We start from the raw sequence: 57671 nt of genomic DNA, 5'->3' as shown, positions 1-57671 counted from the left end.
AAAGTCGCCTCGCCGCTGCATATCGACTGGCAGGATCAGGACTGGATGGTGGCCCGTGGCGACCACCAGCGGGTGACGGCGCCCTTGTCGATCTACGAATTGCACGCCGGTTCGTGGCAATGCGAGCTGGACGACCTGGGTGAAGTGGCCCGCCAGTACAGCTGGCCGGAACTGACCGAACGACTGATTCCCTATGTCAAAGACCTGGGCTTCACCCACATCGAACTGATGCCGATCATGGAGCACCCGTTCGGCGGTTCGTGGGGTTATCAGTTGCTGTCGCAATTCGCGCCGAGTGCGCGTTATGGCACGCCGGACCAGTTCGCCGCGTTCGTCAATGCCTGCCACCAGGCCGGCATCGGGGTGATTCTCGACTGGGTGCCGGCGCATTTCCCCACCGATACCCACGGCCTGGCCCAGTTCGACGGCACGGCGCTGTACGAGTACGGCAACCCGCAGGAAGGTTTCCACCAGGATTGGGACACGCTGATCTACAACCTGGGGCGCACCGAAGTGCACGGCTACATGCTGGCGTCGGCGCTGCACTGGCTCAAGCACTTCCACGTCGATGGCCTGCGGGTCGATGCCGTGGCCTCAATGCTGTACCGCGACTACTCGCGCAAGGCCGGCGAGTGGGTGCCGAACCGTCACGGCGGGCGCGAGAACCTGGAGGCCATCGATTTCCTGCGCCACCTCAACGATGTGGTCGCTCTGGAAGCACCCGGTGCGCTGGTGATCGCCGAGGAATCCACCGCATGGCCAGGCGTCAGCCAGGGCACCCAACAGGGTGGCCTGGGCTTTGCCTACAAATGGAACATGGGCTGGATGCACGATTCCCTGCATTACATCCAGCAGGATCCGGTGTACCGCGCCCATCACCACAACGAGCTGAGTTTTGGCCTGGTGTACGCCTGGTCCGAGCGCTTCATCCTGCCGATCTCCCACGACGAAGTGGTACACGGCAAACACTCGCTGATCGACAAAATGCCCGGCGACCGTTGGCAGAAATTCGCCAACCTGCGGGCCTACCTGAGTTTCATGTGGGCGCATCCGGGCAAGAAACTGCTGTTCATGGGCTGCGAGTTCGGCCAATGGCGCGAGTGGAACCACGATCAGCAACTGGACTGGTACTTGTTGCAGTACTCCGAGCACAAGGGCGTACAGAAACTGGTCGGCGACCTCAATCGCCTGTACCGCGAAGAGCCGGCCCTGCATGAGCAGGACGACGTGCCGCAGGGTTTCCAGTGGCTGATCGGCGATGACGCGATCAACAGCGTTTATGCGTGGCTGCGCTGGAGCAAGGACGGCCGACCTGTGCTGGTGGTGGCCAACTTCACACCGGTACCCCGCGAGGCTTATCGCGTTGGCGTGCCGTTTTCCGGGCAGTGGAACGAGGTGCTCAACAGCGATTCGTCTATCTATGCCGGTTCCAATTACGGCAATAGTGGCGGGGCAATGGCCGAGGAAACGCCGAGCCATGGGCAGGCGTTGTCGCTGGTGTTGAATTTGCCGCCGTTGGCGGTGTTGATGTTACGGCCGCAGGGCTGATCCAGAGACGGCGCCATTGCTATTGGCGAGCAAGCCCGCTCCCACATTGGATGAATGTGGGAGCGGGCTTGCTCGCGAAGGGGCCAGCCTCGCCAAAAGATCTTTTGAAGTATTCCCTCACCAGCGCATCCGCACACCCAGGCTGCCAATCAACCCATTCAAATCATTGTCGTCCACGTCGCTGCTGTAGTCGGCACTGACGTACAGGCTCACGGTCGGGGTGACCCTGGCGACCAGACCCAGGCCCAGTTCGACGGTCGAGGACTTGCGGCTGCTGCTGATCTTGTCGACCTGATCGAGGGTCACGGTATTGCCGGTGTACACCGTGTGCCACAAGTTGGTCCGCACGTAAGGTTCGACCGGCATCCCGCTGATGTCGTAACTGCCTTTCAAGCGCGCACCGACCCGGCCGCTCCACGAAGTCAGGTCAGTGGAAGACGCGTTTCCCGAGCCGGCATACGGGGTGTCCAGGGTGATGCGCTGGTTGATCAATTGCGCCTGGGGTTCAATCACCCAGTTTTCGCCCAGACCGATAGGAAAACCACCTTCCACCGACAGCGTCATCGCGCTGCCTTCGGTGGCTCTTCGGGTCCCTTGCTCATTACGGGTGAAGCCGCTGACCCGGCCACCGCTGGCGGTCAGGTCGACGTACCAGCCTTGTGGTCCGGTCAGGCTCCAATAGGCGCCGAGGCTTTGCCCCTGAAGGTTGAGCGTGTCGCGGCTGGGGTTGGACATGGCCGGGGTGACCTGTGCGCCCTTGTTGTTGAGCTGGAACTGGTTCGAGCCACTGACCAGACCGACCCTTTGCGTATGGCCGCTGGCACTTTGCAGGGTGAGGATCGCCGGGCCTTTGAGTGCGTTGGTACCGGGAACGGCCAGACCCTGGGAAAGGTAATCGGCTTGTGCCTGGCGAGAGGGCTGGCCGTAGAGTTGGTCCCAGGCCGTGGGCGCGGCGTCTTCGGTGGTCAGGCTGGAACTGCGCAGATCGGGATGAGCGCTGAATTGACCGGGCCAGGTTGCTGCAAGGGTTGTCAGACCGATAGCCGGGATGTCCTGGCGATACCACGGCGTTGTTTCCTGCTCGGCAGTGGCGGCGAGCAATTCAATGGAGGAACACAGCAGGAGTGAACTCGATACAGTGCAAAAAGTGACTTTGATTTCTTGCGAGGTGAGGGGGATGTTCATGGAGACCTACCTTGCAGTTGCATGTGGTATCTCGCTCTGGCGTCTCTCCTACCCCGAATGAGGGGCGACCGAATGGATTAGGCGGCGTCACGGGCTGCCCGTTTTTACGGGAGCCCGCGGCTGGTCCTGGTAGTGTTTTCGGGGGTAGTAACGTGAAGTCAAGAAGACCGAAACAGTCGAGTCAAGAAGATGGCCGATAAGTGGTAATGGTTTAAAAGGGGCTGTTTAATGGCGTGTCTCCAGGTGCTTTTTTATTCGAATAATCGTCAAAAAACCTCGGGATAGAGCGGTTTCAACGCCTCACCACTTCACCCGAACCCCCACGTTACCGAATGTCCCCCGTTGCCGGTTGCTGTCGATATTGCTGGTGTAGTCAAGTCCGGCGTACACGCTGACCGAGGCTGCAACGCTCAGTACCATGCCGATGCCAAGGTCGGCGGACGAGGCTCGTTGCTGGGTTTCGATCTGGTCGACATGATCAAAGGTGACCGTATCGGTACCCGTGAAGGTGTGCCAGATGTTGGCCCGCAAATAGGGTTCCAGCGGTCGGCCACTGACTTCGTAGCGACCCTTGAGACGTGCGCCGACGCGGCCGGTCCAGGCACTGTCGGAATCGAACGAGACACGGGAGATGCCGTCGTCCTGGCTGTCGAGCTTGACCTGCTGGTAAATCAACTGGGCCTGGGGTTCGACTACCCAGTTGCCAGACACGGCGACCGGGTATCCAACTTCTGCCGACAACGTCGTTACGTGGCCGTCATTGTCGATCTTCAGGCCACTTTCGGAGCGGTTGTCGCCATTGAGCCAGGTGTACATGGCCACGATATCGAGATAGGCACGGGCAGGATCGGTCAGGGTCCAGTAAACGCCAAGGCTGTCGCCTTTCAACTCGACGTTGCCGGAGCGTTTGCCTTCGAAGCCCTGATTGAAACCGTCGACATCCCCTTGCAGGCGACTGTGGCCGATGAAGAAACCGCTGCGCTGGGTTTGCCCACCCGCCAGTTGTGAACTGAACAGGTCATTGCCGACCTGGAAGCCATTGAGAGAGCCATCCAGTCTTGGTGTGACGGTGCCGGCCCAGGTCTGCTCGAGGTTTTTGCCGTAGACCCGTCCCCAACCTGCGCTCAAGGCGCCGGTTTCGGTCAGCAGACGCTGATCGCCCTGACGGTCATGAAAGGTACCCAGTGCTGACAGGCTCAATTGTGCTGCAGCCGGTGGTACCACCGACCAGGTAGGCACCGCCTCTCGATACAGGGGGATAGGGTCTGCGCCGGGTACGGCGGCTGGTAACGCAAGAGCTTTGAGCGTCACGACGCCTTCAGATCCTTGAGCCCCGGTAGCCACGACCACAGGCGCGGCGACCGGCACTGCCACGATGGGTTCCAGCGTCGGCGGCAAGGCGGGATCCGGGTTGGCGACGGCAACCACGGGCGGCGCCACCACCGAGGAACGCAAGTACCAACTGTTTTCGCTGCCCGGTGTGATGCCGCCTTTGAACAGGCGGTAGTCGAAGGCACCCACTGACACCGGGGCTTTGAGGGCGAACGCAGTGTTGTCGCTGACCGCCGTGCCTTGGGCCTGTACCAGCTGGATACCGTTTTGCCGGGTCAGGGCGCCCGCGCCGCCAATGTTGGTGACGCTGATCAGGGTGCTGCCGGTCAGCGTTCCGTTGTTGACCACCAGCTTGTCACTGGGGGAGCTGTCATCGCCCACTGCGCTTTGCAAGAGCAACTGGCCGCCGTTGCCCACGTAATTGCCTTCAACCGTCAGGGTGTCGTTGGTACGCGAGTTACCGCTGGCAAGGTCGATGACCCCGCTGTTGTTCAAGGTCGCGAGCCGGCCCGGGGTCAAAGAGGTGATGCTGCCCTGGATTGACGTGAGCATACTGCTGCCGTCGATGTTGAACACGCGCGTCTCGCTGTTCTCGTCCCCCAGTTGAAAGCTGCCATCCAGATCGAAGCGCGAACCGTTGCCCAGGTTGACGGTTTCCCAGTTGATATACCGGGCAGCGCCCGATGAGGTGGTGTGATCGAAGGTCAGCAGGTCATTGCCATCGCCGCCATCGCCGCCATCGATGCTCGGGGTCTGGGCGAGGGTGCTTTCGGTCAGATTGCGCAAAGTGGCGCGGTCGTCGCCTGCCTCCAGCAGGACTGGCGAGCGGATGATTCCGCCGCCGTCCCACAGCAGCGTGTCATCGCCGTTGCCGGCGCGAATCTCGCCGGCGATTTCTCCGCCGGTGATTGTGATGCTGTCGTTGCCGTTGCTGACACTGATGTTGCCGCCGATACGCCCCCCGGAGACGATGATCTCATCGGTGCCTAAACCCGTCACCAGATTGCCGAGGATCTGCCCACCGGACATATCGAAGATATTGTTATCGAGTTTCATGTTGACGCGGCCGATGGTACCGCGGGTCATTTTGGCGACGTCGCCATCTTCGAAGGCGCCGACGATGGTGCCTCCGGTCATCAGAAAGGTGTCGCGGCCGTCCCCTTGGGCCAGGGACCCAATGATTCCGCCGGATATGATGAAGTCATCGATGCCACTGCCTTGGTTGACGGCTCCGGTGACTTGCCCGCCGGTGATCGTAAAACTATCTGCCCCGTCGCCCAGATCCACTGCGCCGGCCACGATGCCCGAGTCCATGTTCACAGCGTCGGCGCCGGCACCGAAGGTCACGTTGCCGTTGATCCTGCCGGTGCCATTGGCGGGGAAGGTCAGGGTGTTATTGCCCGACAAATCGGTCAACGGCCCACTGGTGCCGCTGTCGCAGACGAAGTTGGAGTTGCCGGCGGTTGAGGTGAGTGTGCAGGCTGCGTAGGCGGGTTGGGGCCAGTTCGCACATAACCAGATCGAGAACAGGCAGGCGCCATAACGGTACTTGGACAGATCTGTCGAAAACTCCATGTTGCCTCCGCGATGGGATCAACTTCCGTTCCTTTGGCCGGAATCAATGGCCAGGAACCAGACGTGCTGGGCAGCGCGAGTTGCAAGACAACATCGGGTGCAACTATGACCCGCAAGTACCTTCGGCAACCAAGGCGCTACGTGTGTGTCGCAAGCCCCTGCGGATTTCCCTCAGGGCGGCAACAACGTAGCAGGCACCGATACAACGTGGCTACTGTCAGAAATAACAGGTGGGGATGACCTTTCGTCACTTCGAACCGAAAGGCCGCGATTCAAAGATGGACTTCCACCGCCAACGGCAAATGGTCGGAAAGGTGCGTCCACGGCTTGTTCCCGAGTATTTTCGGCTCATGACTGCTGGCATTGCGCAGGTAGACGCGATCCAGGCGCAACAGGGGGAACCGCGCAGGGTAGGTTTTGGCCGGGCGGCCATGGTGGCGCTCGAAGGCTTCGTGCAGGTAGTCGCGGCGGGCAAGGGCGGCGTTGCCTTGCATCTGCCAGTCGTTGAAGTCGCCGGCAATGATCACCGGCGCATCATCCGGAAGGGATTCGAGGAGCTGGCAGAGCAACTGCAATTGCAGCTGACGATGGCTTTCCAGCAGGCTGAGGTGCACGCAGATGGCATGCACTTCGCTGTGCCCCGGCACGTCCAGCACGCAGTGCAGCAAGCCGCGGCGTTCCGGGCCGGTGATGGAGACATCCAGGTTTCGGTATTCGCGGATCGGGTATTTCGACAGCAGGGCATTGCCATGGTGACCGTCGGGATAGACGGCGTTGCGCCCATAGGCGAAGTCGCTCCACATGCTGTCGGCAAGGAACTCATATTGCGAGGTCTGTGGCCAATCGTTGTAGCGGGAGGAGTGGCGGTCGTGCTCGCCGACCACTTCCTGCAGAAACACCAGGTCCGCCGACGTACTGCGCACGGCTTCACGCAGCTCGGGAAGGATGAAGCGCCGGTTGAGCGCGGTGAATCCCTTATGGGTGTTGACCGTCAGCACGCGCAGTCGGTGGATGTCCGGGGGAGTACTCAACGGCACCGATTCAGCTGATTGGTGCTTGGAATGACTGGCCACGTTCGCTCCTATGATTCGGGGCTGCCTATGCATGCGACTGACGCATGGACGGGCAGTTCAGTTTGCCTTTAACGCCAACGTGCCAGATTTGACACTTTGCGGCGCTCTCAAGTTTTTCGCGAGCAAGCTCGCTGTTTAACATCGGCGGTCAATGCCCCCTGTAGGAGCGAGCTTGCTCGCGATAAACCTGAGAGCACCGCGGGGCGCCTGCCAACCAGCGTTATCGTTGACGACCATCGCGAGCAGGCTCGCTCCTACAGAAAGCGTAGTGGGCTTAGACGAAGACGATTTCATAAGGCAAACGAATGCGCTCCAGCAGCGTGCGCGGCATCAACGGCGCAAGGCCGATGGCGGGTTCACCGTCGAGTTGGCTGGCGTAGGCGTGGGTGGCGTGGCTCTTGCGGGCGACGGTCCAGGCATCGAGGCGCACCTTGCGCGCACGATGCCAGGGGATCAGCTCCCGGTCCCGTGCCGGCCAGTGCCAGGCCCGGAACGGCACGTCGTTGTAGGTGGCTCCCACACTGGTCGCCGCCCTGGCACTGGCGCGGCCGACGGTGTCGTGGTCGACGTTGCCGTCTTCGCACCAGGTGCTGAACACCACATCACCCGGGCGCAGGTAGCGCCCGATGAACTGGGCGATCCGTTCTTCGTGTTCCACCAGGGCGTTGTCGGTAAACCCGCCACGGATCCACTTCAGGCTGTGCATCGGCAACCCGAGTCGGCGGATGGCTTCCACGCTTTCCTGGGGACGAAATACGCTGAGGCGTTTTTCCGACCACTGCCGGGAACCGGGATGGCTGGCGCTGCCGTCGGTGATCGAGATCAATTGCAGCGGGTGGCCCAGGTTGCTGAGCAATTGCAGCAGGCCACCGCAGGTCACGACTTCATCGCCGGGGTGCGGGGCAATGAACACTGCGCGTGCACCGGCAGGCACCAGGGATTGGGTGCTGATGGCCGCAATGCTGTCCAGTTGCGGGGCACTGTTCCAGATCTGGGAAGGCAGGCTGGCTTCGCTGAGGGAAACGGATTTCATGGGTATTACGTCCTTGTGCTGCTTCGCCTTCAGTCGTGCGCGAGACAAGCCCGGCCGACCCGTGAGGGCTGGTGGATAGCGAGGTGCGACAACCCCAACCCTGGATCGCCGCGAATCGAGTATTGCTCATGCAACGCTATTCGTCGCGTCGCGAACCCGGCCAAAATGATTTTTCCGCTCTGTGGCAGTCGCGCGCTGAATGCCTGAGCCTCGTCGTCACTCCTCTTCCTCATGCTGCAACTCGAACAGCAGCAATGAACGACCGGTAACCGAGTATTCATGGCCGAACTCGAAGCGCTCCTGGCCACGGATCGCCGGCTGGTTGGTGTCGATCATGCACGTCCAGAAACCGCCGTCAGGCACTTCCGGCAGGCGGAAATTGACGATGTCGTGATGCGCGTTGACCACCAGCATCAGGGTCGCGTCGGCGCCTTTGCGGCGAATGCCGGTTTCCTGGGCGCGGCCATCGAGCAGCATGCCCAGGCAGCGGTTGTGTGCATCGTGCCAATGCTTGGTGGTCATTTCCGTGCCGTCCGGTGCCAGCCAGGTCACGTCCTTGACGCCGATGTCTTCGTTATAGTTGCCCACCAGAAAACGCCCGCGGCGCAGGATCGGGTAGGTCAGGCGCAACTTGATCAGGCGTTTGACGAACTTGAGCAGGGCCTTGCCGTCTTCGCTGAGGTCCCAGTTGACCCAGCCGATCTCGCTGTCCTGGCAATACGCATTGTTGTTGCCCTCCTGGGTGCGGGCGAATTCGTCGCCGGCCACCAGCATCGGCGTGCCTTGGGCCAGCAGCAGGGTGGCGAAGAAATTGCGCATCTGCCGATGGCGCAGCGCGTTGATCTCGGGATCATCGGTGGGGCCTTCGACGCCGTGGTTCCAGGACAGGTTGTTGTTGCTGCCGTCCTGATTGTTTTCGTCGTTGGCCTCGTTGTGCTTGTCGTTGTACGACACCAGGTCGTTGAGGGTGAAGCCGTCATGGGCGGTGACGAAGTTCAGCGATGAGTAGGGGCGGCGCCCCCGTTCATTGAACATTTCGCCCGAAGCGGTCAGGCGGCTGGCGAAGTCCGCCAGTTGACCGTCGTCGCCCTTCCAGAAGGCGCGCACGGTGTCGCGAAATTTGTCGTTCCACTCGACCCAGCCCGGCGGAAAATTGCCGACCTGATAACCGCCGGGGCCGCAGTCCCAGGGTTCGGATATCAGCTTGACCTGGCGCAGCACCGGGTCCTGGCGGCAGGCGACGAGGAAACTGTGGCGCTCGTCGAAACCGTCGTGATAGCGCCCGAGTATGGTCGCCAGGTCGAAACGGAAACCGTCCACGTGCATTTCCGAAGCCCAGTAGCGCAGGGAGTCGGTGACCATCTGCAGCACGCACGGGTGACTCAGGTCCAGGGTGTTGCCGGTGCCCGAATCATTGATATAGAAGCGCTTGTCATCGGGCATCAGGCGGTAGTAGGACGCGTTGTCGATGCCGCGCATGGACAGGGTCGGGCCTTGCTCGTTGCCTTCGGCGGTGTGGTTGTAGACCACGTCGAGGATCACTTCCAGATTCGCTTCGTGCAGGTGCGCGACCATTTCCTTGAACTCGGCAATCTTGCCACTGGCCAGGTAACGCGGATCGGGGGCGAAGAACGCGATGCTGTTGTAGCCCCAGTAATTGGTCATGCCCTTGTGCAGCAAATGCTGGTCGTTGACGAACGCGTGGATCGGCAGCAACTCCACGGTCGACACGCCGAGCTTGCGGATGTGTTCCAACACGTCATCGACCATCAACCCGGCAAAGGTTCCGCGCAGGTTTTCCGGAACCGAAGGGTGACGCATGCTGAAGCCGCGCACATGGGTTTCGTAAATGATCGTCTTGTCCCACGGTACGCTGACGCGGTGGTCGTGGCCCCAGGTGTGCGCCGGGTCGATGACCTTGCACTTGGGCACGAAGGGCGCGCTGTCACGTTCATCGAAGCTGAGGTCGGCGTCGGGGTGGCCGATGGTGTAGCCGAACAGCGCTTCGGACCATTTCAACTTGCCGACCAGCTGTTTGGCGTAGGGGTCGATCAGCAGCTTGTTGGGATTGAAGCGATGACCGTTGGCCGGGTCGTACGGACCGTAGACGCGATAACCGTAAATCAACCCGGGGTGAGCGTCGGGCAAGTAGCCGTGGTAGATCTCGTCGGTGTATTCGGGCAACTCGATGCGTTCGAGCTCCACCTCGCCGCTGTCGTCGAACAGGCACAGTTCAACCCGGGTGGCGTGGGCGGAAAACAGGGCGAAGTTGACTCCCAGTCCGTCCCAGGTGGCACCCAGCGGGAAGGGCAGGCCTTCACGGATTCGCGTGGCTTCAGCGCGAGGGGCTGGCGCGGGGGCTTTTTTTGGGCTGGTCATAAGTGCTCCTGCAAACGGGAGTTACCTGTAGGAGCGAGCTTGCTCGCGAAGGCGGTGTGTCAGGCAACATCAATGCTGGAAGTGATGGCCTCTTCGCGGGCAAGCCCGCTCCCACAGTGTTTGGTGGTGTGGCTGAGCTCCCTGTGGGAGCGGCGGTGCGACGATTCGACTTGCCCGCGAAGGGGCCTCAAGACAAATCAAACCGCGGGCGGTTTTCGTGGTGCCCGGGGCTTTTTCTCGACGGCCTTTTCCCCCGGCGGAATCACTTTCGAGGCCGCTGCAGGCTTGGCCTTGGTTTTGGGCGCAGCGACTTTGCTTTCGCCGGCCTTGCCATTGGCCGTTTTGCTGACCGGGGTTTTGCTCGCCGCTGCTTTGGCAGGTTTCTTTGGTGCCAGGGCTTCGGCTTCCGCCAGTTTGCACGCCATCTCCCAGTGGCGGGCTTCCTGACCTTCGGGTTTTCCTTCGGACTCCCAGATCTGATAGGCGAATTCGCGGATGCGTTTATCGTCGGTACTCATCGCTATGCTCCTGAACTGAACTCAAGTGTGGTTAGTTTGAATAATGAGATTGACCGGGAAATCCCCCAGCGCGGCGCTGATCAGCAGCTCTCTGTGTTTTGTGACTGTGATGCCGCTGAAAAGTCCCTTCAGATGTTCGTCGGCAACGGTGAACGGCAATTTGATCCGGGTATCGCCCCATAGCGGCGCGTGGACCTGGGGGACGGCACTGTTTTCCAGCAGTTCGGCACAGCGTATCGGCACAATCACGATGGCGCGTTCTCCCTCCCGTTCACGGACAAAACCCAGCACTCGATGGGCCTCGCTGCCCAGCACTTGCAGGGCCTGGTAAGAGCCACGCCGAAACAGCTCGGCATGTTCGGCGCGCAGGCCCAGAGTGCGCGCAATCAGGGCTTGCTTGATGCGCCCGTCCTGCCAGTTCGATAACAGGTCCGGCAGGTCTGCCGCTTGCTGCAGTGCCTGCTGGCGGCTGGCGTAATCCACGGGGCGACGGTTGTCCGGGTCGACCAGGCTGAAGTCCCAGAAATCGTTGCCCTGATACAAATCCGGCACGCCGGGCACGGTCATGCGCAGCAAGGTTTGCGCCAAACCGTTAAGGGCACCGGGGGCGGCAATCGAACGGGCCGCCCTGGCCAGGGCCGCACGCAGCAGCTCACCTTCGGGGCTGAGCAACAGGCGCTGGATAAAGTCCTCGGTCGCTTGCTCGTAAGCGTCATTGGGCGCGCTCCAGCTGCTTTGCAGCTTGGCTTCGCGCAGGGCCTTGCGCTGCCATTGCCAGAGGCGTTTGGCGTAGTCCTCGAGCGCCGGTGGATTATCGATAGCCAAACCCAGTGGCCAACTGCCGAGGATCGCCTGGTACAGAATCAACTCATCGCCCGCCGACGGCACTTGATCGTCTTGGCGCAAAGGCCGGGCGAGGGCGCGCCACAGGCCGATCTGCTCGCTGTACCAGCCGCTGCGCTCACTCAATACCGCCAGCCGCGCGCGTGAGTCTTCGCCACGCTTGTGGTCGTGGGTGGCGCTGGCCAGCAGATTGTCCGGGAAGGTTTCAAGGCGCTCGATGCAGGCCCGATGAAAGTCGGCCACCGGCGCACTGAACTGCACGGTGCTGAACCCCACGTCATTGCGCGAAAGCAGGACGGCCGAACGATAGAACGCGGTGTCTTCCACCGCTTTCGCCGCGGCTGGCGAGGTCAGTTGCTGGAAACGCACGCAGGCGTGCTTGAGGCGTTTGCGCTGGCGACCGGCCGGGCGTTGCCGCCAGGGCTCACCACCGAGCCAGCCGGCCAGGCAATCGAGCACCGGCCAGTCTGCCTCGCCCAGTGTCTGGCGGGCGCCGTCCATGGCCTGCTGGAAAAACACCTCGTCCTGGCTTGTCCGGCCGAGGGGGCTGATGTAGGTGCGGTACACCGGGAAATGCACGATCAGCGCCTGCAACGCCCGGCGAATGGCGCCGAGGGTCAGGTCGCGGCTCATGAGATTGTCCCGGGCCACTTGCAGCAAGGCCTGGGCGACGCTTTCGAAATCACCGGCCAGGGAACCGTTGAGGATTTGCTGGCGGGCCAGTTGTGCTTCCTGGGAGAAGTCGGCAGACCGCTCGCTGTGGCGCTGCCAGCGTTCGGCCAGTGCCTGGGCACCCCGAGGGTCGGTTTGCAGCAGTGACAACTGGTTCATGAATTCATAACCGGTGGTGCCATCCACCGACCAGTCGCGGTGCAGGGTCTCGCCTTCGCCGAGGATTTTTTCGACAAAGATGGGCAGATGGCGGCCCGCGCACAGACTGTCGACCCGGCGCCGCAACTTGCGGCAGTAGCCCCGCGGGTCGGCGAGGCCGTCGATGTGGTCGATGCGCAACCCGTCGATCAGCCCCTCGGCCACCAGTTGGAAGATCTTCGCGTGGGTGGCTTCGAACACCGCGGGACGCTCGACGCGCAGTCCGCCAAGTTCATTGATATCAAAGAAGCGCCGCCAGTTGATGTCATCGGCGGCCGTGCGCCAGCTCGCGAGGCGATAGCTCTGGCGCTCCAGCAGGCTGTGCAGGCGCTGGAAGCCTTCGCCGGTCAGTGAGTCGTAGTGCTTCAGGTGTTGCTCAATGGCTTGAGCAATAAGCGGATCACTGACCAGATCGCGCAGTTCCGCTTTCAACGGTATGGCCAGGCTGTGGGCGTCGGATTGGTAGCTCAGGGTGCTGAAGCGATCGGCCAGGTTTTTCAGTTGTTCGGCCTGCTCCGTATCGAGCGCTGCATCGGGCTTGAGCAGCTCGCCGTAATCCCAGGGGCAAATCGGGAAACGGTGTTCGTAGTGCTCGACATGGAAGCTGCCGTGCCAGGCATCGAAGCGCAAGGGCAGGGTGCCGTCCTGCAACGCCACGCCGTAATCGCTGCCCAGGAACGGCAGGAGCAGCTGGCCTTCCATCAACGGATCGGGAGAGTGCCACTGGATGTCGAAAAACTCGCCGTAGGGACTCAGGCGTCCCCACTCCAACAGGTCCAGCCACCAGGGATTGTCAGCGCCGCCGACCGCCATGTGGTTGGAGACAATGTCGAGGATCAACCCCATGTCCTGCTCGTGCAAGGCGTTGACCAGGTTGCGCAGCGCCCCTTCGCCACCCAGTTCCGGGTTGACCCTGGTCGGGTCCACCACGTCATAGCCATGCATCGATCCGGCTCGGGCACGCAGCAAAGGGGAGGCGTAGACATGGCTGATGCCCAGGCGTGCGAAATACGGCACCAGCGGCACCGCATCTTCCAGCGTGAAGCCTTTATGAAATTGCAGGCGCAGCGTGGCGCGCAACGGGTGGGTCGGCTGTTGGGTCATCGGTCACGCTCGGCCGCCTGCAGTCGCGCACAGGCGAGCAGTTCCAGGCGCCGCGCGGCATCCGGTCCATCGAGCAGGGCTTCGCTGTAGCCGGGCAAGCGCCGCGACCAGTTCGGGTGAGTGTCGATGGTGCCGGGCAGGTTGGCCTGTTGTTCCACGCCAAGGGCATCTTCCAGCGGCAGCAGCACCAAGGGTGCCCGGGTATGCCCGAGAAAACGTACGCTGGCGTCGAGCACCTGGTCGGTTTCGTGGGACTCTTCGCGGAAGTTCTGCGGGTCCTGGCTCAACGCCCGGCGCAAGCCCTCGCGCTCGCGCTCGCGATGCTGGCGCCATTCGATCTCTCCGCTGGCGTCGACCATGCCGAGCCGGGCGTTCCAGTCGATGTCGCGGCCATGCCACCAGCCGTTGAGGGTGGGCAGGTCATGGGTGCTGGTGGTGGCCAGGGCGTTGTCCGGCCAGTCGAGGATCGGCTTGAAGTGCGTGTTGTCCTGCTCGAACAGCAGTACCCGCATGCCGAGCATCGAACGGGCGATGAGTTTTTCCCGCAGGCCGTCCGGCACGGTGCCGAGGTCTTCGCCGAGGACGATGGCCTGGTGCCGATGGGATTCCAGGGTCAACAAGCGCAACAGGTCGTCCACCGGGTAATACAGGTAGGCGCCGTCGGCCGGCGGCGAGCCGTTGGGGATCACCCACAGACGCTGCAGTCCCATGACGTGATCGATACGCAAGCCACCGCAATGGGCGAAATTGGCCCGCAGCATTTCGATGAACGCCCGGAAACCATTGCGCACCAGGCCTTCAGGTGAAAACGCGGAAATCCCCCAGCCCTGGCCCGTGCGGTTGAGAATATCCGGTGGCGCACCGACGGTGAGGGACGCGAGCAGTTCGTCCTGACGGCTCCAGGCCTGGCTGCCGCCGCCATCGGCGCCAACGGCCAGGTCGGCGATCAGGCCGATGCTCATGCCGCTGGCGCGGGCGGCGGTTTGCGCGCGTTCCAGGCAGCGGGTGATCAGCCACTGGCAGAAGGCGAAGAAGCCGATGCGCCCGGCATTCTCTTCGGCAAAAGCTGCGAGTTCGGCGCTACGCGGATTACGCCAGGGTTCGGGCCACAGTCGCCAGTCGAGGCCTTCACCGCGAGCGGCGCGTGCCTCCTGTATGGCTTCGAAGCGACAGTGGTTTTCCAGCGCTTCGCCACCAGCGTGACGAAAACTGCTGAAGTCTTCGTGCAAGGGGTGTTCACCCTGGACGAAACCTTCGTACAGCGACTGCAACAGCCGATGCTTGGCTTCGGCGGCGGCCGGCCAGTCAATCAGCGCACGCTCCTCCAGCGCCTTGAGCTCAATGGCCAGCCCCGTGGCATCAATGGCGGTGCGCAGGGCGCGCTCGCCGAGAATGGTGCCGGGGGCGCAGTAAAGGCTGTTGAGAAACAAACGGCTGGACGGCGAATACGGGCTGTAGCGTTGGGTGTCATTGGAAAACATCGCATGCAAGGGGCTGATCGCCAGCGCCTCGGCGCCACGTTCACCGGCCACCCGGGCGAGGTCCTCCAGCGCCTGGGTGTCACCAAACCCGCCATCGCCGGGGCGGCGCAAGCCATACAATTGCACGCTCAGGCCCCAGGCACGGGGGATCGGGTTGTCCACGGCATCGGCGACGCTGTAACAACGGGATGGGGCCACCGCCAGGGTGAAGGTTTGTCCGTCGATGCTGACCTGTTGATAGCCGACCGGTACCAGCCCCGGCAGCTTTGCGTTGGCGTCCAGTTTCAGGTTGAGCCGCGAACCGTCTTCGAGGTGGATTTCGCAAGGGGTTTGAGGTGCAAAAAAACGCGCCAGATCCAGGCTTGTCCCGACATCGGCGGTGATCAATGGCGGCAAGTGATGGGTCTGTTGCACCGCTTGCAATTCCAGCAGGCTGGCGTCGATTTCCTGGGCGCTGCCCGCCGGGTGGCCCAGGCCGGTCAGCACATTGCGCAACACGGAAGGTGCGACTTTTTGCGGGCGGCCGTTGGCGTCGATCCAGTCGACCGCGAGGCCGGCACGGCTGGCCAGAATTTCCAGTTGCGCATCACTCATGGACGCTCTCCATACGAAGTGGCATAGGGGCTGCGGCGGCGAGACTGACGAGCGCGCAATACGGGGCAAGGGTGCCCTGGTCCAGCAGATCGGCGCTCTGTGGCGGGTATTCGAACAACCGCGCGGCACCGGTCTGTGAGGAGTGGACTACGGGCTTGTCGCTGAGGTTCAGGTCAATGCGCAGTTCGCTGCCATCGCCCAGGCGCCAGGCGGCACTGACCGCGCCTTCGCCCAGCTCGTCCGCCCCCAGTGCCTGGGTGCCCGGCAAGCGGGGGATGAGAAGCCGGTGGCGGATCTGCAACAGCCGGCAATACAGGTCGTGCATCTCAGTATGGCCGGTCGAAGGCAGGACAGGGCGGGATGCTGAAAATGTCTGCGGATCGTTCGGGTCAGGAATGTGTTCGCGCAGGAGTGGGTCGGCAAACACGCTGAACGCCGCGAACTCGTTGCGCCGGCCGTCCCGTACCAACTTGGCCAACTCGCCGTGATGGCTGGTGAAATACAGGAAGGGTTGCTCGACGGCGAACTCGTCGCCCATGAACAGCAGCGGAATCATCGGCGACAACAGCAGCAACACCGTGGCGGCCCGCAGTGCTTGCGGGTGGGCGAGTTGATGCAGGCGCTCGCCGAAGGCCCGGTTGCCGATCTGGTCATGGTTCTGCAGGAACAGGATGAAGGCGCCGGGTGGCAAGTGCCCGCTGGGTTCACCGCGTGCCACGCCATGGCGATTGAGATGCCCCTGGAACACGAAACCCTGGCTCAGGCAACGCGCCAGTTGTTCGGTGGGGTTGTGCGCGTAGTCGGCGTAATAGGCCTCGGTTTCGCCGGTCAACAACACATGCAGGGCATTGTGGCCGTCATCGTTCCACTGCGCGTCGTAACCCTGTTCGAGCAGGCCGGCCTGGTTGTGTTCGTTCTCCACCATCAGCCACACATGGCGCGCCGATCCCGTCTGCTGGCGCACCCGTTGTGCCAGTTCCTGGAGGAAATCCGGGTCTTCGATGGCGTGCACCGCGTCCAGGCGCAAACCGTCGAAACGGTATTCGAGCAGCCACATCAAGGCGTTTTCGATGAAAAAGTCCCGTACTTCGCGGCGGCGGAAATCGATGGCCGCGCCCCACGGCGTCTGTTTGTCTTCGCGAAAGAAGCCCTTGGCATAACGATGCAGGTAATTGCCGTGCGGACCGAAGTGGTTGTAGACCACGTCGAGAATCACCGCCAGACCATGACCGTGGGCGGTGTCGATCAAGTGTTTGAGCTGCTCGGGTGACCCGTATGACGCCTGGGGCGCGTAGGGCAGGACGCCGTCATAGCCCCAATTGCGCTCCCCGGGAAACTGCGCGATGGGCATCAGTTCGATCGCGGTGACGCCCAGCTCGACCAGGCGTGCCAGATGCTGCTCGACGGCACTGAAGCCGCCGAGGGCACCGACGTGCAACTCGTAGATCACCGCTTCGTTCCACGGCCGTCCCGGCCAGGCACTGTGTTGCCAGACATAGGCCAGCGGATCGACCACCACGCTGTGCCGGTCGATATCGCCGTCCTGAGCGCGGGAAGCCGGGTCGGGCACTTCCAGTTCGCCGTCGATGCTGTAGCGGTAACGCGTGCCCGCCGCGCATCGGGTATTGCTCACGAACCAGCCGTCGGCCTGGGGCAGCAACGGCAAGGACTGTCCATGTTCCAGTTCGACACTGACGTAAAACGCATCTGGCGCCCACAACGCGAATTGCGTGTGCTCTGCGTCCAGCATGATTGCGCCGTGGGGCCAGGTCTCAAGGGTCCGTAACGGCATCTTGAAAGCCTCTTACTGTTTGTTCGATTTCCCCAACGCTTTCGCCACAAGCTGTTCATAGAGTTCGGCGTAGGGTTCGACCGCCTTGCACCAGTTGAACGGCGCTGCCATGGCCCGGCAGCGCATGGCGTGCAGCAGGTCGGGGAAGGCGAACACCTTGAACGCGCGGCTCAGGGCTTCCTGGTAGCTCTGCACCGTTGATTCATCGAACAGGAAGCCGGTCACGCCGTTTTCGATGGTGTCGGCCAGGCCACCGGTATTGCGCGCCACCGGCAACGAGCCGAAGCGCTGGGCGTACATCTGGCTCAGGCCGCAGGGTTCGTAACGCGAAGGCATCAGCAGGAAGTCGCTGCCGGCGAACATGCGCCGGGCATCGGTTTCGTTAAAGCCGATGCGCACGCCGATCTGCCCGGGGAAACGCAGGGCCAGTTCGCGCATCGACTGTTCTTCTTCCGGCTCGCCACGGCCGATGATCGCGATCTGGCCACCGGATTTGACGATGTACTCTGAGACTGCTTCGGTCAGGTCCAGGCCTTTCTGATAGACCAGGCGCGACACCACGGCGAACAGCGGCCCTTCGGAGTCTTGCAGGCCGAACAGCTCGCGCACATGGGCGGCGTTCACCGCCTTGCCATCCCAGTCGCCGATTTCGAACGGGCAGAACAGGTGCGGGTCGGTCGCCGCATCCCAGCTTTCATCGATGCCGTTGGGAATCCCGCTGAGCAGGCCTTGCTGGGTCTTGGCGGCGAGGAAACCGTCGAGACCGCAGCCGAAATCCGGGGTGGTGATTTCCTGGGCGTAGGTCGCGCTGACGGTGGTGATGTGGCTCGAGTAGGCCATGCCGGCCTTGAGGAACGACATCTTGCCGTAGAACTCCATGCCTTCCTGTTGCAGCGCGTGATGGGGAATGCCCAGTTCGGGGCACGAGCCCAGGCTGGTCACGCCTTGATAGGCCAGGTTGTGAATGGTGAACAACGTTGGTGTGCGCTGCCCACGCCAGTGCATGTAGGCCGGGGCCAGGCCGGCCGGCCAGTCGTGGGCGTGCACCAGGTCCGGGCACCAGTGGATTTGCGCGAGGTTGGCGGCAATATCGGCGGCCGCCAGGCCCAGGCGGGCGAAACGGATATGGTTGTCCGGCCAGTCGCGGCCGTTGTTGGCGCCGTAGGGTGAACCTTCGCGCTCGTAGAGTTCGGGGCAGATCAGTACGTAGATGACCAGACCATCGGGCATGTCCATGCGCCCGATCTTGCACGGTGGCAACGCGGCATGACCGCCGAGCTCACCGATGATATGAATGGGGTTCTCGCTGTGCAGCACCTGCGGGTAACCCGGGATCAACACCCGCACATCGTGCAGATGGGCCATGGCCCGTGGCAGGGCCGCGGAAACGTCGCCCAGGCCACCGGTCTTCACCAGGTCGGCAATTTCCGAGGTCACGAACAACACTTTCTTACGGTTCGGATTCTGCTGGGCTGCCGGGGTCAGCATCCTGGTGCCGGGCACGCTGACGGGTTGGGTGTTCGCGGCAGTTACGGCGCTCGATTCGCCGACCTGATGAGCACGTTCTCCCTGTATTTCCAAAGCCGTACTGATCATATGAATCTCCCGTGCTGTTGATCTAATTCTTAGGTCTGGCAAACGGTGTTTCATGGCCAATTCCCGTGGCCGGCGCAAAAGCGCTGCGCATCAGTGAGCAAGCGCTGCCCGATGCTTCGAAGCAAAAGGGGTGAATGAGCCGTTGCAAAGATTGCACCAGTCGCAACGCACCTTCTTGTCAGAGGACCGATCGGGAATGGAAAAAGTTTCGACTGTTTTTCCACTTTGTGACCGACCGGTTTCGCTTTGAGAAAATGAGTCTAGGCCAGAACTTAGAGCGGTAAAGGGCCGATGGCAAAATTGTTCGACAATCGGTTTGTAACGGTACGGACGTGCCTGATCGAGGTGCAAACGCCCCGACGAAGTGCATGTTTTTTTGCGTTTTGGCCGCAAAAAGTCACCGGGCGGTCACATGAATGTGCGACGTGATCGAGCGGTCGCGCACCAATGCGGTGCATGCTATAAGTCCCGGATTTGGCTGAACCGCTGCCTTACTGCCGGTCGCGATGCCTTGTTATAGTTCGGGCCTCGTTTTCTGCCCGCATAAGGATCAAAGGAATGTCTCAATACAGCGCGTTCAACGTCGAACTGGTCGATAAAATCGCCCATGTGCAGATCAACCGACCGGAGAAGATCAACTCGATGAACGCTGCTTTCTGGAGCGAGATCGTCGAGATCTTCCAGTGGATCGATGACACCGATGAAGTGCGCGTGGTGGTCCTCAGCGGTGCAGGCAAGCATTTCTCCTCGGGTATCGACCTGATGATGCTGGCCGGTGTGGCCAATGAACTGGGCAAGGACGTCGGCCGCAATGCGCGCCTGCTGCGGCGCAAGATCCTTACTCTGCAAGCGTCGTTCAATGCCGTCGACAACTGCCGCAAACCGGTGCTTGCAGCGATTCAGGGCTACTGCCTGGGTGGCGCCATCGACCTGATTGCCGCGTGCGACATGCGTTATGCCGCAGAGGACGCCCAGTTCTCGATCAAGGAAATCGACATCGGCATGGCCGCCGACGTGGGCACGCTGCAACGCTTGCCGCGGATCATCGGTGACGGCATGCTGCGCGAACTGGCTTACACTGGTCGCACCTTTGGCGCCGACGAAGCGCGGAGCATGGGCCTGGTCAATCGCGTCTACAGCGACAACGACAGCCTGCTCGACGGCGTCATGGGCATTGCCCGCGAAATCGCCGGCAAGTCACCGATCGCCGTCACCGGCACCAAGGAGATGATCAGCTACATGCGTGACCATCGCATCGATGACGGCCTCGAATACATCGCCACCTGGAACGCCGCCATGCTGCAATCCACCGATCTGCGCGTGGCCATGGCCGCCCATATGAGCAAACAGAAACCCGAATTTCTGGATTGATTAACCATGATTCCTCGCTGGACCACTGCAGTACTGGATACCGACCAACCCGGCGGCTGGGCCGTCGCGCGCAGCCCCGAAGGCTTTCTGTTCGATGACAATGGCGCACTGTTTCCACGGGAATGGTTGAAGCGTCAGGACCTGCCGGTTCTCGCCGAACACGGCATTGGTCATCTCGATGGCGAGCCGGTCTATCTGCTGGAACTGCGCAGTCAAAGCGAAGTGCCGGGCTGCAACTGGAAGGGCTTGCGGGCGTTCATGCTCGAAGGCGATCACACGGTCTACAAGGTGCTCGGTTACGCCGCACAGATCGGCACCTGGGCCCGTGAACACCGCTTTTGTGGTAACTGCGGTCAGGCCATGAACCAGGTACCGCGCGAACGGGCGATGTATTGCCAGCCGTGTGATCTGCGCAGCTACCCACGGATTTCGCCGAGCATGATCGTCCTGGTCACCCGAGGCGATGAAGTGCTGTTGGCACGCTCACCGCGTTTTGTCAGTGGTGTCTACAGCACATTGGCGGGGTTCGCCGAGCCGGGCGAATCGGCCGAGGATTGCCTGATTCGCGAGGTTCGTGAAGAGGTGAGCATCGAGGTCAGGAACATCCAGTACATGGGCAGCCAGTGCTGGCCGTTCCCGCACTCGATGATGCTCGGCTTTCATGCCGAATACGCCAGTGGCGAGATCGTCTGCCAGGAAGACGAGATCGAGGACGCCCAGTGGTTCAACGTACACGCGCTGCCGCCGTTGCCGGCGTCGCGCTCGATTGCCCGTTACCTGATCGACGTCTATGTGGCGCGGCGCTTAGGTCACGCTGAACCAGTGCTGCCAGGCTAGGCGCACGGTCAGGCCCAGCACCACAGTGATGAACACCGGACGAATGAATTTCGCGCCGCCGCTGATGGCGGTGCGAGCGCCGAAGAAGGCGCCGACCATCAATGACGAGCCCATGCACAGGCCGATGACCCAGTCCACCTGACCGGAAAAGATGAAGATCGACAGCGCCGCCGCGTTGCTGACGAAGTTCATGCTGCGCGCCACGCCGCTGGCCTTCACCAGGTCGATGGGGTAGAGCAGCAGGCTGCTCACGGTCCAGAACGCGCCCGTGCCGGGACCGGCCACGCCGTCATAGAAACCGAGGCTGAAGCCCTGGGTCGACTGCCACGTTTTCTTGATCGGTGCGTTGCTGTCCAGCGGCGCTTTCGGCGTGCCGCCAAACAAGAGATAGACACCGCAGGCGAAGACGATCACCGGCAACATTTTGTTCAGCCATTCCGCCGGCAGGTAGTGTGCGACCACGGCACCGGTCAGCGCGCCGACCAGGGTACCGACGATGGCGTGCACCCATTGCGCGGGGTGGAACAGCTTGCGCCGGTAGAAGGTGAAACTGGCAATCGCCGAGCCGAAGGTCGAACTGAGCTTGTTGGTGCCCAGCACCAGATGCGGCGGCAGGCCGGCGGTCAACAGGGCCGGGGTGGTCAACAGTCCACCGCCACCGGCGATGGCGTCGATGAAACCGGCAACAAAAGCGACGAGGGCCAGGATGGCCAGGGTGGAGAGGTCAACGCTGAGTTCGAAAGGCATGGGATCGGCTTATTCGGCGGGTGCAGAAAGAGGCTGCGGGGAAGGGCAGCATCTTAACCACCTGCACAACACAAAACCATTTTGGAACGAGCTTGCTCGCGAAGAGGCCGTCAGATCCAGCATAAATGTTGGCTGACACACCGCTATCGCGAGCAAGCTCGCTCCCACAGGTGATTAGTGTGGATTTAAATTACAGGCCCAGATCCGACAGGCTCGGATGATCGTCAGGACGACGACCCAACGGCCAGTGGAACTTGCGCTCGCTTTCCTTGATCGGCATGTCGTTGATGCAGGCGAAACGACGGGCCATCAGGCCGTCCTCGTTGAACTCCCAGTTTTCGTTGCCGTAGGAACGGAACCAGTTGCCCGAGTCGTCGTGCCATTCATAGGCATAACGCACGGCGATGCGGTTGTCGGTAAAGGCCCAGAGTTCCTTGATCAGTCGATAATCCAGCTCCTTGGCCCATTTGCGGGTCAGGAAGCCTTTGGCTTCTTCGCGGTTATGGGCGAACTCGGCGCGGTTTCGCCACTGGGTGTCCAGGGTGTAGGCCAGGGACACGCGCTCCGGATCGCGGGAGTTCCAGCCATCCTCAGCCAGGCGAACTTTTTCAATGGCCGATTCACGGGTGAAAGGGGGCAATGGCGGACGAACTTCGGCATTAGACATTTCAAGTCTCCGTATCAAGTTAAAGTTAAAACAATTGTCGAGCTTGATCAGGTTGCTACAGGTCCAATAACTTGCGCGCCATGCATTGCGCATTATCGGCGGCACTGTGATCACCCGTTACAAGCGCCACGGTAATGGCACCATCGATCAGGATCAGCAGCTGTCTGGCCAGCCTCTGCGGATCCTCGGCACCATGTTCGGTACACAGCTCGCACACGTAGTCGAGCAGCTTCTGTTTATGTTCTTTGGCGACCAGGCGCACCGGGTCTTGCGGGTCGCCGGTTTCGCCACTGGTGTTGATGAAAGCGCAGCCGCGGAAACCTTCGGAGTCGAACCACGACTTCAGTACGGTAAACAGGTTGAGCAGCCGCCCGGCCGGGGTTTGTGCCTGGCCGACTTCGCTGCGGTACCAGTGCATCCAGCGCTGGTCGCGGCGTTGCAGGGCGGCCACGACCAGTTCGTCCTTGTTTGCAAAGTAGCGGTAGATGCTTTTTCTGGAGACACCGGCGGTTTTCACCAGGAGATCCATGCCAGTGGCGGCTATGCCACTTTTGTAGATCAACTTTTCGGTGACATCCAGAATGATGTCGCGTGTGTCGTTGCTATTGATTTCGTTCATGTGGCTAACAGTAGAACGATCGTTCTCCTTGGTCAATCGATATTTTTACAGTGTCTGATAAATGGTCTTCGCGAGCAGGCTCGCTCCCACAGGGGGAATGCATTTCAATGTGGGAGCGAGCCTGCTCGCGAAGGGGCATTACAGACAGTAACAAGACCCAAACCCAGCGATGGTGTAAGCTCTCAGGTTCTTCGGATTCGACCCATTGCGAGCCCTATGCCGTCGCTTTTCAAACGTTCCCTGCTGCCCAAGCTGCGCAGTTTTCCGCTGACGGCCGATGCCGTCGGCATCCTCTCCGGCGCTGCCGAATTCCGTCGTTGCCTGCTGGAGAAAATCGCCAGTGCGACCCGGCGCATTTACATCGTTGCGCTGTACCTGCAACAGGATGAAGCCGGCCAGGAAATTCTCGATGCCTTGCACGCGGCCAAACTGGCGCGTCCGGAACTGGACGTGGTGGTGGTCGTCGACTGGCTGCGCGCCCAGCGCGGCCTGATCGGTGCCGGCAAGCAACCGGGCAACTCGGCCTGGTACCAGGAGATGACCCGCACCCACGCAAGTGAAGTGCCGATCTACGGCGTCCCGGTGCAAACCCGCGAACTGTTCGGTGTGCTGCACCTCAAAGGCTTCGTGATCGATGACTGCGTGATCTACAGCGGCGCGAGCCTGAACAACGTCTACCTGCACAAGTTCGACAAGTACCGCTACGACCGCTATCACGTGCTGCACAATCGCGAACTGGCCGATTCGATGCAGCACCTGGTGCAGCACGGCCTGGTGGCCTCCAAAGCGGTGCACCGCCTCGACCTGCCGAACCTGCCGACGACCCGCAGCCTGCGCAATGACATCGGTGACCTGCGCAGCCGGCTCAAGCACGCGGCGTACGACACCACGCGAGGCACCACCGACAGGAGCGGTCTGTCCGTCAGCCCGTTGCTTGGCGTCGGCAAGAACAATCCGCTGAACCGGGTGATCTGCGAGCTGATCGCCAGCGCCCAGCAGCAACTGACCATTTGCACGCCGTACTTCAACCTGCCGCTGGCGATCATCCGCGAGATCAACCGCGCGCTGGCCCGTGGGGTGAAGATCGACATTGTGGTCGGCGACAAGACGGCCAATGACTTCTACATTCCGCCGAGCGAACCGTTCCGGGTCATATCGGCGCTGCCGTACCTGTACGAAATCAGCCTGCGCCGGTTTGCCAAGCGTCATCAGCGCAACATCGACAGCGGTCAGTTGAACCTGCACCTGTGGCTTGATGGTGACAACACCTATCACCTCAAGGGCATGTGGATCGACCGGCGCTATACCTTGCTGACCGGCAACAACCTCAACCCGCGGGCGTTCCGGCTCGATCTGGAAAACGCCTTGTTGATCGATGATCCGCATGGCGAATGGCTGGAGCCGCGCCGTCAGGAACTGGCGGAGATCTTCCAGCACACCCGGCGAATCGAGCACTTCCAGAACCTGGAAACCCTGGCCGAATACCCGATGGGCGTGGCCAAGTTCCTCAAGCGCGTGAGTCGTGTGCGGATCGAGCGCTTGCTGTACCGGATTCTCTAAAAGATCGCAGCCTGCGGCAGCTCCTACAGGGTTTTTGTCCGTCCACGATACTTGCGGTGTGTAGGAGCTGCCGCAGGCTGTGATCTTTTGATCTTGCTCGTTTTGGCTTTTGATCTTGCTAATATGCCCCCCCACTCGAACAAGAACAGGGCTTGCCGCAATCCATGTCGGAAAAAGACACCATCTCCATCCAACTGGTGCGCGAAGCACTGTTGCAAAGCTGCGCGCCAGGTATCGACAAGGACGAGGTGTTGATCAAGGTTGGCATCGACCCGCAGCTGCTGGGCAATTCCAGCGCCCGGGTTCCAGCCACTGCTTATGCGCGCCTGTGGCGGCTGCTGGCACGGCGCGGGGACGATGAGTTTTTTGGCATGGACCCACGCAAACTCAAATCCGGCAGCTTCGCATTCCTGTGTCGCAGCGCCATGCTCCAACCCAACGTGGCGGCGGGGCTGGCTGGCGGCCTGGCGTTTCTGTCGCTGATCCTCGAACACCTGCCGGCGCAGTTGGTGCGTCAGCAAAGCCTGGCGGAAATCGTCCTGCTCGAAGACGACAAAGAGCCACGCCGGGCCTTCACCTATTTCACCTACTGGATGATCGTCCACGGCGTTGCCTGCTGGCTGGCAGGTCGGCGGATTCCGATTCTGGCCATTGAACTGCGCTGTTCAAAACCGGATTTCTGCGATGACTATCAGGTGATGTTTTCCGAGAACCTGCGTTTCGACCGTCCGCGCACGCGCATGATTTTCTCCGCCGATTGCCTGGATCTGCCGATCAAGCGCAGCCCCGAAGAGCTCAAGCGATTCCTGGCCCTCGCGCCGGCGAACATCCTGGTGAAGTACCGTGATCCGCAGAGCCTGGCCAGTCGGATCAAACACGATCTGCGTCACCTGCCGGCCGAACACTGGCCGGAAACCGAGGCCCTGGCGCAACGCCTGTGCATGTCGGCATCGACCTTGCGCCGCCGGCTGGCCGAAGAAGGGCAAACCTATCAAGGACTCAAGGACAGCGTGCGCAAGGAACTGGCGATCGTCTGGCTGGCCGAGCCGGCGATCAGCTTCAGCGAAATCGCCACGCGGCTGGGGTTCGCTGACACCAGTTCGTTCTACAAGGCCTTTCGCAAGTGGTCGGGGTCAAATCCGGGGCATTACCGCAGCCTGATTCTCAATGACGTCGAGTAGATTCAGCGCCTGCCTGACCCTCTCTCGCTAGCGACTGCCAGTGGTCGGCCCCGGCAGATTGAGGGTGCCGCTGTCGACGAAGCGGGTCGTGTTGAACACCCCGCCCGAGAGCTTGCCGCGCAGGATATAAGGCATGTTGTTGAGGGTTTTCATCTGGCTGATGCCATAGGTCTGGCGGATGAACGAAAATGCCGAAACGCTGACCGGCACGCTCACGACGGTGTCGGAAAAACGCCCGATCGAGCCTCTCACATCGGTGACGCCAGAGGCGAATGGCTGACCGTTGATGTCCAGATCCAGGGCAACGCCGCTGTAGGTGAGGTTGTTGTCATTGGGGTTCTGCACGCGGATGGTCACGGCAAAACGTACTTCCATGCCCTCGCCCTGCAGGGGCTCGATACCCACTACGCTGATTTTCAGTGGGTCTCGATTGGGCAGCGAGGAGCAGGCGCCCAGGCAGAGCAGGAGGGAAATCAGGACCGCGTGAACGCTGCGCATGGACGTGCTCTCATCTGAAAAGGGCTGTACCGCCACCGGCTCAGCCCCTGAGCCCGTCCGGCGGTTCTACGGTGCGACCACCGCAGCCTTTGCGGGTTCATCCCTGGTGGTCACATCGGGGTTCTGCATCACCTGAAGCACGGAGGCCTCCGGATCGAATTCGTCTTCTTCCAGCTCGATGAACTCCTCAGGCAGGAAGATATTAAGAACGATAGCGCACAGCGCGCCGACGGTGATGGGCGATTCGAAAATGTTGTGCAGGGCCTTGGGCAGTTCACGCAAGACTTCCGGCACGGCGGCCACCCCCAGGCCCATGCCGATGGAAATCGCCACGATCAGCATGTTGCGCCGATGCAGGCCGGCCTCGGCGAGAATCTTGATCCCGGCCACGGCGACGGTGCCGAACATCACCAGCTCCGCGCCCCCCAGCACCGGTTTGGGCATCAATTGCAGTACCGCGCCGATCATCGGGAACAGGCCCAGCACCACCAGCAAACCGGCAATGAAAAACGCCACGTAGCGACTGGCCACGCCCGTGAGCTGGATCACCCCGTTGTTCTGGGCGAAGGTGACCATCGGCATGCTGTTGAACACCGCCGCCATGGCCGAGTTGAGGCCATCGGCGAGCAGGCCGGACTTGATCCGGCGTATGTACACCGGGCCTTTGACCGGTTGCCGGGAAATCATCGAGTTGGCCGTGAGGTCACCGGCGGCCTCCAATGGCGAAACGAGGAAGATCACCGCCACCGGAATGAACGCCACCCAGTCGAAGGAAAAACCGTACTTGAAAGGCACCGGTACGCTCATCAACGGGACGTCGGGCAGGCCGTTGAAATCCACCTGGCCCATGAGCCAGGCCACCCCATAACCGAGGGTCAGGCCGATGACAATCGCCCCCAGGCGCAGAAACGGCACGTCGACCCGGTTCAACACCACGATGGTTCCCAGCACCAGCGCCGCCAGGGCCAGGTGACTGGCAGCACCCAGGTCCTGGGCGCCGAAGCCTCCGGCGATGTCGGTCATGGCCACCTTGATCAGCGACAACCCCATCAGCGTGATGATCGTCCCGGTCACTACCGGGGTGATCAGCATGCGCAGTTTGCCGATGAACTGGCTCAACACCACTTCAATGAACGCGGCAAAAAAGCACACGCCGAAGATGGTCGAGAGAATCTCGTCGGTGCCACCGCCCCGGGCCTTGACCATGAAGCCGGCGCTGAGAATCACACTGATGAACGAGAAACTGGTGCCTTGCAGGCACAACAGGCCCGAACCCACCGGGCCAAAGCGCCGTGCCTGGACGAAGGTGCCCAGGCCCGAGACGAACAGCGCCATGCTGATCAGATAAGGAATTTCGCTTTGCAGGCCCAGGGCGCTGCCCATGATCAGCGTCGGGGTGATGATGCCGACGAAACTCGCCAGCACGTGTTGCAGGGCGGCGAAGACGGTGGCGGTCAGGTGCGGACGGTCATCGAGGCCGTAGATCAGGTCATTGTTACGTGGCGCGGGAGCTTTTTCGGAGGCGGTCATGGTGGTTTGCGTGCCAGAAGGCGGGCCGGGTCAGAAAATGGAGGCGCAGGATGCCAGAACCGCCCGGCCACGGCAAAAGATCCTCCAGAACAGGGGCTTACGAACGCGGGGCGAACACCTCGGCGACGCTGCGACGTTTGGCGTGCAATTGGCTGGCCTGGATCAGCTGTTCGAGGTCCTCGGGCGTGACGTCATAGAAGGCTTCCATGTCCGCCAGCGCCAGTTTCAGGTCTTCGGCGGTGATGGCCTGACTGTCGACGGGCGGGTGATCGGCCGGGATCATGACAGCCGGTTCGCTGGTGCCCTTGGGGTAACGAACGCGGGTCAGATTGTTGTAGGCAAGGGCGCAGAGCAGCATCGTCGCTGCGCTGAGCATGACCGGCTCAATGGCTTTCCAGTCCATGGCAATGGTCACCGGATCGGCCAGCACCAAGGTCAGGGCCAATGCCCCGGCCGGTGGATGCAGGCAGCGCAACCAACACATCAGCAACACCGCCATGCCCGCCGCCAGACAGGCGCTCCCCAGGGTTCGGCCCAACACATGGGCCACCAGCAGCGCAATCACCCCGGCGCACAAGTAGCCACCCAGAATCGACCAGGGCTGTGCGAGCGCTCCCGAAGACACGGCAAACAACAGCACCGCCGAGGCCCCCAGCGGACCGATCAGGTGCTGGGCCACCTCAATGCCAAACACCTGGCTACAGAGCCAGACGCTGAGCAGCGTGCCCAGGGCCATGCCGATGGCGGCGCGGCTCCATTCGGTGGGCCGGGTATTGATGGCGACGGGCAACCAGCGGGCAAGCATTGCGAGACAACTCCGGCAGAAAAAGTCGAGGTAAAAAAAGGGCTTAGCTGGGAAACCCAGAAAGCCCTTGAAGGTGTTCCAACTGTTGGGGGAGGAACAGGCACAGTGTGCCGTTCAATCCAGCTACTGACAAATTCATATTAATGAGCTTTCAGTGCATTAATTTTGCTTTAAGTTACCCCGTCGGCCACTCAGGTAGCAGAGCAGGCCACCCAGCGCAGCAAGTGCACTCAGGGCATAAAACATGGTCGGCGCCGGGGTGTGCATCAACATCAAGCCGCAAATCACCGGGCTCACCGCGCCGCCCAGCGCAGCCAGGTTTTGCGCGCCGTAGTAACTGCCGCGCAGTTCTTCGGGAGCCAGGGTGTCGACAAAGAGAAACTCGGCCGGGTAAATGATGATTTCACCCAGGGTGAAGATGAACATTGCCACGCACCAGCTCACCAGGCTGTCCGCCAGGCTGAAACCGATCAGGCCGAGGATGAACAGGCCGGTGCCAGCCACAATCCACTGGCGCAATTGTTCACGTTTTAGAAAGCGCCCGACCTGGTATTGCAACAGGATCACGCTGATGGCGTTGCAGGCGAGCAGGGCAGCCATGATTTCCATGGTGTGCTGGGGATTACTGGTCACCAGCAGGTACTGCGACAGGTAAAAGGTAAATCGCCCGTGCACCACGGTGCTGAGCAGGCAACCGGCGGTGAACATGATCAGGGTGCGGTCGTTTTTCAGGGTGATCAGGGTTTTCAGAAAACTCTGCGCCTGACCCGCAGGAGCCACTTTGGCCGGATCCGCGGGAATGCCGGTCATCAGGAACATACTGAAAAAAGCGATGGCCGCCGCGATCAGGAATGGCGCACTCGCAAAGGCACCGGCAATCAGCACGCCAAGCATCGGCCCGACCGCGTAGCCAATGTTGGTCAGCGTATAGCTCAAGGAAAACGCCTTGGCCCGCTGGCCCACGGGCAGGTTGTCGCTGAGGATCGCTTTCGAACCGATCAGGAACAGCGCCGAGGCGGTTTCGGTGACGATCAGGGTGATCGTGGTCAGGTAGAGGTTTTCGGCAAAGGTCAGCAACACCAGGCCGACCGCGCTGGACGCCATCGACAGCACCAGCAATCGGCGTTTTTCGAAGCGATCGATGATGTAGCCGCCGTAGAGGGAGAGCAGGGTGGCGACGAACACCGCAATGCCGAGCAGCAGACCAACGTCCTGTTGGTTGAGGCCAAGCTTGTCGCTGACGAACAGCGTGAGTAACGGGCTGGTGATGGCGCGGCTGACAACGATGGTCAGCGAGCAGATCAGCAGACGGCGGATGAGGGGGGAGTATCGGGTCACGGTGTGAATGTCCTTATTCGATCGGGCCGGCATCAGTCCAATGGTCGGCGCTACTCTAGCAGGCGGACATCCGGTCGTTGCTACAGGATTTACTGGCGGTGCAGCAACGGCGCCAGGCACCGGCAGCGCCGATGCCAGCAATCGGAAGTCAAACCGCCGGGAGCATGAGGTTCAAGCGACCACTGATTCGGCCAGCCATTGCTGGTAAGGGATCGGCAACTTGTGCGACTCACCCCGACCGATCGGGAAGTAGGTAAATCCGATGCGTGCCAGTCGGTCCGCGTCGTACAGGTTGCGGCCATCGAAGATCACCGGCGTGTTGAGGCGTTGGCGGATAAACTCGAAGTCCGGTGCCTTGAACTGTTGCCATTCGGTGCAGATGATCAGTGCATCGGTGCCGGACAAGACCGACTCAGGCGTCCCCATGAGCATCAGTTTCGACTCATCCGGATACAGCTTCTGGGTTTCCTGCATGGCTTCGGGATCGAACGCGCGGACATTCGCCCCGGCGGCCCACAACGATTCGAGCAACACCCGGCTTGGTGCATCGCGCATGTCGTCGGTATTGGGTTTGAAGGCCAGGCCCCAGACGGCAAAGGTCTTGCCGCGCAAGTCGCCCCGGTAGAACGCGTTGATGCGCTCGAACAGCTTGTGCTTCTGCCGCTCGTTGATGGCTTCCACCGCTTGCAGCAGGTCACTCGAGCAATGGGCCTCTTCGGCACTGTGGATCAGGGCGCGCATGTCCTTGGGGAAGCACGAGCCACCGTAGCCGCAACCGGGATAGATGAAGTGGTAGCCAATGCGCGAGTCGGCGCCGATGCCCAGGCGTACCGATTCGATGTCGGCACCCAGGTGTTCGGCCAGTTCGGCGATCTGGTTGATGAAGCTGATCTTGGTCGCCAGCATGCAGTTGGCGGCGTATTTGGTCAGTTCGGCGCTGCGCAGGCCCATGAACATGATGCGTTCGTGGTTGCGGTTGAAGGGGGAGTACAGGTCACGCATCACGTCACGCACTTCATCGCGTTCACAGCCGATGACGATACGGTCCGGGCGTCGGCAGTCGGCCACGGCCGAACCTTCTTTCAAGAACTCCGGGTTCGAGACGATATCGAACTGCAATAACCGCCCGACACTGAGCAGGCATTTGTCGATGTGGGCACGCAAGGCGTCGCCGGTGCCGACCGGGACGGTGGATTTCTCCACCAGGATCGCCGGCTGTTCGCGATACCGTGCTACCGCTTCGCCCACCGACATCACGTAGCGCAGGTCTGCCGAGCCGTCGTCCCGGGACGGTGTGCCGACCGCGATGAACAGCACCTGGCCGTGCTGGACCGCTAATCTTTCGTCGCTGGTGAACTGTAACCGCTTCGCGTCAATACCTTCGCGCACCAGGCTGGCCAGGCCGGGTTCGAAAATACTCACGTGGCCCTGTTGGAGCAGTTCGACTTTTTTCTCGTCAACGTCCATGCAGATCACGTCGTGGCCGACTTCCGCCAGTACCGCTGCCTGCACCAGGCCAACATAACCGCTACCAAACACACTGATTTTCATGGGGCACTCCTTTGTTCAGGCGCACGAGCAGGTCGGGAATTGATGGTGATGACGCCGAGGATGACCAATGCTGGCGGCCACTTGCTGGCGGGCACCGTGCATCCACTGTTGCACCTGGTCCGGGTCGACGCGCTGCTTCAGCGAATCAGGATAGGCAAGGCCATATTTCAATTTGCTTATCGTGTTGAAAAAAGCCACGTGCGGCCGTTTCATCCGCCAGGACAACGCCGAAGCGGCGCCCAGGTCGTTGTTCGGCAATCTGACGCTCTGGTTGAGTGACTGCGGCGTGAGTAGCGTCTTGGATCACGGCAATGCCGTGTTTGTCGGCGAGGGCGTAAAGCGGATCGAGATCGAATGCCGCACCAGCGTAATGCACCGGGATGATGGCTTTGGTGCGCGGTGTGATCGCCGCCTCGATATCAGAACCTGCATCAAATCAAATAGTTACCGGTCGGCGGTAAAAAACTGCTTCGGTTGACTTTTTTCGCCGTGGGCGGCAGGTTGGACGTCCATTCGGGTTGCTTCGACTTCATGGGAGGTTATGCCCGATTTTGTGAAAGGGACATGAAAAGCGGTGGGGGGAATCGTTTATCTGAAGGCTATTTAATCTGCTGTTCAGACTTCCCGCGTTTATGGTGTTTTTAGGAAAAGTTCTACAGAACTGATGTCTTTTATATGATCGTTATTTCTCTTCTTAGTTGTTTCATTGACCTGTTTTCATTCAAGGCCGTTTCGTTTGATTGACTTACCTGTAACTGATTCTCGCATGCCCCTCACCAATCCGCTGACCCTGTATCTGGCGCGACTGGCACCCTCCAGCCAGCTGACCATGCGCTATGTGCTGCAGGACGCCGCCGACCGCCTGGGCTTCGAAGACTGCGATATCGAGGAGATTCCCTGGCACAACCTGCAACCCGAAGACGTGATCGCACTGGTGGCCGCATTGCGTTCAGACGGCTATGCGCCGAACACGTCTTCACTGTATGTCAACGCGGTGCGCGGGGTGATGAACGAAGCGTGGCGCATGAGCCTGATCTCGCAGGAGCACCTGTTGAAGATGCGCTCGGTGAAGGGCATCGCCGGTACACGGCTGTCCCAGGGACGCAACCTCAGGCGTACGCTGATCCAGGAGCTGATGGCGGTCTGCGCCGCCGATCCGCGGCCACAAGGCTTGCGGGATGCCGCGATCATCGGGATTTTGTACGGTTCGGGTATGCGCAAGTCCGAATCGGTGAACCTGGAGCTGAATCAGGTCGACTTCACCGAGCGCAGCCTGCAGGTGACGGCCAAGGGCAACAAGCAGTTGATCAAGTACGCGCCGGCCTGGGCTTTCGCCAAACTGCAAGCCTGGCTTGAACTGCGCCGCTCCCTGCTCAAGGAAGGCGAGTCGGACGATCCGTTCCTGTTCAACCGCATTCGCCGTGGCAGCCACATCACCCGTGAGCGCATCACCAAACATGCGATCTACTACATCGCCCGGCAACGGGGCGCACAGGTCGGGGTGAAAATCATGCCCCACGACTTCCGGCGTTCATTCATTACCCGGGTGATCGAAGAGCATGACTTGTCGATTGCGCAGAAACTGGTGCACCACAGCAACATCCAGACCACGGCCAACTACGATGTGCGCGACGACAACGAGCGGCGTCGGGCAGTGGATCGTTTCGACCTGTGAACGATTACAGCTCGCTCAACACGTGGGCGTGGCCAATGGTCGAGACCTGAACCGCGCTGCCGGCGGGTGGTGCGTACATGCCGGAACTGCGCACCAGCAGTGATCGGCCCGGTTGCTCGCGGCTGGTCAATGACTGGAGTTCGACCGTCAGCGTACAAGTGTTGCCGCTGAAATCCCGATCGGTGACCACGGCCCGGCAACCACCGGCTTCCGGGTCGCTGGGGAGGATACTGGCCAATTGCAGCTGTTCGGGGCGCAGCATGATCTGCGCCGAGCTGTTGTTGCGGTGGTTGTTGACCGGGATCCGCCCCAGGTCGCAATGGGCCCAACCGGCCTCGATGCGTGCCGGCATCACCACCGCATCCCCCAGGAACAGGGCGGTCTGTTCGTCTTCGGGATAGCGGTAGAGGTCCAGCGGATGCCCTGACTGTACCAGTCGGCCATGGCGCATTACCGCCAACTGGTCGGCGAACGACAGGGCTTCACTCTGGTCATGGGTGACCAGAATGGTGGTGACGCCCGCGTCTTCCAGCAGCCGCGCGACCATCTTGCGCATCGCGGCGCGCAACCCGGTGTCGAGCGCCGAGAACGGCTCGTCCAGCAGCATCAGCCGTGGCTGTTGCGCCAATGCCCGGGCCAGGGCCACGCGCTGTTGCTGGCCGCCGGACAATTCGTGCGGCCAGCGCTCGGCCATCTTCGCGTCCAGCGCCACGCTGTCCATCAGTTCGGCGACGCGCTGTTGTTTTTCAGAGCCCTTGGTCGACAAGCCGAAGCCGATGTTCGCCGCCACGGTCATGTGCGGAAACAGCGCGCCGTCCTGCGGCACGTAGCCGATCAGGCGTTGATGGGCCGGCACTTCGTGGGTGCCGTCGACCAGGGTCTGGCCATTGAGCGAAAGACGTCCGGAATCGGGGAATTCGAAGCCGGCAATCATTCGCAGCAAGGTGGTTTTGCCGGAGCCGGACGGGCCGACGATGACCGTGCGACTGCCGCTTGGCACCGACAGGCTGACGTTGTCCAGGGCACAGTGGGCGCCATAGGACTTGTAGAGGGCATTCAGTTCAAGAGTGTTCATCGGCCAGCCGTTTTTTTCGATTGGTGATAAAGAAGTCCGGTCAGCGGCAGCGACAGCACAACCATCAATAAGGCGTAGGGCGCCGCGGCGGCGTAATCGATTTCGCTGGTCATGGCCCAGAATCCGGTGGCCAGGGTGCGCGTGCCGTTCGGGGCCAGCAGCAGGGTGGCGGTCAATTCGTTGGTGATCGCCAGGAACACCAGCGCCGCGCCGGCGGCGGCTCCGGGGGCGGCCAGGCGCAAGGTGACCAGCCACAGTGCCCGGGCTGGCGAACGGCCAAGGCTGCGGGCGATGTTCTCCAGTTCCACCGGGGCCTGGGCAATGCCGGCGCGCAGGCTGACGAGGGCGCGGGGCAGGAACATCAGCAGGTACGCCAGCAACACGGTGAAGGTGGTCTGGTAAATCGGCCGGGCAAAATGGATCGTGACCGTTACCAGGGCCAGCGCCACGATAATTCCGGGCAAGGAACTGGTGATGTAGTTGCAGCTTTCCAGCACGCGTTGCATTCGACCGGGGTAACGGATCGACAGCCAGGCAATCGGGATCGCCGCGAAAGTTGTGAGCGCGGCACCGGCGACGCCGAGCAACAGGGTTTGCTCCAGAGCAGGCAACAACTCGGCCATGTCCCAGACTTCCACGCCGCCGGCGATCAGCCATTTGCCCAAGGTGATCAAGGGCACGCCCAGGGCCAGGGCACAGGTCACGATTTGCAGCGTCAACGAGAGCAGGGTGGATGCCGGTTTCAGGCACACGATCCGTTGCTCCCGGGCGCTCCCCGAACCGACGCGGGCGTAACGTGCCGAACCCCGGGCGGCGGATTCAGCCGTCAACATGGCCAGGCAACACAGCGCCAGCACACTGGCCAGCATGTGCGCCGCTGCGCCGTTGAAGGTCGATTTGAACTGATCGAAGATCGCGGTGGTAAAGGTGTCGAAGCGGATCATGGCGTACAGGCCATATTCGGCCAGCAGGTGCAGGCCGACCAGCAACGCGCCGCCGCAGATCGCCAGGCGCAATTGCGGCAACACCACGCGCAAAAACACTTTCCAGGGTTTGAGCCCCATGGACTCGGCGACGTCTTCGATGGCCGGGTCGAGCCGGCGCAACGTGGCCGCCACCGGCAAATACAGGAATGGGAAGTAGGCGATGACCGAGACCAGGACACCGGCAAACAAGCCGTGAATCGGTGGCACCAGGCTGACCCAGGCGTAGCTGTGAACGAACGCAGGCACCGCCAGCGGTGCGGTGGCCAGCAACGACCACCAGCGCCGCCCTGGCAGATTCGTGCGTTCGGTCAGCCATGCCAGTGTCACCCCCAGTGCCACGCACAAGGGAATCGTCAGCAGCACCAGCAACACGGTGTTGACCAGCAGTTCACCGACCCGAGGGCGGAACACCAGGGTCACGACGGTTGACCAGCCTGTCTGCAGGGACACGCCAATAACGTAAGCAATCGGTAGCAGTGCCAGTAATGAAACCAGCACCGACAAACCGATCACCCATACACCGCCACGCCCGGCGAATAGTCCGCGGGATCGTCGACGCAATTGCGCGGGAGTCGCCTCGGCGACTCCCGCAGGCAGGGTTTCAGGCATCAATTAGAGCAGTCCGGCCTGTGTCATCAGCTCCACGGCTTTTTTGCTGTCGAGTTTTGAAGCATCGACAGTCGGCGCATCGAGCTGATTCAGAGGCACCAGTTTAGGGTTGGATTCAGCGCCTTTGCCGACGGCGTATTCAAACGACTTGCCGTTCTTCAGCACAGCCTGGCCGTCCTTGCCGGTAATGTACTTGAGGAACGCCTGGGCTTGTTCCTTGTGTTGGCTGGAAGCGAGGACACCGCCGCCGGAGATGCTGACAAAAGCGCCCGGGTCCTTGTGCTTGAAATAGTGCAGGGCAGTGTTCTTGCTGTTTTCCCCGGTCTTGGACTGATCCACCAGGCTGTAATAGTGGTAGATCACACCGCTTTCGATTTGCCCGGCATTCACCGCCTTGAGCACCGCGCTGTTGCCACGGTAGCTGGTGTAGTTGGTTTTCATCCCCTTGAGCCAATCCAGCGTGGCGGCTTCACCCTTCTGCTGCAGGATGGCGGCGACTATGGCCTGGAAGTCAGCACCGCCTGGCGATGCGCCCCAGCGACCTTTCCAGCTTGGGTCGGCCAGGTCCATGATCGATTTCGGCAGGTTGGTTTCCGAGAGTTTGCTCGGGTTGTACACAAACACCGTGGAGCGCGCGGCGATCCCGACCCATTTGCCGTGGGCCGGACGGTAAGCCGGGTCGACCTGCTCCAACGTGGCTTTATCGACAGGTGCGAACAGTCCGGCGTTGTCGACCAACACCATGGCGGGGGAGTTTTCGGTCAGGAATACATCTGCTGGGGAGGACGCGCCTTCCTGTACGATCTGATTGCCCATTTCGGTGTCATCGCCGTTGCGCAAGGTGACAGGGATACCGGTTTCCTGGGTAAAGCCCTCGACCCAGGCCTTGGTCAGGCCTGCATGTTGCGCGTTGTACACCACGATGCCGACGGAGTCGGCAGCATAGACCTGGCCAACGCTCAGCAAAGCGGTGGCCAGCAGGGCTTTTTTCAAGAACGAAGGGATTTTGGGAATCATTCTGCGGGCTGCTCCTGGTGCATTTTTTGAAAGTCATGCGCAGTGAAACGCCAGTTAACCAATGCGAATCATTTGCATGTCTGGAATTGCAGGGAATGTAGAGATCCAAATGAGAAAATTACGTCAAAAAAATCGTTAATACATGTAATTTTCATTCAGATTAGCAGCACTGTGTCCACTGTGGTTCGACTCTTCGATCAAACGATGTCATCGATCAGCATGTGACGCTGCCCACGGCTGCCATTTTTCAATCACCCGATGCCAGTTGCTACTGGGCCCGCGCGGAGTTCATCGGGATTGCGAAAGGATAGCTTGGTGATTGCCGATGTGCCGAGGAACGGGTCGCTGAAACTACTGCAGGAGCCAGCCTGCTGGCGATGGACTCTGTAGGAGCTGCCGCAGGCTGCGATCTTTTGATCTCAAGCAATCCCGAAACCGCCATAAGATCGCAGGCTGCGCCAGCTCCAAGGGGCCGTGCCCACGCTGAAACTGTAGGACCCAGCTTGCTGGCGATGGATGGCCTTCAGGACGAAGGGCAACTCGCCTGGGGTCGGGTGGCCGCCTGGCTGATCAGCGCGGCCAGGCGTTTGATGTTGTTTTGGTGGGCAAGTACCAGCTCATCGACGCTTGCGCCTGACGGCGTTTGCAAGGTGCTGCGGCAAATCACCTGTTTCCTGTCGCCTGGCTCGGCGCTGCGCAGACGCCATATCACGTCCATCAGCGCGTACTGGCCGGGGACAGAGTCAAAGCGCTGCACATCGACCCGCACCGAATACTTGCCCTGTACGGGACTGTTGCTCAGTTGATCGGCCAGCGCACTGCTCAATTCGTCCACGAGGGTTGCGCCCCACCAATGGGTTTCGAGGATCGCCAGGCCACTGTTGCCCTCGCGAATGACGATCTGCGCACGATCGACCTGGGGCGGCAAGCTAAGCGTCTCGACCTGGATCACCCCGACGGTGGTCCTGGAATGATCGCCCACCTGGGCGGGGGTCAGGGTGTGGAACTGAATCGGGTCACTGCGGCAAGCGGCGAGCAGCAACAACGCGGTGAACACTGTGAACTTCAGCGGAAAAGCCATGGGTGTTGCTCCTGTGCTCAATTGCGCGGTGGCCCTTGCAGATCAATGGGCGGGGCATTGTTCGGGCGGCCGCGAAGCAGCGATTCCGGATGCCGTCCCAGGTAATCCGATAGATCACGCAAGGATCTCGACGTGCGTCCCAGTTCATCCAGGGTCTGATCCAGTTTTTCCCGTTGCGGCGAGTCGGCGGCCAAGGTCGAACCGGCGGATTGCAAGGTCGTATTGGCGGTTTCCATCGTCTTGCTGAAGTCCGACAGCGTGGTTTGCACGCCAGGCAGGATCTTGCCGTTGAATTGCATCATGCCCTTGCGCAGCTCGACGAGATTGCCATCGAGATTGCCGGCGATTCGCTCGATCGGCAGTTTGTTGATCTTGTCGACCATGGCTTCGAGTTTTTCCTGCAATTGCTCGAGGCTGCCAGCAATGGTTGGAATCATGACCGGGCGCGCCGTTGCATCGAAAGCGACTTTTTCTGCCTTGGGGTAGAAATCCAGGGCGATGTACAACTGGCCGGTCAGGAAGTTGCCCGTGCGCGCCTGGGCACGCAGGCCGTTGTCGATAAAGGTGCCGATCAGGCGTACGCCACCCGCTTCGTCATTGGGGTCATGATTGAGCGCCTTGAGCATCTTGTCGTGCGCCCTGCCCAGGCGTTGCGGGTAAATCACGATGCCGACGTTGACCGGAAAGGAACGAAGCTTCTCGTCGTAATCCAGATTGACCGACACCACCTTGCCGATTTCCACACCGAGGAACTCCACCGGCGCATCGACCTTGAGCCCGCGCATTGCCTGGTCGAAGCGCATGGCCAGGTACTGCGGCTTGCCGTTTGGTGGGGCGAGGGCGGTTTGCTGGTCGTCGAACAGTTCGTAGGCGTATTCCGCAGCGGCCGGTTTATCGCCTGGGCTGTAGTCGGGTGCGCGGAAGGCAATGCCGCCCACCAGCAGGGAGGACAACGATTCGGTCTTGACCGCAAAGCCGTTGGCACCGACGTTCACGTCAATGCCACTGGCATTCCAGAAACGCGTGTTTTCGGTAACGTACTTGTCGTTGGGAGCGTGGATGAACAGCTCGATGTTCACGCCTTTGCCATCCGGGTCCAGCGCGTAGGCCACCACCTGACCCACCGGGATCTTGCGGTAGTAGACCGGGGAGCCGATATCCAGTGACCCCAGGTCCTGGGTGAACAGGGTGAAGCGCTTGCCCGGCTCGCCGTAGGTGATGGGCGGCGGGTTTTCCAGCCCCGTGAAGCGTTTTGCCCGGCCGTTGGCCTGGCCGATATCGGCACCGATGTAATCGCCCGACAGCAGCGTATCGATACCGGACACGCCACCCGCGCCAATGCGCGGTCGCACGACCCAGAACTGCGAATCCTCGCGGGTAAAGCTTTCGGCCTGCTTGGCCAGCTTGATGGTGGCGTTGACACTCTTCTGGTCATCGCTCAGTTCTACATCCGAGACTTGGCCAATCACCACATTACGGTACTTGACCTCGGTTTTATTCGCGGTCAGGCCGCTCCCTGTCTTGAACGTCACAACGATGGTCGGGCCTTGCTGCAGAATGCTGTGAACCACCAGCGAAATACCCACCAGCACCGCGACGATCGGCACGATCCAGACCAGCGAAACGCTGAAACGGCGGGTCTTGATCGGTGCCTGCCCAGGGGCTTGCGGCCCGTCAGTGGCTTGCGACTTCATCCGTGACCTCCTCATTGTGTGGGTTTTCCCGCTCTTTATCCCAGATCATGCGTGGATCGAAACTCATTGCCGAGAGCATGGTGAACACCACAACCAGACCGAAAAACAGAATGCCCAGGCGCGGCTCGATGTCGGCCAGGGCCTGGAATTTCACCAGCGAGGCCACCAGGGCCACGACTATCACATCGAGCATCGACCAGTAGCCGATGACCTCGACGAAGCGGTACAGCGTCGAACGCTCTTTGCGTGCCCACTCGCTGTCGCGTTGCACGGTGACCAGCAGCAAGGTGATGGCGACGAACTTGATGCCCGGCACCGCGATACTGGCAATGAAAATGATCAGGGCGATGTCCCAGGCCCCGGCTTCCCAGAACTCCAGCACGCCGCTCATGATCGTGCTGTCGGCACCATGGCCGACCATTTCGGTGTTCATCACCGGCAACAGGTTGGCCGGGATGTAAAACACCAGGGCCGCGATCATGTAGGCCCAGGTGCGGGTCAGCGAATTGGTTTTGCGCCGGTGCAGCGGCGCACCGCAACGCTCGCATTCGTGAGGTTCGCCAGTCATGTCGCAAGCCAGGCCGCAGGTGTGACACAGGCACAGGTTGAGCTCGTCGGCGTACGGAGGCGTGCTCATACAATGTCCCATAGTTCGCGGATGTCGCGCCCGGCGATGCGGATCATCATCAGGCTCAACACGGCCAGGGCAAACAACCCGATACCGGGCAGCACATCAAGCAACCCGGCGAGTTTGATCACGGCGACCATGGCGCCCAGCAGGCAGACTTCGAGCATGCTCCAGGGCCTCAGGGTTTCCAGCCAGCGCATGCAGAGCTTGAAGCCCGGTGAGCGTTGTCCGGCCAGTGCGAAGCCCAGCACCCAGATCAACAGCAACAACTGGAAGATCGGCGCGATGATCATGGCGATCGCCGCCACCATGGCGATGAAGGTGATAGGCCCCAGGCTCAGGGCCAGCACCGAGTCCCAGAGGGTGGCGCTGTGCTTCGAGCCTTTGAGGCTGATGCTCATCACGGGATAGAAATTGGCGAAAATCCACAGCATCAATGCGGTGAAGGTCAGTGCCAGACGCTGTTCCACTGTCAGGCCGTTATAGCGCTGCAGCACGCCGCCGCAGCGCGTACACAAGGTTTTCTGATGTTTGGCGAGCGTGACTTTCTGGTAAACGCTGTCGCAGTGCTCGCAGATGATCAGCTGATCGGTAGTTGCCATGGGTCAAGCTCAACAAGAGGCAGGAAATTCAGAGCACCCCCTCAATATAGAAGTGCCTCGCGATTGAGCAAATCGAAAGTCGAAACAAGGGGATGGAGGGCGTACCGGATGTTGCCCAAAGCATTGTGGGAGCGAGCCTGCTCGCGAAAGCGGTTTATCAGGTAGCCCATTCTCTGGCTGCTAAACCGTCTTCGCGAGCAGGCTCGCTCCCACAGGATGAATCTGCCTTTCTGGAGGATTGTGTCAACCCAGCATTTCCCGCATCCGATACCAGAACATGCCAAGGGCCAGCAGCGGCGAGCGCAGGGCGCGTCCGCCGGGGAAGGTCATGTGCGGCACGGCGCTGAACACGTCGAAGCCTTTGCTGTGTCCGGCATGGATCGCTTCGCCCAACAATTTCGCGCACCAGTGGGTCACGTTCAGGCCATGGCCGGAGTAGCCCTGGGCGTAGAACACGTTCGGGTGCTGGCTCAGGCGCCCGACCTGCGGGAAGCGGTTGGCCGAGATGCCGATCATGCCGCCCCACTGATAGTCGATGCGCGTTTTGGCCAGTTGCGGGAACACCTTGAGCATCTGCGGGCGCATGTAGGCAGCGATATCCGCCGGGTCGCGCCCCGAGTAATGACAGGCACCGCCGAACAACAGACGCCGGTCAGCCGAGAGCCGGTAGTAATCCAGGCCGACTTTCTGGTCGCACAGCGCGACGTTGTGCGGGATCAGTTGCCGGGCGGCGTCTTCCGACAAGGGTTCGGTGGCGATGATGTAGCTGCCGGCCGGGAGTACCTTGCCGCTGAGCTTCGGTTCCAGCTCTTCCAGATGGGCATTGCAAGCGAGCACCAGTGTGGCCGCACGCACGGTGCCACCGGCACAGCGCACCTGCACCGTGCTGCCGTGGATCAACTCCAGCACCGGGCTTTGCTCGAAGATCTGCACGCCAAGGGACTCGGCGACTTGCGCTTCGCCCAGTGCCAGGTTCAGCGGATGCAGGTGGCCCGAGCCCATGTCGACCAGGCCGCCCGCGTAAACGCCGGAGTCCACCACGTGCTCGCGGATCTGGCCAGGTTCGATCAGGCGCGTTTCATGGGCGTAACCGGACTCGAGCAGTTCGGCGTGTTCGGCCTTCAGCCCGGCAAAATGTGCCGGGGTGTTGGCCAGTTCGCAGAAGCCCCAGCGCAGGTCGCAATCAATGCCGTGTTCGCGGATACGATGGGCCACGACTTGCACCGATTCGACCCCGGCCTGTTCCAGGTACTGCACGCCTTCGGCGCCCACATGTTTGGCAAAGCCGCTGACGTCATGGCCGATGCCGCGTATCAACTGGCCGCCATTGCGCCCGCTGGCGCCCCAGCCAATCCGTCGGGCCTCCAGCAGGACCACCGAGAGCCCGCGCTGGGCCAGTTCGATGGCGGTGTTGATGCCGGTGAAACCCGCGCCGACCACGCAGACATCGGCCACCAGGTCCGAGGCCAGCGCGGGACGCTGCCTCATGCCCTTGGCGGACGCCGCGTAATAGGAGTGGGTGTGTTCCTGGGTGTACTGATTCATTTGTTGGACTTCACTTTGCTCCACGAGCGGGTCATCAGGCGCATGATCGACTGTGGCGGCGTGGTGGAGATGTAGAGTTTGTCGAGGACTTCCTGGGGCGGATACACCTCGGGGTTGCTGACCAGCTCGGGGTCCATGTACTGCTTGGCGGCCGGGTTCGGGTTGGCGTAGCCGACCGATGCGCTGACCTTGGCAATCACTTGCGGGTCCAGCAGGTAGTTGATGAAGGCGTGGGCTTCTTTCGGATTGCTGGCGTCGGCGGGGATGGCCAGCAGGTCGAACCACAGGTTGGCGCCTTCCTTGGGAATGGCGTAGGCGATGTTCACGCCGTTGTTGGCTTCCTTGGCGCGGTTGGCGGCCTGGAACACGTCGCCCGAGTAACCGAACGCCACGCAGATGTCACCGTTGGCCAGGTCCGAGACGTACTTGGAGGAGTGGAAGTAGGTGATGTAGGGACGGATCTGCAGCAGCTTGGCTTCGGCCTTCTTGAAGTCTTCGGGGTTTTCGCTGCGCGGGTCCATGCCCATGTAGTTGAGGACCGCCGGGAACACTTCGTCCGCCGAGTCCATCATCGACACGCCGCAGGCGCTGAGCTTCTTGATGTTTTCCGGTTCGAACAGCACGGCCCAGGAGTCGATCTTGTCGATGCCCAGTACGGCCTTGACCTTGTCGACGTTGTAGCCGATGCCGTTGGTGCCCCACAGGTAGGGCACCGAGTGGGCGTTGCCCGGATCGTTTTTCTCAAGCAAAGCCAGCAGTTTCGGGTCCAGGTTCTTGAAGTTCGGCAACTGCTCGCGATCCAGTTTGAGGAACGCGCCGGCCTTTACCTGGCGGGCGAGGAAGTGGTTCGACGGCACGACCACGTCATACCCGGTGCGACCGGCAAGCAGCTTGCCTTCCAGGGTTTCGTTGGAATCGAAAACGTCGTAGATCACCTTGATCCCGGTCTTGGCCTGGAAGTCGGCGAGGGTGGTTTCGCCGATGTAGTCGGTCCAGTTGTAGACACTGACCTGGGGTTGAGCCTGGGCAATGGCGCTGAACAAGGTTGCCAGGGCGAGCGGGACCATGGATTTCAATAGACGCATATCGATACCTTCTTGGAATTATTGGATTCTTCAGGCGATTCTTTGGTGTTTGAGCGGCCGTCTTCGCGAGCAGGCTCGCTCCCACAGGGGAATGCATTCCAATTGTGGGAGCGAGCCTGCTCGCGAAGGGGCCCTTGAGAACAGCGGGGGCCTTAGACGCTGAGCATCAGGAACTCACGCTCCCACGAACTGATCACGCGCTTGAAGTTCTCGTGCTCGGCGCGTTTGACTGCGACGTAGCCCCGTACGAACTTGCTGCCCAGGTAGCGGCTGATGGTGTCGCACTCTTCCATCTGGGTCAGGGCGTCTTCGATGGTGATCGGCAGGCGCAGATTACGACGCTCATAGGCGCGACCCTGTACCGCGGCACTCGGCTCGATGCGCTCGACCATGCCCAGGTAACCGCACAGCAGGCTGGCGGCGATGGCCAGGTACGGGTTGGCGTCGGCGCCCGGCAGGCGGTTTTCCACGCGCATGGCGTCCGGGCTGGACGTCGGTACGCGCAGGCCGACGGTGCGGTTTTCTTCGCCCCATTCGACGTTCACCGGTGCCGAGGTGTCCGGCAGGAAGCGGCGGAACGAGTTGACGTTCGGCGCGAACATCGGCAGCACTTTCGGGATGTACTTCTGCAAGCCACCGATGTGATGCAGGAACAGCTCGCTCATGTTGCCATCGGCATCGGCGAAGATCGGCTGGCCGGTGGCAATGTCCACCACGCTCTGGTGAATGTGCATGGCGCTGCCAGGCTCGTCGCCGACCGGCTTGGCCATGAAGGTTGCCGCCACGTTGTGCTTGAGCGCCGCTTCACGCATGGTGCGCTTGAACACGGTGATCTGGTCGGCCAGGTCCAGTGCGTTGCCATGACGGAAGTTGATTTCCATCTGCGCCGGGCCGTCTTCGTGGATCAGCGTGTCGAGGTCCAGGCCTTGCAGTTCGCACCAGTCGTAGACGTCTTCGAACAGCGGATCGAATTCGTTGGCCGCGTCGATGGAGAACGACTGGCGACCGCTTTCGGCACGGCCCGAACGGCCCATCGGCGCCTTGAGTGGCAAGTCCGGGTCTTCGCAGCGCTGGGTCAGGTAGAACTCCATTTCCGGCGCGACAATCGGCCGCCAGCCTTTGTCGGTGTACAGCTGCAGGACTTTCTTCAGCACGTTGCGCGGCGACAGCTCGATCGGGTTGCCGAACTTGTCGAAGGTGTCGTGGATCACGATGGCGGTCGGCTCGATGGCCCATGGCACCACGTAGACGGCGTCGGCGTCCGGCTTGCAGACCATGTCGATGTCGGCCGGGTCGAGCAGGTCGTAGTAGATGTCGTCGTCGACAAAGTCCCCGGTTACCGTTTGCAGAAGGACACTTTCCGGCAGGCGCATGCCTCGCTCATGCAGGAACTTGTTGGTCGGTGCAATTTTGCCGCGTGCAATGCCGGTCAGGTCGCTGACAACGCACTCAACTTCGGTAATCTTGTGATCTTTCAGCCAAGTGAACAGCTGATCGAAAGGGACATTCATAAAGACCTCGTTATTGGTTTTATTAACGCCAGGAGAGGCCGGTTTCATCCGCCGGACACTTCCCCTGTAGCGCGTTGAGGTCTATCTTGGGCGACCCTTGCGGTTCCATCTATCCACTTTAAGCAGCACAAAGCGCACCAAAAGAGTGCGTAAGGTCGCCCCATGACAGGTTCCAACGCCCTCCAGGTCCAAGCCTTCAACACCGCCGATGTCGCCGAGCAAATCCGCGCCACACCGGGTTGGACTCAGCATTACCAGCAGATGTCGCCGGGGCATTTCGCGGGGCTGGTGCGCTATCTGGATCTGCAGGGCGTGGAGATTTACGAAGAGTCGATGAACACCCGGGTCGAGCAGAATTTCAGTGCGCCCCAGGGCTCGTTGTCGTTCTGTTTCGATCGCGGCGACAACGCGCTGTACGTATTGAATGGCGAAAGTCGCAACATCTGGATCACCCCGGAGAACTACCAGGAAATCGCCGTGGTGTTCGGGCCGGAGTTCGTAAAACGCCACAGCCTCGACATCGCCCGGCTCGAAGGGCTGTTCATGGCGCCGCTCAACTCGCAGCAGAACGCGCTGTTCTGCCGCTGGCTCAGCGGGACCCTGACGCGGCTGTCGCAGACCTTCGATCCACCGAGCCGCGAAGCGCTGACCCAGCAATTGCTGGAAGACTGCCTGTTCATTCTCGACAACGCCTGTGTCGGTCTCGACCAGGGCGCATTGCAGCGCCGTGCCGGAGAGCGGGCGATCATGAAGCGGGTAGGGGAATGGGCGGCGGATACCCCGGAAGAACACCTCAACCTGCTGGAACTGTCCCAGGTGGCCGGGGTTTCACTGCGTCAGTTGCAGCATGCGTTCAAGACCTACACCGGCATGGCGCCGACCCAATGGCTGCGCCTGCGCCGCCTCAACAGCGCCCGCCGCGAGCTGCTCAGCCGCACGCCGACGCAAACCACCGTGGCCGAAGTGGCGATGCACTGGTCGTTCTGGCACCTGGGGCGGTTTTCCAGCAGCTATCGCGCGCTGTTCAAGGAACTGCCGAGCGACACCCTCAAGCGTGCGAGTGTCGCGCAGCCCATCGGGCGCGGCCGGCGTTAAAACGTCGGCGGCGTAATCACCCAGATCACTACAGCGTCCACATCGCCGGGGTTGCCGTAGCGGTGCGGTTCCTGGCTGGAAAAGCTGAAGCTGTCGCCTTCATTGAGCTGGAAATGGCGTTCGCCAACCCACAGTTCGAAACTGCCGGACAGCAGAAATCCGGCTTCTTCGCCTTCGTGGCTGTAGCTTTGCTGGCTGTAGGTGCCGGGCGGGAACCGTGAGTGGAGCATTTCCAGTTGGCGATTGGCTTGTGGCGTCAGCAACTGGTCGACGATGCCGTCTTCGTAATGCACGTTCAGGCGGCTGTTCTTGCGCACCACGACGCCATCGTCTTCGGGGGCGGTGACCGCTTCACTGGCGAAGAACCACTGGATGGTGACACCGAGGCTGCGGGCAATGTTGAACAGCGCCGGAATCGACGGGTAGGCGAGGTTGCGCTCCAGCTGGCTGATGTAGCCGGCCGTGAGTTCGCTCTGTTGCGCCAGTTCCGCCAGGGTCATGCCCCGGCGTTTGCGCAGGCCGCGAATGCGTGTGCCGAGGAAATGCGGTTCGGCGTTGCCAGGGGCGGGCGGGGTCTTGCTGTTGTTGCTCATGGTCAAATCCGAACCGGGAGGAGTGGCGCAAATCCCTGTAGGAGCGAGCCTGCTCGCGATGGTCGCCAACGATAACGCTGGAAGCCTGACACCCAGCGGTGTTCTCGGGTTCATCGCGAGCAGGCTCGCTCCTACAGGGGTGGTGTTAGCCGTCTAAGCCCCGGAGTATAAACAGCCTTAAAGCTCCCACGCGACTTTCAGCCCTTCATAAATCGCTTCTTCGGCGGTGCGCGGCGCCAGGCAGTCGCCGATGCGGCGAAACTCCACCAGCCCTTGCAGCTCGGCGCCCAGGGTATCCACCGGTTGATGACCCTGGCACAGCACCAGCGTATCGATGTTCTCCATCAGCATCGGCTCGCCGCTGGCGGTGTGTTGCAGGTAGACCGTGTTGTCATCGCAGCCATACAGCCGCGCGTACGGCGTGATCGGCACGCCCAGTTTATGCAGTTCGCCGGCCAGTTGATCGCGCACGTACAGCGGCAGGTTCTCCCCGCAATGGGTGCCGTTGACCGCCAGTTGCACCTGATGCCCGGCACGCACCAGGCGCTCGGCGATGCCCGGGCCGATCCAGTCGCAGCGCCAGTCGACCACCACCACCGAACGGCCGATCTGTACCTCGTCGCGCAACACCTGCCAGGCGTCCACCACCTGCAACTCACCGCCACGCTCGAAGCTTGGCCAGTAGGGCTCGGCACCGGTGGCGACGATCACCATGTCCGGTTTTTCCTGCTCCACCAGTGCCCGGTCGACCCGCGTGTTGCGCACCACGCGCACGCCGGCCAGCTGCATTTCCCGCTGCAGGTTGGTGCTCGCGCCGCCAAACTCACTGCGCCGTGGCAGCAACTGCGCGAGCAACACCTGGCCGCCCAATTGCGAGTTGGCTTCGTACAACGTCACCTCATGGCCGCGTTGGGCCGCGACGGTGGCGGCTTTCATCCCGGCCGGGCCACCGCCGGCGATCATGATGCGTTTGCGTTGTGGCGCTTGTTGGCGTTCGCCGAAGATCAGCTCGCGACCGGTTTCCGGGTGCTGGATGCAGGAAATCGGCAAGCCCTTGTGGAAGTGCCCGATGCACGCCTGATTGCAGGCAATGCACGCGCGCACGTCTTCGACCCGGCCGGTGTCGGTCTTGTTGGGCATCTGCGGATCGCAGATCAGCGCCCGGGTCATGCCGCACACATCGGCTTGGCCGCGAGCCAGAATCAGCTCGGCTTCCTGGGGCTGGTTGATGCGCCCGGTGACGAACAGCGGAATGTTCAAACCGGCCTTGAACGTCCCGGCTTCTTTAGCCAGATACGCCGCTTCGATCGCCATGGGTGGCACGATATGCACCGCGCCGCCAAGGGAAGCCGAAGTCCCGGCGACGATGTGCACGTAGTCGAGCTGCGCTTGCAGTGACTGTACGGCGGCTAGGGATTCGTCTTCGGTCAGGCCTTCGGGGTCGCGCTCGTCGGCGGAAATGCGCAGGCCGATGATGAACTGCTCGTCGGTCGCCGCCCGCACGGCTTGGATGACTTCGCGCAGGAAGCGCAAGCGCTGATCCAACTCGCCGTTGTAACCATCGGTGCGCCGGTTGACCCGCGGATTGATGAATTGCGCCGGCAGGTAACCATGGCTGGCAACCACTTCGACGCCATCGATCCCGGCCTGATGCAGGCGGCGGGCGGCAGCGGCATAACCGGCGACGATCTCGTCGATCATGGCCTGATCGAGGGCGCGGGGCATCACCCGGAAACGTTCGTTGGGCACTGACGAGGCCGAGTAGGCCACCGCCAGCAGGCCATCGCTGGACTCCATGATCTCCCGCCCCGGATGGAACACCTGGGACAACACCACGGTGCCGTGGGCATGGCAGGTTTGCGCCAGTTTGCGGTAGCCCTCGATGCACGCATCGTCGGTGGCCATCAGCACATGGGAGGTGTAGCGCGCACTGTCGTGCACACCGGCCACTTGCAGCACGATGAGCCCGGCACCGCCTTCGGCACGCGCCCGGTGGTAGGCGATCAATTGCTCGTTGACCAGATTGTCGGTGGGCATCGAGGTGTCGTGACCGCTGGACATGATGCGGTTTTTCAGGCGCTTGCCACGGATTTCCAGGGGTTCGAACAGGTGCGCGAAGGCAGGTGTCGAGGTCGGCATGGTGCGGGTACTCCAGGCAGGCTGACCTGTGTAGGAGCGAGCTCGCTCGCGATGGACGTTAACGATAACGCTGGGTACCTGGCACCCCGCGGCGTTCTCAGGTCCATCGCGAGCAGGCTCGCTCCTACAGAGGCATCAGGTTTTCGGTTGTTATTATTGCGCTATAGAAATTTACCTTCAGTAAAAAATCAACTTGTTATTTTACTATGGCGTGGAGTAATTTCATTTCGAGCCCGCTCCCGGGCCGTACCTCACAACAATAAAAAGGGCTGCACCGGCCTCTGTCCGGGCGGCACCTGCAAGAGGAACCCTTGATGAAATCGCACACGCTCAAGCACGGTTTTTATCCCTTGGTGTTGTCCGTGGCCATGGGCCTGGGCAGCGCTCAGGCAGCATCGGACATGGTGGTGGTCGGATACGGCGGAGCCGGACAAAAAGCCCAGGACGTGGCGTTCTTTCAACCCTTCGCCGCCGTGGATCAAAGCAAGGTGATCCAGAGCGAATACAACGGCGAGATGGCCAAGATCAAAGTGATGGTCGACACCGGCAACGTCGACTGGGACGTGGTGCAGATCGAAGGCCCGGACCTGATGCGCGGCTGCGAGGAGGGCATGTACGAGCGCCTGGACTGGACCCGCCTGGGCCACGCCGACCAGTTGATCCCCGAAGCGGCACAGGAATGCGGTTCCGCGGCGCTGGTGTGGAGCGTGGCGATTGCCTACGACACCGACAAACTGGCCCAGGCCCCGACCTCGTGGGCAGACTTCTGGGACGTGAAGAAAACCCCCGGCAAGCGCGGGCTGCGCAAACGTGCGGTGTACAACCTGGAATTCGCCCTGCTGGCGGACGGGGTCAAGACCGAAGACGTCTACAAAGTACTCGGCACCCCGCAAGGCGTGGACCGGGCATTCGCCAAGCTCACTGAACTCAAGCCTTACATCCAGTGGTGGGAGGCGGGCGCGCAACCGCCGCAGTGGCTGACCGCCGGCGACGTGGTGATGACCTCGACCTACAGCGGACGCATCGCCGACGCCGCGCAGAAAGGCAGTCACCTCGGCCTGGTCTGGCCCGGCAGCCTGTACGGCATGGACTACTGGGCGATCATCAAAGGCTCCAGGCACGTGGACCAGGCCAAGCGATTCATCGCCTTCGCCAACCAGCCGGACGCCCAGGTCAACTACGTACAGCAGATCCCCTACGGCCCGACCAACATCCAGGCCGCTGCACGGCTGGATGACAAGCTGGCGCAATGGGTACCCACCGCGCCGCAGAACCTCAAGGGCGCGTTGTCGATGAACGTCGGCTTCTGGGTCGATCATGGCGAAGAGCTGGAAGAACGCTTCAACGCCTGGGCCAGTAAATAAACGCGGATGGCTGGACGTGTCCAAGCGTCCAGCCTTACTGTCTGCCCAGCCGATCAGCCTGGAGAACCACGACAATGAATAAAATCGCCAGCCACCTGGCCCCTGAACGCAGCGCCACCGAGCAGCGCCTGCGTGAGGAACTGGCGGCCTGCTACCGCTTGATTGCGCACTTTCGCATGACCGATTTGATCTTCACCCACATCTCGGTGCGCATTCCGGGGCCGGAGCATCACTTTCTGATCAACCCCTACGGGCTGATGTTCGACGAAATCACCGCATCCAACCTGGTGAAGATCGACCTCGATGGCCACGCTGTGGAGTCGTCGCCGTACCCGGTCAACCCGGCGGGTTTCGTGATTCACAGTGCGATCCATGGCGCTCGGGAAGACGCGCAGTGCGTGCTGCATACCCACACCAAATCCGGGTGTGCGGTGGCGGCGTTGAAGTGCGGGTTGTTGCCGGTCAATCAGATTTCCATGGAGTTCTACGGCCGCGTTGCCTATCACGACTACGAAGGGGTGGCGCTGGACCTGAGCGAGCAACAACGGCTGGTGGCGGACCTGGGCGACAAATCGGTCCTGATGCTGCGCAATCACGGGTTGCTGACGGTTGGCGAGACGGTGAGCCAGGCGTTCCTGCGCATGTACTACCTGGAAAAGGCCTGTGAAATCCAGTTGGCCGCGCAAGCTGCCGGTGAAGTTGTTTTGCCGTCACATGAGGTCTGCGCGCATACCGAGCGGCAGTTCAATGATCCGGGGCGGCCGTTGGAGGAAGGGGAGTTGAACGATCCGGATGCCATGCAACTGGCCTGGGCGGCGTTGTTGCGGATGCTGGATCGGGTGGCGCCGGGTTACCGCGACTGATCCGGATTCTCGGTTGTTTGGACTGGCCCTTCGCGAGCAGGCTCGCTCCCACAGGGGGATCAACTGTGGGAGCGAGCCTGCTCGCGAAGGGCGCGCCACGGTCTACCAGACTGGCATCTGACTGGAGACAAGGCCCACTCTTGCTGTACAGTCGTTCAGCCCGCCGCCAACCCGCGCCGGCCCAAACGATTGAACCAAGGAGCGTGTCGCCCATGAACCAGGAAGCCCGTTTTTCCCGCATGGAACCGGAGTTGCGCAAAGCCAACCTGATCGAGGCGACGCTGGTGTGCCTCAAGCGTCACGGCTTCCAGGGCGCGTCGATCCGCAAGATTTCCGCCGAGGCCGGGGTCTCGGTGGGGCTGATCAGCCATCACTATTCCGGCAAGGATGAACTGGTGGCCGAGGCCTACATGGCAATCACCGGGCGGGTCATGACCCTGTTGCGCGACGCCATGGAACAGGCCGCACCGAATGCCCGGGAGCGGTTGTCGGCGTTTTTCCGCGGTTCGTTTTCCGCCGAACTGCTCGATCCGCAACTGATCGATGCATGGCTGGCGTTCTGGGGCGCGGTGAAAACCGCCGAGGCGATCAACAAGGCCCACGACCATTCCTATGGCGAGTATCGCGCCATCCTGCGCAAGGTGCTGGCGGAACTGGCCCAGGAAGAGGGCTGGGAAAACTTCGACGCCGACCTCGCCGCCATCAGCCTCAGCGCCTTGCTCGATGGCCTGTGGCTGGAGTCCGGGCTGAACCCCGGGACCTTTACCCCGGAGCAGGGCATCCAGATTTGCGAGGCCTGGGTCGATGGTTTGCAGGCCGGTGGACGCCAGCGCTTTTGCGTGCAGACGAGCGACTGTTGATCAGTTGTTCAACACTGGATACTCTCTGGCGCCGATGCGGGAAAACACTCTAATAAGAAACTGGCCTTCGGGCCTGAGCCGGACACCAAGCGATGACTCCTCGGGTACTGATCGTCGATGACGATCCGCTGATTCGCGATCTGCTGCACGCCTACCTGTCCCAGGAAGGCTACGACGTCCATTGCGCCTCCACGGCGGAACTGGCGGAAACCTTCCTCGCCAGCCAGAGCGTCGACCTGGTGATGCTCGACATCCGCCTGCCGGGCAAGGACGGCCTGACCCTGACCCGCGAATTGCGGGTGCGTTCGGAGGTCGGGATCATCCTGATCACCGGGCGCAACGACGAAATCGACCGCATCGTCGGCCTCGAATGCGGCGCCGATGACTATGTGATCAAACCCCTCAATCCAAGGGAACTGGTGTCCCGGGCGAAAAACCTGATTCGCCGGGTACGTCATGCGCAAATACCACAGCCGGCCGTTGCGCTGGCCAAACCGGTCAAGCAGTTTGCCGATTGGGCGCTGGACACCGACCGCCGTCGCCTGATCGATCCATCGGGCAACGAAACCCTGCTGACCCACGGCGAATACCAGTTGCTCAGCGTATTCCTGCGCAACAGCGGCCACACCCTCAGCCGCGACCAGTTGATGGACCAGATCCGCAACCGCGAATGGGTGCCCAACGACCGCTCCATCGACGTGCTGGTCGGACGCCTGCGTCGCAAGTTGCACGACGATCCGGCTGAACCGCAGTTGATCATCACCATTCACGGCGCCGGTTACCTGTTCACCGCCGGCGTGGCGGCCTGAACCGGATGGCGCGCTGGCTTTGCCTGCTGGCGCTGCTGATGGCCGGCCATGCCGTTGCGGCGGACAAAGTTCGTTATTGCGATTACCCGGTGTACCCGCCGATTTCCTGGAGCGATGGCAAACAGGTGCGTGGCCTGGCGCCGAGCGTGGTGAAAAACCTGTTCGGTCAGTTGGGGTACGAAGTCGAGATGGTCGTGCTGGGCAACTGGAAACGCTGCCTGCTGGACGCCGCCGAAGGTCGGGTCGATGTGGTGCTGGCCTACAGCACCGCGCAACGGGAGCAGAGCATGCTGTTCTCGACGGTGCCGGTATTGCGTGAAGAAGTGGCGCTGTTCATCAACCGTCAACACCCGGTGAAATTCGAGCAACTGGACGACCTGGCCCATTACCGTGGCGGCCTGTTGTTCGGTGAGAGCTACGGGGTGGAGTTCGATCGCATGGTCGCGCGCAACAACAACATCGAATGGGTGTCCGACAGCCACCAGAACTTCGGCAAGCTGATTCGCGGGCGCATCGACTTCATCACCCAGGAGCGGCGCACCGGCCAGTTGTACGTGGAAAACCTGCCCGGCGGCCAGGACATCGTCGCCTTGCCCAGGGCCTTGAGCGTGGACTATCTGCGGGTCGCCGTGTCGCGGCGCTCGCCACTGGCCAATCGCATGCCCGAGATTAATGCGCAGTTGCAGCGCATGGTCGATGCCGGCGACATCGAGCGCTGGCTCAACGAAAGCGAAGTGACCTACCGCGACATGATCAACCTGCCGGCGGATGCGCAATGATTCGTGCCCGTCCCGGTGGACTGTTGCGACGCCTGTTGCTGTTCATTCTGTTGTTCAGTCTGTGCTTCACCATGCTGGCCAGCAGCGTGCAACTGTACATCGAGTATCGACGGGAAATGCGCGACATCGATTCGCGCATGGAACTGATCCGCGCCGGCTATCTGGCCAGCCTGGAACGCAGCCTGTGGGACTTGAACCAGGAGCAGTTGAACGTGCAGTTGCGCGGGCTGGTGGACTTCTCCGACGTCGCGCGGGTGCACTTGACCAGCGCCGATTTCGACCTGATACAGGGCAATCCCGAGCCGGTCGGTCCGCTGCGTATCGAGCGCTTTGCCCTGGACTATCAGCCGCCGTCCGGCCCGTTGCGCCACCTGGGTGAACTGGAAGTCAGCACCGACCTGGGGGCGGTGTACCAGCGTCTCTACGCCACCGGCTTGACCAGCCTGTTGTGGATGGCGGTGTTTCTCTGCGGGCTGGCCGTGGCGTTGTCGGGCTTGTTCTATCGCTTGGTGACCCGGCACCTGAAAGTCATGGCCGAGTTCGCCCGGCGCATCGCTGCCGGTGAATGGCAGGAACCCCTGCAACTGGACAAGCGCCGCGGCAGTGACGAAATCGACACCGTCGCCCATGCCCTGGACGACATGCGCCGGGCGATCCTGCACGACATCGAGCGCCGGGAAAGCGATCGCCTGGCCTTGCAGGACAACCGTGACGAGCTGCTGAAAATGGTCGAGCGCCGCACCGCCAGCCTGATGCGCGCCAAGGATGAAGCGGAAGCGGCCAACCTGGCCAAATCGCGGTTTCTGGCGACCATGAGCCACGAACTGCGCACGCCCCTAAACGGCATCCTCGGCATGGCCGAACTGTTGCGCGGCGCGCGCCTGGATGCCCGGGACGGTAAACGCCTGGATGCCTTGCACAAGGCCGGCGAAGGCTTGCTGACGATCCTCAACGAAGTGCTGTATTTCGCCAAGCTGGAGGAGGGCGTCAGCCATCCCGAGCCGGTGGATTTCTCGCTGCGCCAGTTGCTCGACGAAGTGCTGACGCTGTTGGAACCGCGAGCGTTGAACAACGACACGATCCTCAGTTGCCGGGTCGACCAGCGGATCGCCGAACATCACCACGGCGCCGAGCAGTTCCTGCGCCAGGTGCTGAGCAACCTGCTGGCCAACGCGATCAAGTTCACCGAAGGCGGCGAAGTCAGTGTCCAGGTGGCGCTTCTCAGCGAAACCGGCGAACAGGCGGGGCAGCGGCTGCGGGTCAGTGTCACTGACGACGGCATCGGCATTGCCCCGGCGATGCAGGCGAAGATTTTCGAGCGTTTCACCCAGGCCAGCGAAGAAGTCGCGCAACGTTTTGGTGGCACCGGGTTGGGGTTGGCGATCTGCAAACACCTGGTGGAACAGATGGGCGGCTGCATCGGCGTGGACAGCGAAGAGGGGCGCGGCAGTTGTTTCTGGTTCGAGCTGTCCTTGCAGCCGGCCAGCGGCGTGGCTGAGGCCCCGCCGGTTCGGGCGGCGGGGCCGGCACTGGATATCCTGGTGGTCGAAGACGTGGCGCTCAACCGCGAAGTGGCCAAGGGTTTGCTGCAGCGAGACGGTCACCGGGTATGGCTCGCCGACGACGCGGAGCAGGCGCTGCAACACTGCGCGACGCAGGTTTTCGACTTGCTGTTGCTGGACGTGCATCTGCCGGGCATCAGCGGTGTCGAGTTATGCCGGCAGATCCGCCACAGCGACGGGCCGAACCGCCATACGCGCATTTTCGCCCTGACCGCCAGTGTGCAACCGGCACTGGTGCGCGGTTATCTGGAGGCCGGCATGGACGGCGTCCTGGCCAAGCCCTTGAAGCTGGAAAACCTGCGCCAGGTGCTGGAAGGGCGTACTCACATCGCCGGGGCGCTGATGAGCGATGAAGCGATGGACTGGCCGCTGTTGCAGACCCATCGCACCTTGCTCGGTGAGCAAAAGGTCCAGGGCCTGCTGGCGGTGCTGCGCGATTCGATCCTGCAGCACCGCGATGCGCTGCATGAAGCCATGGCCGCCGCTGACTGCACAGAGGTCGCGCAACTGGCGCACCGTCTGGCCGGCAGCTGCGATTCCCTGGGTTTCAGCGCCCTGGCCAGCACCTTGAGGACGCTGGAAACCCTGGCGTTGGCCAACGATGAATCGGACATCCAGCGCATGAGCCACGCGCTGGATGAGCAATTGCAGCACTCGCTCGATACCCTCAAAGGCCTGTTGCAGAGCTGACGTACAAATTTGTTACGACTTTGTACAACTTCGATCTTTACGGTCAACGCGAACTTACATGGCTTTCCAATAATCGACGCAACCGCCGCAGCGCGGTCTTCGAAGCTTATTGGAGATAATAATAATGAATTGCCGTAAAGCTGATCCCTCCCTGCGCCGTGACGTCCTGTCATGCGCTGCGCTCCTCACTGACTGCTGAGGTGCCGACATGAACGAAAACACTGATCGCAGCACCCAGCAAAAAGGCATCCAGCTGACCCGCGCCCTCAAGAGCCGGCACATCTTCATGCTGTCCCTGGGCGGCGTCATCGGCACCGGGCTGTTCATGGGCTCCGGCGTGACCATCAACCAGGGCGGCCCGGTGGGGGCGATCCTGGCTTACCTGGTCGCGGGTTTCCTGATGTACCTGGTGATGGTCTGCCTGGGCGAACTGTCGGTGCAGATGCCGGTGTCCGGTTCGTTCCAGACCCACGCCACCAAATACATAGGCCCGGCCACCGGGTTCATGATCGGCTGGGTGTACTGGATGAGTTGGGCCACTACCGTCGGCCTGGAATTCACCGCCGCCGGCATGCTGATGACCCGCTGGTTCCCGGCGGTGCCGATCTGGTACTGGTCGGCGCTGTTCGTGGTGGTGCTGTTCGGCATCAACGCCATGGCCACCCGCGCTTTCGGTGAAGCCGAATACTGGTTCTCGGGGATCAAGGTCGCCGCCATTCTCGGTTTCATCGTGGTCGGCGTGCTGGTGATCTTCGGCGTGATGCCCCTGAGCAGCGGCGCACCGGCACCGATGGCGACCAACCTGATCGGTGATTCGCTGTTCCCCAACGGTCTGTCGGCGGTGTTCGCGGTGATGATGACCGTGGTCTACGCGTTCCAGGGTTGCGAGATCATGGGCGTGGCCGCCGGTGAAACCGACCAGCCGGAAAAGAGCATTCCCCGCGCCGTGCGCAACGTGGTGTTCCGCGTGCTGATTTTCTACGTGCTGGCGATTGTGGTGCTGTCGGCCATTGTGCCGTGGCAGCAGGCGGGACTGATGGAAAGCCCGTTCGTGCAGGTGTTCGACATGGTTGGCATTCCCTACGCCGCCGACCTGATGAACTTCGTGATCCTCACCGCGATCCTGTCGGTGGGCAATTCCGGCCTCTATGCCTCGACGCGCATCCTGTGGGCGATGTCGAAAACCGGCATGGCGCCGAAAAGCCTGTCGCCCTTGAGCAAGCGTGGCGTGCCGTTGCGGGCGCTGAGCATCACCCTGTGCTTCGCGCTGGTGTCGCTGATGACCAGCTTCGTCGCCGCCGACACCTTGTTCATGGTGCTGATGGCGGTGAGCGGCATGTCCGGCACCGTGACCTGGATCGTCATCGCCCTGGCGCAGTACAAGTTCCGCAAGGCGTACCTGCGCGACGGCGGCAAACTCAGCGACCTGAAGTACCGCGCACCGTGGTTCCCGGTATTGCCGCTGATGTGCATCACGCTGTGCTGCTCGCTGTTCGTGTTCCTGGCCCTGGATGAAACCCAGCGTCCGTCGCTGTATTGGGGGTTTGGCTTCATTGCGCTGTGCTATGGCGCGTACTTCCTGATTCATCGCAAGCGCCAGGGCGTGCTGGCACCGAGCTTGCCGACGGCCTGATTCCTTGAAGTAAACACCATCCCCCCCTGTGGGAGCGGGCTTGCTCGGGTAGAAACCGGAGACATCCTTTACGTTTTAAACCGGAGACATCGTTTACAGGTATGAAATACGGTCAGGAGGTGCCTGACCATGCCCTGGAATCGAGAGTC

Annotated in this window: 44 protein-coding genes and 3 pseudogenes (1 of these 47 running past the window's edge); 14 read left to right on the top strand and 33 right to left on the bottom strand. The window is 61.5% G+C overall.

Annotated elements, in window-relative coordinates; genetic code table 11:
• Window positions 1–1548: the 3' portion of a 1,4-alpha-glucan branching protein GlgB gene (glgB, locus tag KW838_RS28450; RefSeq protein WP_218504279.1), read on the top strand. It extends 684 nt beyond the left edge of the window; the window shows 1548 of its 2232 coding nt (coding positions 685–2232); its start codon lies beyond the left edge, outside the window; its stop codon occupies window positions 1546–1548.
• A gap of 117 nt (window positions 1549–1665) precedes the next feature.
• Here glgB and KW838_RS28445 read toward each other — a convergent pair whose 3' ends face one another.
• The 10 genes from KW838_RS28445 to glgA form a co-directional block, all read right to left on the bottom strand.
• Window positions 1666–2733, bottom strand: a complete 1068-nt coding sequence (locus tag KW838_RS28445) for an autotransporter outer membrane beta-barrel domain-containing protein (RefSeq protein WP_218504278.1) — start codon at window positions 2731–2733, stop codon at window positions 1666–1668.
• Between the two features lie 300 nt (window positions 2734–3033).
• A complete protein-coding gene (locus KW838_RS28440; RefSeq protein WP_218504277.1) occupies window positions 3034–5640 on the bottom strand; it encodes an autotransporter outer membrane beta-barrel domain-containing protein in 2607 nt (868 codons plus the stop codon).
• A gap of 272 nt (window positions 5641–5912) precedes the next feature.
• Complete coding sequence (locus KW838_RS28435) at window positions 5913–6746, bottom strand: endonuclease/exonuclease/phosphatase family protein (protein ID WP_256358999.1); 834 nt, start codon at window positions 6744–6746, stop codon at window positions 5913–5915.
• A gap of 241 nt (window positions 6747–6987) precedes the next feature.
• Window positions 6988–7746 carry a PIG-L deacetylase family protein gene (locus KW838_RS28430; RefSeq protein ID WP_218504276.1) on the bottom strand — a complete coding sequence of 253 codons (759 nt, stop codon included), beginning with the start codon at window positions 7744–7746 and terminating at the stop codon, window positions 6988–6990.
• A 216-nt stretch (window positions 7747–7962) separates the two neighbouring features.
• Window positions 7963–10125 (bottom strand): glycogen debranching protein GlgX, encoded by a 2163-nt coding sequence (gene glgX / locus KW838_RS28425; RefSeq protein WP_102700048.1) that lies wholly within the window; start codon window positions 10123–10125, stop codon window positions 7963–7965.
• A 197-nt stretch (window positions 10126–10322) separates the two neighbouring features.
• A complete protein-coding gene (locus KW838_RS28420; protein WP_102700049.1) occupies window positions 10323–10643 on the bottom strand; it encodes a DUF2934 domain-containing protein in 321 nt (106 codons plus the stop codon).
• A gap of 21 nt (window positions 10644–10664) precedes the next feature.
• Window positions 10665–13460 carry a malto-oligosyltrehalose synthase gene (locus KW838_RS28415; RefSeq protein WP_218504275.1) on the bottom strand — a complete coding sequence of 932 codons (2796 nt, stop codon included), beginning with the start codon at window positions 13458–13460 and terminating at the stop codon, window positions 10665–10667.
• Window positions 13457–15535 (bottom strand): 4-alpha-glucanotransferase, encoded by a 2079-nt coding sequence (malQ, locus tag KW838_RS28410; protein WP_218504274.1) that lies wholly within the window; start codon window positions 15533–15535, stop codon window positions 13457–13459. The genes KW838_RS28415 and malQ overlap by 4 nt, the downstream gene beginning before the upstream one ends.
• Window positions 15528–17327 (bottom strand): malto-oligosyltrehalose trehalohydrolase, encoded by a 1800-nt coding sequence (treZ, locus tag KW838_RS28405; protein WP_218504273.1) that lies wholly within the window; start codon window positions 17325–17327, stop codon window positions 15528–15530. The genes malQ and treZ overlap by 8 nt, the downstream gene beginning before the upstream one ends.
• A 12-nt stretch (window positions 17328–17339) precedes the next feature.
• On the bottom strand, window positions 17340–18923 hold the full coding sequence (gene glgA, locus KW838_RS28400) for a glycogen synthase GlgA (protein WP_218504272.1): 1584 nt from the start codon (window positions 18921–18923) through the stop codon (window positions 17340–17342).
• A gap of 558 nt (window positions 18924–19481) precedes the next feature.
• On the opposite strand from glgA, the gene KW838_RS28395 reads away from it, so the two are divergent.
• Both KW838_RS28395 and nudC read left to right on the top strand, forming a co-directional pair.
• Window positions 19482–20294, top strand: a complete 813-nt coding sequence (locus tag KW838_RS28395; RefSeq protein WP_218504271.1) for a crotonase/enoyl-CoA hydratase family protein — start codon at window positions 19482–19484, stop codon at window positions 20292–20294.
• A gap of 6 nt (window positions 20295–20300) precedes the next feature.
• Window positions 20301–21131 carry an NAD(+) diphosphatase gene (gene nudC / locus KW838_RS28390; protein ID WP_102700055.1) on the top strand — a complete coding sequence of 277 codons (831 nt, stop codon included), beginning with the start codon at window positions 20301–20303 and terminating at the stop codon, window positions 21129–21131.
• On the opposite strand, the gene KW838_RS28385 is transcribed toward nudC, so the two are convergent.
• The 3 genes from KW838_RS28385 to KW838_RS28375 form a co-directional block, all read right to left on the bottom strand.
• The gene (locus KW838_RS28385; RefSeq protein WP_102700056.1) at window positions 21099–21878 is read right to left on the bottom strand and encodes a TSUP family transporter; all 780 of its coding nucleotides are present in this window, start codon (window positions 21876–21878) and stop codon (window positions 21099–21101) included. The two genes, nudC and KW838_RS28385, sit on opposite strands and share 33 nt — an antisense overlap.
• 190 nt (window positions 21879–22068) lie before the next feature.
• The gene (locus KW838_RS28380; RefSeq protein ID WP_102700058.1) at window positions 22069–22545 is read right to left on the bottom strand and encodes a nuclear transport factor 2 family protein; all 477 of its coding nucleotides are present in this window, start codon (window positions 22543–22545) and stop codon (window positions 22069–22071) included.
• A gap of 55 nt (window positions 22546–22600) precedes the next feature.
• Window positions 22601–23164, bottom strand: coding sequence for a TetR/AcrR family transcriptional regulator (locus tag KW838_RS28375; protein WP_102700059.1), 564 nt, complete (start codon window positions 23162–23164; stop codon window positions 22601–22603).
• A 216-nt stretch (window positions 23165–23380) separates the two neighbouring features.
• Here KW838_RS28375 and pssA point away from each other — a divergent pair, with 216 nt between their 5' ends.
• Both pssA and KW838_RS28365 read left to right on the top strand, forming a co-directional pair.
• Window positions 23381–24724 (top strand): CDP-diacylglycerol--serine O-phosphatidyltransferase, encoded by a 1344-nt coding sequence (pssA, locus tag KW838_RS28370; protein ID WP_102700060.1) that lies wholly within the window; start codon window positions 23381–23383, stop codon window positions 24722–24724.
• Window positions 24725–24888: 164 nt separating this feature from the next.
• Window positions 24889–25905 carry an AraC family transcriptional regulator gene (locus KW838_RS28365; RefSeq protein ID WP_218504307.1) on the top strand — a complete coding sequence of 339 codons (1017 nt, stop codon included), beginning with the start codon at window positions 24889–24891 and terminating at the stop codon, window positions 25903–25905.
• A 27-nt stretch (window positions 25906–25932) separates the two neighbouring features.
• Here the strand turns inward: KW838_RS28365 and KW838_RS28360 are convergent, their stop codons facing one another.
• From KW838_RS28360 to KW838_RS28325, 8 genes and pseudogenes are all read right to left on the bottom strand, one after another.
• Entirely contained in the window at window positions 25933–26403 is a 471-nt protein-coding gene (locus KW838_RS28360) for an LEA type 2 family protein (RefSeq protein ID WP_102700062.1), read from the bottom strand.
• Between the two features lie 66 nt (window positions 26404–26469).
• Window positions 26470–27933, bottom strand: coding sequence for a nucleobase:cation symporter-2 family protein (locus tag KW838_RS28355; protein ID WP_102700063.1), 1464 nt, complete (start codon window positions 27931–27933; stop codon window positions 26470–26472).
• Between the two features lie 97 nt (window positions 27934–28030).
• Entirely contained in the window at window positions 28031–28738 is a 708-nt protein-coding gene (locus KW838_RS28350) for an HPP family protein (RefSeq protein WP_218504270.1), read from the bottom strand.
• Between the two features lie 159 nt (window positions 28739–28897).
• Entirely contained in the window at window positions 28898–30109 is a 1212-nt protein-coding gene (locus KW838_RS28345; protein ID WP_256358998.1) for an MFS transporter, read from the bottom strand.
• 138 nt (window positions 30110–30247) lie between these two features.
• The gene (locus KW838_RS28340) at window positions 30248–31627 is read right to left on the bottom strand and encodes a UDP-glucose/GDP-mannose dehydrogenase family protein (RefSeq protein ID WP_218504268.1); all 1380 of its coding nucleotides are present in this window, start codon (window positions 31625–31627) and stop codon (window positions 30248–30250) included.
• Window positions 31624–31698: pseudogene (locus tag KW838_RS28335) on the bottom strand (4-amino-4-deoxy-L-arabinose-phospho-UDP flippase); the annotation flags it as partial. The gene KW838_RS28340 and the pseudogene KW838_RS28335, both read right to left, overlap by 4 nt.
• Window positions 31694–31909: pseudogene (locus KW838_RS28330) on the bottom strand (4-amino-4-deoxy-L-arabinose lipid A transferase); the annotation flags it as partial. The pseudogenes KW838_RS28330 and KW838_RS28335, both read right to left, overlap by 5 nt.
• Window positions 31902–32045, bottom strand: a pseudogene (locus tag KW838_RS28325) (DegT/DnrJ/EryC1/StrS family aminotransferase); the annotation flags it as partial. The pseudogenes KW838_RS28325 and KW838_RS28330, both read right to left, overlap by 8 nt.
• 318 nt (window positions 32046–32363) lie before the next feature.
• Between KW838_RS28325 and xerC the strand changes: the two are divergent.
• On the top strand, window positions 32364–33302 hold the full coding sequence (gene xerC / locus KW838_RS28320) for a tyrosine recombinase XerC (protein WP_218504267.1): 939 nt from the start codon (window positions 32364–32366) through the stop codon (window positions 33300–33302).
• Between the two features lie 4 nt (window positions 33303–33306).
• Here xerC and KW838_RS28315 read toward each other — a convergent pair whose 3' ends face one another.
• From KW838_RS28315 to KW838_RS28270, 10 genes are all read right to left on the bottom strand, one after another.
• Window positions 33307–34377, bottom strand: coding sequence for an ABC transporter ATP-binding protein (locus KW838_RS28315; protein WP_218504266.1), 1071 nt, complete (start codon window positions 34375–34377; stop codon window positions 33307–33309).
• A complete protein-coding gene (locus KW838_RS28310; protein ID WP_218504265.1) occupies window positions 34374–35972 on the bottom strand; it encodes an iron ABC transporter permease in 1599 nt (532 codons plus the stop codon). The genes KW838_RS28315 and KW838_RS28310 overlap by 4 nt, the downstream gene beginning before the upstream one ends.
• Before the next feature lie 3 nt (window positions 35973–35975).
• Entirely contained in the window at window positions 35976–36989 is a 1014-nt protein-coding gene (locus tag KW838_RS28305) for an iron ABC transporter substrate-binding protein (protein ID WP_102700068.1), read from the bottom strand.
• 523 nt (window positions 36990–37512) lie between these two features.
• Window positions 37513–38070: a membrane integrity-associated transporter subunit PqiC gene (locus KW838_RS28300; RefSeq protein WP_102700069.1), complete on the bottom strand. Its 558-nt coding sequence runs from the start codon at window positions 38068–38070 to the stop codon at window positions 37513–37515.
• Window positions 38071–38087: 17 nt separating this feature from the next.
• Window positions 38088–39764: an intermembrane transport protein PqiB gene (locus tag KW838_RS28295; RefSeq protein ID WP_102700070.1), complete on the bottom strand. Its 1677-nt coding sequence runs from the start codon at window positions 39762–39764 to the stop codon at window positions 38088–38090.
• Complete coding sequence (locus KW838_RS28290) at window positions 39745–40401, bottom strand: paraquat-inducible protein A (RefSeq protein ID WP_102700071.1); 657 nt, start codon at window positions 40399–40401, stop codon at window positions 39745–39747. Before KW838_RS28290 ends, KW838_RS28295 begins: the two co-directional genes overlap by 20 nt.
• Window positions 40398–40994, bottom strand: coding sequence for a paraquat-inducible protein A (locus tag KW838_RS28285; RefSeq protein WP_102700072.1), 597 nt, complete (start codon window positions 40992–40994; stop codon window positions 40398–40400). The genes KW838_RS28290 and KW838_RS28285 overlap by 4 nt, the downstream gene beginning before the upstream one ends.
• Before the next feature lie 243 nt (window positions 40995–41237).
• Window positions 41238–42539, bottom strand: a complete 1302-nt coding sequence (locus KW838_RS28280) for an FAD-binding oxidoreductase (protein ID WP_102700074.1) — start codon at window positions 42537–42539, stop codon at window positions 41238–41240.
• Complete coding sequence (locus tag KW838_RS28275) at window positions 42536–43624, bottom strand: polyamine ABC transporter substrate-binding protein (protein ID WP_218504264.1); 1089 nt, start codon at window positions 43622–43624, stop codon at window positions 42536–42538. The genes KW838_RS28280 and KW838_RS28275 overlap by 4 nt, the downstream gene beginning before the upstream one ends.
• Before the next feature lie 152 nt (window positions 43625–43776).
• Window positions 43777–45135: a glutamine synthetase family protein gene (locus tag KW838_RS28270; protein WP_007974329.1), complete on the bottom strand. Its 1359-nt coding sequence runs from the start codon at window positions 45133–45135 to the stop codon at window positions 43777–43779.
• A gap of 162 nt (window positions 45136–45297) precedes the next feature.
• Here KW838_RS28270 and KW838_RS28265 point away from each other — a divergent pair, with 162 nt between their 5' ends.
• Window positions 45298–46230, top strand: coding sequence for a helix-turn-helix domain-containing protein (locus KW838_RS28265; protein ID WP_102700076.1), 933 nt, complete (start codon window positions 45298–45300; stop codon window positions 46228–46230).
• Here the strand turns inward: KW838_RS28265 and KW838_RS28260 are convergent.
• Entirely contained in the window at window positions 46227–46823 is a 597-nt protein-coding gene (locus KW838_RS28260; protein ID WP_218504263.1) for a cupin domain-containing protein, read from the bottom strand. The genes KW838_RS28265 and KW838_RS28260 overlap by 4 nt on opposite strands.
• Window positions 46824–47000: 177 nt before the next feature.
• Complete coding sequence (locus tag KW838_RS28255) at window positions 47001–48962, bottom strand: FAD-dependent oxidoreductase (protein ID WP_218504262.1); 1962 nt, start codon at window positions 48960–48962, stop codon at window positions 47001–47003.
• 314 nt (window positions 48963–49276) lie between these two features.
• On the opposite strand from KW838_RS28255, the gene KW838_RS28250 reads away from it, so the two are divergent.
• From KW838_RS28250 to KW838_RS28220, 7 genes are all read left to right on the top strand, one after another.
• Complete coding sequence (locus tag KW838_RS28250) at window positions 49277–50326, top strand: ABC transporter substrate-binding protein (RefSeq protein WP_218504261.1); 1050 nt, start codon at window positions 49277–49279, stop codon at window positions 50324–50326.
• Between the two features lie 74 nt (window positions 50327–50400).
• Window positions 50401–51189, top strand: coding sequence for a class II aldolase/adducin family protein (locus KW838_RS28245; RefSeq protein ID WP_102700080.1), 789 nt, complete (start codon window positions 50401–50403; stop codon window positions 51187–51189).
• 212 nt (window positions 51190–51401) lie between these two features.
• Window positions 51402–52049, top strand: a complete 648-nt coding sequence (locus tag KW838_RS28240; RefSeq protein ID WP_007974341.1) for a TetR family transcriptional regulator C-terminal domain-containing protein — start codon at window positions 51402–51404, stop codon at window positions 52047–52049.
• 92 nt (window positions 52050–52141) lie between these two features.
• Window positions 52142–52858 (top strand): response regulator, encoded by a 717-nt coding sequence (locus KW838_RS28235; RefSeq protein ID WP_218504260.1) that lies wholly within the window; start codon window positions 52142–52144, stop codon window positions 52856–52858.
• A gap of 5 nt (window positions 52859–52863) precedes the next feature.
• A complete protein-coding gene (locus tag KW838_RS28230) occupies window positions 52864–53637 on the top strand; it encodes an ABC transporter substrate-binding protein (RefSeq protein WP_218504259.1) in 774 nt (257 codons plus the stop codon).
• Window positions 53634–55889: an ATP-binding protein gene (locus KW838_RS28225; protein WP_218504258.1), complete on the top strand. Its 2256-nt coding sequence runs from the start codon at window positions 53634–53636 to the stop codon at window positions 55887–55889. The genes KW838_RS28230 and KW838_RS28225 overlap by 4 nt, the downstream gene beginning before the upstream one ends.
• 208 nt (window positions 55890–56097) lie before the next feature.
• On the top strand, window positions 56098–57522 hold the full coding sequence (locus KW838_RS28220) for an amino acid permease (RefSeq protein WP_218485029.1): 1425 nt from the start codon (window positions 56098–56100) through the stop codon (window positions 57520–57522).
• Window positions 57523–57671 lie beyond the last annotated feature (149 nt).

This window comes from Pseudomonas sp. PDM27, from assembly GCF_019219205.1.
In the GTDB taxonomy this organism is placed as follows: domain Bacteria; phylum Pseudomonadota; class Gammaproteobacteria; order Pseudomonadales; family Pseudomonadaceae; genus Aquipseudomonas; species Aquipseudomonas laurylsulfatiphila.
This window is presented reverse-complemented; position numbering and strand designations above follow the sequence as displayed.

Excerpts from the sequence above, each read along its gene's own strand:
- KW838_RS28285 (WP_102700072.1), bottom strand. The coding sequence starts at position 40,994 with ATGGCAACTACCGATCAGCTGATCATCTGCGAGCACTGCGACAGCGTT.
- KW838_RS28225 (WP_218504258.1), top strand. The coding sequence starts at position 53,634 with ATGATTCGTGCCCGTCCCGGTGGACTGTTGCGACGCCTGTTGCTGTTC.
- glgA (WP_218504272.1), bottom strand. The coding sequence starts at position 18,923 with ATGATCAGTACGGCTTTGGAAATACAGGGAGAACGTGCTCATCAGGTC.
- KW838_RS28415 (WP_218504275.1), bottom strand. The coding sequence starts at position 13,460 with ATGACCCAACAGCCGACCCACCCGTTGCGCGCCACGCTGCGCCTGCAA.
- KW838_RS28345 (WP_256358998.1), bottom strand. The coding sequence starts at position 30,109 with ATGCCGGCCCGATCGAATAAGGACATTCACACCGTGACCCGATACTCC.
- KW838_RS28290 (WP_102700071.1), bottom strand. The coding sequence starts at position 40,401 with ATGAGCACGCCTCCGTACGCCGACGAGCTCAACCTGTGCCTGTGTCAC.
- KW838_RS28310 (WP_218504265.1), bottom strand. The coding sequence starts at position 35,972 with ATGCCTGAAACCCTGCCTGCGGGAGTCGCCGAGGCGACTCCCGCGCAA.
- KW838_RS28305 (WP_102700068.1), bottom strand. The coding sequence starts at position 36,989 with ATGATTCCCAAAATCCCTTCGTTCTTGAAAAAAGCCCTGCTGGCCACC.
- KW838_RS28445 (WP_218504278.1), bottom strand. The coding sequence starts at position 2,733 with ATGAACATCCCCCTCACCTCGCAAGAAATCAAAGTCACTTTTTGCACT.
- KW838_RS28280 (WP_102700074.1), bottom strand. The coding sequence starts at position 42,539 with ATGAATCAGTACACCCAGGAACACACCCACTCCTATTACGCGGCGTCC.
- KW838_RS28275 (WP_218504264.1), bottom strand. The coding sequence starts at position 43,624 with ATGCGTCTATTGAAATCCATGGTCCCGCTCGCCCTGGCAACCTTGTTC.
- KW838_RS28300 (WP_102700069.1), bottom strand. The coding sequence starts at position 38,070 with ATGGCTTTTCCGCTGAAGTTCACAGTGTTCACCGCGTTGTTGCTGCTC.
- KW838_RS28440 (WP_218504277.1), bottom strand. The coding sequence starts at position 5,640 with ATGGAGTTTTCGACAGATCTGTCCAAGTACCGTTATGGCGCCTGCCTG.
- KW838_RS28340 (WP_218504268.1), bottom strand. The coding sequence starts at position 31,627 with ATGAAAATCAGTGTGTTTGGTAGCGGTTATGTTGGCCTGGTGCAGGCA.
- KW838_RS28230 (WP_218504259.1), top strand. The coding sequence starts at position 52,864 with ATGGCGCGCTGGCTTTGCCTGCTGGCGCTGCTGATGGCCGGCCATGCC.
- KW838_RS28380 (WP_102700058.1), bottom strand. The coding sequence starts at position 22,545 with ATGTCTAATGCCGAAGTTCGTCCGCCATTGCCCCCTTTCACCCGTGAA.
- KW838_RS28255 (WP_218504262.1), bottom strand. The coding sequence starts at position 48,962 with ATGCCGACCTCGACACCTGCCTTCGCGCACCTGTTCGAACCCCTGGAA.
- KW838_RS28385 (WP_102700056.1), bottom strand. The coding sequence starts at position 21,878 with ATGCCTTTCGAACTCAGCGTTGACCTCTCCACCCTGGCCATCCTGGCC.
- KW838_RS28395 (WP_218504271.1), top strand. The coding sequence starts at position 19,482 with ATGTCTCAATACAGCGCGTTCAACGTCGAACTGGTCGATAAAATCGCC.
- glgX (WP_102700048.1), bottom strand. The coding sequence starts at position 10,125 with ATGACCAGCCCAAAAAAAGCCCCCGCGCCAGCCCCTCGCGCTGAAGCC.
- KW838_RS28260 (WP_218504263.1), bottom strand. The coding sequence starts at position 46,823 with ATGAGCAACAACAGCAAGACCCCGCCCGCCCCTGGCAACGCCGAACCG.
- KW838_RS28420 (WP_102700049.1), bottom strand. The coding sequence starts at position 10,643 with ATGAGTACCGACGATAAACGCATCCGCGAATTCGCCTATCAGATCTGG.
- malQ (WP_218504274.1), bottom strand. The coding sequence starts at position 15,535 with ATGAGTGATGCGCAACTGGAAATTCTGGCCAGCCGTGCCGGCCTCGCG.
- KW838_RS28220 (WP_218485029.1), top strand. The coding sequence starts at position 56,098 with ATGAACGAAAACACTGATCGCAGCACCCAGCAAAAAGGCATCCAGCTG.
- KW838_RS28430 (WP_218504276.1), bottom strand. The coding sequence starts at position 7,746 with ATGAAATCCGTTTCCCTCAGCGAAGCCAGCCTGCCTTCCCAGATCTGG.
- KW838_RS28295 (WP_102700070.1), bottom strand. The coding sequence starts at position 39,764 with ATGAAGTCGCAAGCCACTGACGGGCCGCAAGCCCCTGGGCAGGCACCG.
- pssA (WP_102700060.1), top strand. The coding sequence starts at position 23,381 with ATGCCGTCGCTTTTCAAACGTTCCCTGCTGCCCAAGCTGCGCAGTTTT.
- KW838_RS28375 (WP_102700059.1), bottom strand. The coding sequence starts at position 23,164 with ATGAACGAAATCAATAGCAACGACACACGCGACATCATTCTGGATGTC.
- KW838_RS28360 (WP_102700062.1), bottom strand. The coding sequence starts at position 26,403 with ATGCGCAGCGTTCACGCGGTCCTGATTTCCCTCCTGCTCTGCCTGGGC.
- KW838_RS28355 (WP_102700063.1), bottom strand. The coding sequence starts at position 27,933 with ATGACCGCCTCCGAAAAAGCTCCCGCGCCACGTAACAATGACCTGATC.
- KW838_RS28240 (WP_007974341.1), top strand. The coding sequence starts at position 51,402 with ATGAACCAGGAAGCCCGTTTTTCCCGCATGGAACCGGAGTTGCGCAAA.
- KW838_RS28245 (WP_102700080.1), top strand. The coding sequence starts at position 50,401 with ATGAATAAAATCGCCAGCCACCTGGCCCCTGAACGCAGCGCCACCGAG.
- treZ (WP_218504273.1), bottom strand. The coding sequence starts at position 17,327 with ATGCCGTTACGGACCCTTGAGACCTGGCCCCACGGCGCAATCATGCTG.
- KW838_RS28270 (WP_007974329.1), bottom strand. The coding sequence starts at position 45,135 with ATGAATGTCCCTTTCGATCAGCTGTTCACTTGGCTGAAAGATCACAAG.
- KW838_RS28435 (WP_256358999.1), bottom strand. The coding sequence starts at position 6,746 with ATGCATAGGCAGCCCCGAATCATAGGAGCGAACGTGGCCAGTCATTCC.
- KW838_RS28350 (WP_218504270.1), bottom strand. The coding sequence starts at position 28,738 with ATGCTTGCCCGCTGGTTGCCCGTCGCCATCAATACCCGGCCCACCGAA.
- KW838_RS28365 (WP_218504307.1), top strand. The coding sequence starts at position 24,889 with ATGTCGGAAAAAGACACCATCTCCATCCAACTGGTGCGCGAAGCACTG.
- KW838_RS28265 (WP_102700076.1), top strand. The coding sequence starts at position 45,298 with ATGACAGGTTCCAACGCCCTCCAGGTCCAAGCCTTCAACACCGCCGAT.
- nudC (WP_102700055.1), top strand. The coding sequence starts at position 20,301 with ATGATTCCTCGCTGGACCACTGCAGTACTGGATACCGACCAACCCGGC.
- KW838_RS28315 (WP_218504266.1), bottom strand. The coding sequence starts at position 34,377 with ATGAACACTCTTGAACTGAATGCCCTCTACAAGTCCTATGGCGCCCAC.
- KW838_RS28235 (WP_218504260.1), top strand. The coding sequence starts at position 52,142 with ATGACTCCTCGGGTACTGATCGTCGATGACGATCCGCTGATTCGCGAT.
- KW838_RS28250 (WP_218504261.1), top strand. The coding sequence starts at position 49,277 with ATGAAATCGCACACGCTCAAGCACGGTTTTTATCCCTTGGTGTTGTCC.